The sequence below is a fragment of the Mesorhizobium loti R88b genome, from assembly GCF_013170845.1.
In the GTDB taxonomy this organism is placed as follows: Bacteria; Pseudomonadota; Alphaproteobacteria; order Rhizobiales; family Rhizobiaceae; genus Mesorhizobium; species Mesorhizobium loti_B.
On the sequence record NZ_CP033367.1, the window covers coordinates 5018069 to 5075249 of the forward strand.

General features: G+C 61.1%; 53 protein-coding genes and 1 tRNA gene (2 of these 54 cut by a window edge). 33 read left to right on the plus strand and 21 right to left on the minus strand.

What is annotated here, in order from left to right; translation table 11 throughout:
• The 3 genes in view from EB235_RS24660 to EB235_RS24670 are tightly spaced (at most 14 nt apart) and all read left to right on the plus strand, a layout consistent with a single transcriptional unit that may run on beyond the window.
• Positions 1-1097, plus strand: the 3' portion of a protein-coding gene (locus EB235_RS24660) for a substrate-binding domain-containing protein (RefSeq protein WP_080680686.1). It extends 475 nt beyond the left edge of the window; 1097 of the gene's 1572 nt are visible here — the last part of the coding sequence; its start codon lies beyond the left edge, outside the window; it ends in the stop codon at positions 1095-1097.
• A 14-nt stretch (positions 1098-1111) separates the two neighbouring features.
• Positions 1112-1729 carry a 5-bromo-4-chloroindolyl phosphate hydrolysis family protein gene (locus EB235_RS24665; RefSeq protein WP_027028485.1) on the plus strand — a complete coding sequence of 206 codons (618 nt, stop codon included), beginning with the start codon at positions 1112-1114 and terminating at the stop codon, positions 1727-1729.
• The gene (locus EB235_RS24670; RefSeq protein WP_027028484.1) at positions 1729-2835 is read left to right on the plus strand and encodes a substrate-binding domain-containing protein; all 1107 of its coding nucleotides are present in this window, start codon (positions 1729-1731) and stop codon (positions 2833-2835) included. Before EB235_RS24665 ends, EB235_RS24670 begins: the two co-directional genes overlap by 1 nt.
• Positions 2836-2874: 39 nt before the next feature.
• On the opposite strand, the gene EB235_RS24675 is transcribed toward EB235_RS24670, so the two are convergent.
• Complete coding sequence (locus EB235_RS24675) at positions 2875-3912, minus strand: AraC family transcriptional regulator (RefSeq protein ID WP_051429546.1); 1038 nt, start codon at positions 3910-3912, stop codon at positions 2875-2877.
• 105 nt (positions 3913-4017) lie between these two features.
• On the opposite strand from EB235_RS24675, the gene EB235_RS24680 reads away from it, so the two are divergent.
• Entirely contained in the window at positions 4018-4290 is a 273-nt protein-coding gene (locus EB235_RS24680; RefSeq protein WP_027028483.1) for a DUF4242 domain-containing protein, read from the plus strand.
• Between the two features lie 13 nt (positions 4291-4303).
• Here EB235_RS24680 and sthA read toward each other — a convergent pair whose 3' ends face one another.
• Entirely contained in the window at positions 4304-5692 is a 1389-nt protein-coding gene (gene sthA / locus EB235_RS24685) for a Si-specific NAD(P)(+) transhydrogenase (RefSeq protein WP_027028482.1), read from the minus strand.
• Between the two features lie 213 nt (positions 5693-5905).
• Between sthA and EB235_RS24690 the strand changes: the two genes are divergently transcribed.
• From EB235_RS24690 to EB235_RS24700, 3 genes are all read left to right on the plus strand, one after another.
• Positions 5906-6376 carry an RDD family protein gene (locus EB235_RS24690; protein ID WP_027028481.1) on the plus strand — a complete coding sequence of 157 codons (471 nt, stop codon included), beginning with the start codon at positions 5906-5908 and terminating at the stop codon, positions 6374-6376.
• 138 nt (positions 6377-6514) lie between these two features.
• On the plus strand, positions 6515-7273 hold the full coding sequence (locus tag EB235_RS24695) for an arginyltransferase (RefSeq protein WP_027028480.1): 759 nt from the start codon (positions 6515-6517) through the stop codon (positions 7271-7273).
• Positions 7274-7407: 134 nt separating this feature from the next.
• On the plus strand, positions 7408-8304 hold the full coding sequence (locus EB235_RS24700; protein WP_027028479.1) for a DMT family transporter: 897 nt from the start codon (positions 7408-7410) through the stop codon (positions 8302-8304).
• Positions 8305-8325: 21 nt separating this feature from the next.
• On the opposite strand, the gene EB235_RS24705 is transcribed toward EB235_RS24700, so the two are convergent.
• Both EB235_RS24705 and parC read right to left on the minus strand, forming a co-directional pair.
• Positions 8326-9540 carry an AI-2E family transporter gene (locus EB235_RS24705; protein WP_027028478.1) on the minus strand — a complete coding sequence of 405 codons (1215 nt, stop codon included), beginning with the start codon at positions 9538-9540 and terminating at the stop codon, positions 8326-8328.
• Positions 9541-9815: 275 nt separating this feature from the next.
• A complete protein-coding gene (gene parC, locus EB235_RS24710; protein WP_027028477.1) occupies positions 9816-12068 on the minus strand; it encodes a DNA topoisomerase IV subunit A in 2253 nt (750 codons plus the stop codon).
• Positions 12069-12404: 336 nt separating this feature from the next.
• On the opposite strand from parC, the gene EB235_RS24715 reads away from it, so the two are divergent.
• Positions 12405-13595 carry a hypothetical protein gene (locus tag EB235_RS24715; protein WP_027028476.1) on the plus strand — a complete coding sequence of 397 codons (1191 nt, stop codon included), beginning with the start codon at positions 12405-12407 and terminating at the stop codon, positions 13593-13595.
• Between the two features lie 117 nt (positions 13596-13712).
• Here EB235_RS24715 and aspS read toward each other — a convergent pair whose 3' ends face one another.
• Together aspS and EB235_RS24725 are read right to left on the minus strand one after the other, a co-directional pair.
• Entirely contained in the window at positions 13713-15503 is a 1791-nt protein-coding gene (aspS, locus tag EB235_RS24720; protein ID WP_027028475.1) for an aspartate--tRNA ligase, read from the minus strand.
• A gap of 132 nt (positions 15504-15635) precedes the next feature.
• Positions 15636-16394 (minus strand): DeoR/GlpR family DNA-binding transcription regulator, encoded by a 759-nt coding sequence (locus EB235_RS24725; RefSeq protein WP_027028474.1) that lies wholly within the window; start codon positions 16392-16394, stop codon positions 15636-15638.
• A 110-nt stretch (positions 16395-16504) separates the two neighbouring features.
• Between EB235_RS24725 and EB235_RS24730 the strand changes: the two genes are divergently transcribed.
• Positions 16505-17743: an MFS transporter gene (locus EB235_RS24730; RefSeq protein WP_027028473.1), complete on the plus strand. Its 1239-nt coding sequence runs from the start codon at positions 16505-16507 to the stop codon at positions 17741-17743.
• A 31-nt stretch (positions 17744-17774) separates the two neighbouring features.
• Here the strand turns inward: EB235_RS24730 and EB235_RS24735 are convergent, their stop codons facing one another.
• Both EB235_RS24735 and EB235_RS24740 read right to left on the minus strand, forming a co-directional pair.
• Complete coding sequence (locus EB235_RS24735) at positions 17775-19055, minus strand: D-tagatose-bisphosphate aldolase, class II, non-catalytic subunit (protein ID WP_027028472.1); 1281 nt, start codon at positions 19053-19055, stop codon at positions 17775-17777.
• The gene (locus tag EB235_RS24740) at positions 19055-20035 is read right to left on the minus strand and encodes a tagatose kinase (RefSeq protein WP_027028471.1); all 981 of its coding nucleotides are present in this window, start codon (positions 20033-20035) and stop codon (positions 19055-19057) included. Before EB235_RS24740 ends, EB235_RS24735 begins: the two co-directional genes overlap by 1 nt.
• A gap of 301 nt (positions 20036-20336) precedes the next feature.
• Here EB235_RS24740 and EB235_RS24745 point away from each other — a divergent pair, with 301 nt between their 5' ends.
• From EB235_RS24745 to EB235_RS24780, 8 genes are all read left to right on the plus strand, one after another.
• Positions 20337-21656, plus strand: a complete 1320-nt coding sequence (locus EB235_RS24745; RefSeq protein ID WP_051429545.1) for an ABC transporter substrate-binding protein — start codon at positions 20337-20339, stop codon at positions 21654-21656.
• A 215-nt stretch (positions 21657-21871) separates the two neighbouring features.
• Positions 21872-22642 (plus strand): L-iditol 2-dehydrogenase, encoded by a 771-nt coding sequence (locus tag EB235_RS24750; protein ID WP_027028469.1) that lies wholly within the window; start codon positions 21872-21874, stop codon positions 22640-22642.
• 31 nt (positions 22643-22673) lie between these two features.
• Positions 22674-23687 carry an alcohol dehydrogenase catalytic domain-containing protein gene (locus EB235_RS24755; RefSeq protein WP_027028468.1) on the plus strand — a complete coding sequence of 338 codons (1014 nt, stop codon included), beginning with the start codon at positions 22674-22676 and terminating at the stop codon, positions 23685-23687.
• A 152-nt stretch (positions 23688-23839) separates the two neighbouring features.
• A complete protein-coding gene (locus EB235_RS24760) occupies positions 23840-24847 on the plus strand; it encodes a LacI family DNA-binding transcriptional regulator (RefSeq protein ID WP_032926154.1) in 1008 nt (335 codons plus the stop codon).
• A 103-nt stretch (positions 24848-24950) separates the two neighbouring features.
• Complete coding sequence (locus tag EB235_RS24765; protein WP_027028466.1) at positions 24951-25361, plus strand: hemin receptor; 411 nt, start codon at positions 24951-24953, stop codon at positions 25359-25361.
• A 220-nt stretch (positions 25362-25581) separates the two neighbouring features.
• Positions 25582-26823 (plus strand): MFS transporter, encoded by a 1242-nt coding sequence (locus EB235_RS24770; RefSeq protein ID WP_027028465.1) that lies wholly within the window; start codon positions 25582-25584, stop codon positions 26821-26823.
• A gap of 77 nt (positions 26824-26900) precedes the next feature.
• On the plus strand, positions 26901-28052 hold the full coding sequence (gene rnd / locus EB235_RS24775; RefSeq protein ID WP_027028464.1) for a ribonuclease D: 1152 nt from the start codon (positions 26901-26903) through the stop codon (positions 28050-28052).
• A 13-nt stretch (positions 28053-28065) separates the two neighbouring features.
• A complete protein-coding gene (locus EB235_RS24780; protein ID WP_027028463.1) occupies positions 28066-29100 on the plus strand; it encodes an acyltransferase family protein in 1035 nt (344 codons plus the stop codon).
• 7 nt (positions 29101-29107) lie between these two features.
• On the opposite strand, the gene EB235_RS24785 is transcribed toward EB235_RS24780, so the two are convergent.
• From EB235_RS24785 to guaB, 3 genes are read right to left on the minus strand one after another with little or no spacing between them, the layout of a single operon-like run.
• Positions 29108-29527 carry an MAPEG family protein gene (locus tag EB235_RS24785; protein ID WP_027028462.1) on the minus strand — a complete coding sequence of 140 codons (420 nt, stop codon included), beginning with the start codon at positions 29525-29527 and terminating at the stop codon, positions 29108-29110.
• A 25-nt stretch (positions 29528-29552) separates the two neighbouring features.
• Positions 29553-30176 carry a hypothetical protein gene (locus tag EB235_RS24790; RefSeq protein ID WP_080680684.1) on the minus strand — a complete coding sequence of 208 codons (624 nt, stop codon included), beginning with the start codon at positions 30174-30176 and terminating at the stop codon, positions 29553-29555.
• Entirely contained in the window at positions 30127-31629 is a 1503-nt protein-coding gene (gene guaB, locus EB235_RS24795; RefSeq protein WP_027028460.1) for an IMP dehydrogenase, read from the minus strand. The genes EB235_RS24790 and guaB overlap by 50 nt, the downstream gene beginning before the upstream one ends.
• A gap of 299 nt (positions 31630-31928) precedes the next feature.
• Between guaB and EB235_RS24800 the strand changes: the two genes are divergently transcribed.
• Complete coding sequence (locus EB235_RS24800) at positions 31929-33350, plus strand: MFS transporter (RefSeq protein ID WP_027028459.1); 1422 nt, start codon at positions 31929-31931, stop codon at positions 33348-33350.
• Positions 33351-33365: 15 nt separating this feature from the next.
• Here EB235_RS24800 and EB235_RS24805 read toward each other — a convergent pair whose 3' ends face one another.
• Positions 33366-34151: an RlmE family RNA methyltransferase gene (locus EB235_RS24805; protein WP_027028458.1), complete on the minus strand. Its 786-nt coding sequence runs from the start codon at positions 34149-34151 to the stop codon at positions 33366-33368.
• Complete coding sequence (locus EB235_RS24810; RefSeq protein ID WP_027028457.1) at positions 34152-35522, minus strand: Ppx/GppA phosphatase family protein; 1371 nt, start codon at positions 35520-35522, stop codon at positions 34152-34154.
• Between the two features lie 414 nt (positions 35523-35936).
• Between EB235_RS24810 and EB235_RS24815 the strand changes: the two genes are divergently transcribed.
• Both EB235_RS24815 and EB235_RS24820 read left to right on the plus strand, forming a co-directional pair.
• Positions 35937-36869, plus strand: a complete 933-nt coding sequence (locus tag EB235_RS24815; protein WP_027028456.1) for a lysylphosphatidylglycerol synthase domain-containing protein — start codon at positions 35937-35939, stop codon at positions 36867-36869.
• Between the two features lie 180 nt (positions 36870-37049).
• Positions 37050-37123, plus strand: a tRNA-Gln gene (locus EB235_RS24820).
• Positions 37124-37354: 231 nt separating this feature from the next.
• On the opposite strand, the gene EB235_RS24825 is transcribed toward EB235_RS24820, so the two are convergent.
• Both EB235_RS24825 and EB235_RS24830 read right to left on the minus strand, forming a co-directional pair.
• Positions 37355-38386, minus strand: coding sequence for a phosphatase PAP2 family protein (locus EB235_RS24825; RefSeq protein ID WP_051429544.1), 1032 nt, complete (start codon positions 38384-38386; stop codon positions 37355-37357).
• A gap of 58 nt (positions 38387-38444) precedes the next feature.
• Positions 38445-39101 carry a methyltransferase family protein gene (locus EB235_RS24830; protein ID WP_027028455.1) on the minus strand — a complete coding sequence of 219 codons (657 nt, stop codon included), beginning with the start codon at positions 39099-39101 and terminating at the stop codon, positions 38445-38447.
• 159 nt (positions 39102-39260) lie between these two features.
• Here EB235_RS24830 and EB235_RS24835 point away from each other — a divergent pair, with 159 nt between their 5' ends.
• Entirely contained in the window at positions 39261-40076 is an 816-nt protein-coding gene (locus tag EB235_RS24835) for a sterol desaturase family protein (RefSeq protein ID WP_027028454.1), read from the plus strand.
• Between the two features lie 66 nt (positions 40077-40142).
• On the opposite strand, the gene EB235_RS24840 is transcribed toward EB235_RS24835, so the two are convergent.
• The 5 genes from EB235_RS24840 to EB235_RS24860 all read right to left on the minus strand — a co-directional run bounded on the left by EB235_RS24840 (position 40143) and on the right by EB235_RS24860 (position 44608).
• Positions 40143-40667, minus strand: coding sequence for an A24 family peptidase (locus tag EB235_RS24840; protein ID WP_027028453.1), 525 nt, complete (start codon positions 40665-40667; stop codon positions 40143-40145).
• A 1-nt stretch (position 40668) separates the two neighbouring features.
• The gene (locus EB235_RS24845) at positions 40669-41217 is read right to left on the minus strand and encodes a tetratricopeptide repeat protein (protein WP_080680682.1); all 549 of its coding nucleotides are present in this window, start codon (positions 41215-41217) and stop codon (positions 40669-40671) included.
• A 65-nt stretch (positions 41218-41282) separates the two neighbouring features.
• On the minus strand, positions 41283-42233 hold the full coding sequence (locus EB235_RS24850; protein WP_027028451.1) for a type II secretion system F family protein: 951 nt from the start codon (positions 42231-42233) through the stop codon (positions 41283-41285).
• A gap of 18 nt (positions 42234-42251) precedes the next feature.
• The gene (locus tag EB235_RS24855; protein WP_245268724.1) at positions 42252-43226 is read right to left on the minus strand and encodes a type II secretion system F family protein; all 975 of its coding nucleotides are present in this window, start codon (positions 43224-43226) and stop codon (positions 42252-42254) included.
• Entirely contained in the window at positions 43223-44608 is a 1386-nt protein-coding gene (locus EB235_RS24860; protein WP_027028449.1) for a CpaF family protein, read from the minus strand. Before EB235_RS24860 ends, EB235_RS24855 begins: the two co-directional genes overlap by 4 nt.
• A 540-nt stretch (positions 44609-45148) precedes the next feature.
• On the opposite strand from EB235_RS24860, the gene EB235_RS24865 reads away from it, so the two are divergent.
• From EB235_RS24865 to EB235_RS24910, 10 genes are all read left to right on the plus strand, one after another.
• Complete coding sequence (locus EB235_RS24865; protein WP_027028448.1) at positions 45149-45331, plus strand: Flp family type IVb pilin; 183 nt, start codon at positions 45149-45151, stop codon at positions 45329-45331.
• Positions 45332-45456: 125 nt separating this feature from the next.
• Positions 45457-46560, plus strand: a complete 1104-nt coding sequence (gene cpaB / locus EB235_RS24870; RefSeq protein WP_027028447.1) for a Flp pilus assembly protein CpaB — start codon at positions 45457-45459, stop codon at positions 46558-46560.
• Between the two features lie 36 nt (positions 46561-46596).
• Positions 46597-48042 (plus strand): type II and III secretion system protein family protein, encoded by a 1446-nt coding sequence (locus EB235_RS24875; protein ID WP_027028446.1) that lies wholly within the window; start codon positions 46597-46599, stop codon positions 48040-48042.
• Positions 48043-48046: 4 nt separating this feature from the next.
• Positions 48047-48319, plus strand: coding sequence for a hypothetical protein (locus tag EB235_RS24880; RefSeq protein WP_245268721.1), 273 nt, complete (start codon positions 48047-48049; stop codon positions 48317-48319).
• A 72-nt stretch (positions 48320-48391) separates the two neighbouring features.
• Positions 48392-49894 (plus strand): TadE/TadG family type IV pilus assembly protein, encoded by a 1503-nt coding sequence (locus EB235_RS24885; RefSeq protein ID WP_027028444.1) that lies wholly within the window; start codon positions 48392-48394, stop codon positions 49892-49894.
• Between the two features lie 5 nt (positions 49895-49899).
• Positions 49900-50421, plus strand: coding sequence for a TadE/TadG family type IV pilus assembly protein (locus EB235_RS24890; protein WP_245268719.1), 522 nt, complete (start codon positions 49900-49902; stop codon positions 50419-50421).
• A gap of 2 nt (positions 50422-50423) precedes the next feature.
• Positions 50424-51059 carry a TadE/TadG family type IV pilus assembly protein gene (locus EB235_RS24895; RefSeq protein WP_027028442.1) on the plus strand — a complete coding sequence of 212 codons (636 nt, stop codon included), beginning with the start codon at positions 50424-50426 and terminating at the stop codon, positions 51057-51059.
• Positions 51056-52219 (plus strand): AAA family ATPase, encoded by a 1164-nt coding sequence (locus EB235_RS24900; protein ID WP_027028441.1) that lies wholly within the window; start codon positions 51056-51058, stop codon positions 52217-52219. The genes EB235_RS24895 and EB235_RS24900 overlap by 4 nt, the downstream gene beginning before the upstream one ends.
• Positions 52203-52790 (plus strand): L,D-transpeptidase, encoded by a 588-nt coding sequence (locus EB235_RS24905; RefSeq protein ID WP_027028440.1) that lies wholly within the window; start codon positions 52203-52205, stop codon positions 52788-52790. Before EB235_RS24900 ends, EB235_RS24905 begins: the two co-directional genes overlap by 17 nt.
• The gene (locus EB235_RS24910; protein WP_027028439.1) at positions 52787-53359 is read left to right on the plus strand and encodes a hypothetical protein; all 573 of its coding nucleotides are present in this window, start codon (positions 52787-52789) and stop codon (positions 53357-53359) included. Before EB235_RS24905 ends, EB235_RS24910 begins: the two co-directional genes overlap by 4 nt.
• 21 nt (positions 53360-53380) lie before the next feature.
• Here EB235_RS24910 and EB235_RS24915 read toward each other — a convergent pair whose 3' ends face one another.
• On the minus strand, positions 53381-53917 hold the full coding sequence (locus tag EB235_RS24915; protein WP_027028438.1) for a hypothetical protein: 537 nt from the start codon (positions 53915-53917) through the stop codon (positions 53381-53383).
• Between the two features lie 428 nt (positions 53918-54345).
• Between EB235_RS24915 and EB235_RS24920 the strand changes: the two genes are divergently transcribed.
• Complete coding sequence (locus EB235_RS24920) at positions 54346-55794, plus strand: TolC family protein (protein WP_027028437.1); 1449 nt, start codon at positions 54346-54348, stop codon at positions 55792-55794.
• Positions 55795-55834: 40 nt separating this feature from the next.
• Positions 55835-57181: the 5' portion of a type I secretion system permease/ATPase gene (locus tag EB235_RS24925; RefSeq protein ID WP_027028436.1), read on the plus strand. It continues 786 nt past the right edge of the window; the window shows 1347 of its 2133 coding nt (coding positions 1-1347); the start codon lies at positions 55835-55837; its stop codon lies beyond the right edge, outside the window.

Below are 57181 nucleotides of genomic sequence, written 5' to 3' on the forward strand. Positions count from 1 at the left end.
TGCTCTCCAGCGCGCTTGGCGGCAAGGAAGTGATCGAGCCCGGCGATCTCGACAATCCGAATGTGCGTGAAACGGTCAGCGCCCTGCTGCAGGGTGTCGAGCGTTCGTCCGGCTCTTCGGGCTGGCTCGCCGATCTCTATGTCGACAGCGCCGGCAAGGGCACCGTCTACGACGCGATGTGGAACTATGAGGCGACGCTGAAGGAGACCAACGACAAGCTGAAGCAGATGGGCAAGGAACCGCTCTATGCCGTCTATCCGGCCGATGGCGTTGCGGTCGGCGATTCGCCGCTCGGCTTCATCGACCATGGGCGCGGTCCGGACGTCGAGAAATTCTTCACCGATTTGCTCGCCTATCTGCAGTCGGACGCGGTGCGCAAACGGATCGCCGACAGCGGCAGGCGCCTGCCGCTTGGCGGTTCGGCGATCCAGGCCGCGCCGGAACCGGACTGGAATTTCGATCCGGGCAAACTGGTGACGTCGATCCGCATGCCGGAACCGGCAGTGATCCGCAAGGCGCTCGATCTCTACCAGGAGACCTTGCGTAAGCCTTCGCTGACGGCGCTGTGTTTCGACTTCTCCGGCTCGATGGAAGACAAGGGCGAGAAACAGCTGCAGGCCGCCGCGCAGTTGCTGTTTACACCGGAAAAGGCCAGCGAGGTGCTGGTGCAATGGACGCCGTCCGACCATATCTTCGTGCTGCCGTTCGACAGTGTCGTGCGGGCCAACTTCGAAGCAACCGGCGATGCCGCGGGGCAGGCACAGTTGCTGGCTGATGTCGCAGATCAGCACGCTGGAGGTGGCACCGACATGTATGCCTGCGCCCAGCAGGCGCTGCAGAAGATCACCGCGACCGCGAACCTGTCGAAATATCTGCCGGCCATCATCATCATGACCGACGGTCGGACAGACGGCAGCGCCGACGCTTTCCTCGACCAATGGCGAAATGCGCCGGTGCGCGTACCGGTGTTCGGCATCACCTTTGGCGACGCCGACAAGAGTCAGCTTGCCAACCTCGCCCAGGCAACCTCCGCGCGCGTGTTCGATGGCGGCGGCGATCTCGCAGGCGCCTTCCGCGCTGCCCGCGGCTACAACTGAGATGCGCGGCTAGGATGCGTGGCTTGTTCGGCAACGACTGGAACTGGATCGCAGCGGGCCTCGTCTCGGCGGCGCTGCTGGTCGGGCTAAGCCTGCTTACCCATTTTCCGTTCCTGGTGTCGGCAGTCATCGCCGCGTTGGTCTTTGCCGGACTGGTGTTCGTGCTGGCGCCGCGCCAGCTGTTCGAAGGCCTTGATCTGAACTCGATTGGCGGCAGCCGGGTTGCGTTTGCGCGCGAACTGCTGGCGCAAGCCCAGCCGGCGGCGGATCGCCTTGCCGCCACCGCCCGGACCATTACCGACAAGGACATGGCGGCCAAGGTGAAGAACCTGTCCGATATCGCCGCCGATGTGATCACCAGGGTCGAGGCCAAGCCCGAGAGCGCACCCGCCGTGCGGCGGTTCCTCACCTATTATGTGCCGCAGGCGGCCGAGGTGTCGGAAGGCTACGCGGCGCTGGCCAACCGTCGCGCGCCAAGCCAGGCACGGCTGGCCAATATCGGTGCGGTGATTACCAAGCTTCAGGATGCTTTCATGCATTATGCCGACAGCCTGGCCGATTCCGAACTCGGCACGCTCGACGTTGACCTGCGACTCATTCAGGAGTCGCTGAAAGAGGATATTGGTCGCTGATGGCCATTTCGCGCCGCGCTCTCGGACTGGGCCTGCTGGGTGTCGCTGCCGCCGGCACTGGCGGCTATCTGACATTGAAAGACCGCCCCGAGTTCCGCGGCTACCTGGGCAACAAGGCGCATCTGTTCGGCTTTATCGGCGGCGAGAAGCAAGCGTTCCTGGCCGACCCAGATGTTGTCCATGCGCTGGGCGGCTATGGGCTAGAGCTTGATGCACGCGTCGCCGGCTCGGTCGAGATGGTCCGCGAAGCAGCATTGTTGTCGCAGAAACCGCAATTCCTGTGGCCATCCTCCTCGATCATGGTCGATCTCGCCCGCAAGAGCGGCGTGGCGATCCGCAACGACCAGGTGGTGCTGAATTCGCCTGTTGTCGTCTACACTTGGGGGCCGGTGGTCGAAGGGTTGAAGAAGAGCGGTCTGGTCACGGTCGCTGGCAAGGGCGGCTACAACCAGCTTGACCTCAAGGCTTTGCTCGATGCCATACTCGCCGGCAAGAACTGGTCGGACCTTGGCATCGACGAACTCTACGGCCGGGCGCGCATCGTTTCGACCGATCCCAACCGCTCCAATTCCGGCTTCATGTTCGCCGGCCTGGTGCTGAGCCTGATGAGCGGCGATGTGGCGACGCAGGAGCTGCTTGCCCAACACGGCGACCAGGCCAAGGCGATCTTTCGCAGCATGGGCCTGAAATCGTCATCATCAGGAAAACTGTTCGACCAGTACATCGCCGGCGGCCTTGGCGCCGAACCGATGGTGGTCGGCTACGAAAACCAGCTGGTCGAATGGGCGCTCGCCGATCCTGCACGCTGGCAGCGGGTGCAGGCCGGCGCCGGCGCCAAGCCGGAAATCCTCTATCCCAGACCGACCGTCTACTCCGCGCATCCGCTGATCGTCATCGATCCAGCGGTTGACCGGCTGCTGGAGGCGCTGACCAGCCCGACGCTGCAGCAACTCGCCTGGTCCAAGCATGGTTTTCGCGGGCCGCTCGGCACCGTTGCGGGTGACGCCGATGCCATAGCCGGCGTAAGGCCGGCGGAAATCGAGGCGGTGCTGCCGATGCCTTCGGCCGACGTGATGCTGGCGCTGCTCGCCCAGATGGAGGGCTGACGGCGAGCCGATAGCCGCCGTCGCTCCGATAGACTGGACTCAATGCGATGCAGGTAGACCGTTGGCCGACAATGCCGACTCGCGCCAGCGCGCCGGAGAAACGCCGAGGCAGCGGTGAAAAGCCCGGCTGAAGGCTTCTTCCGACCCGTAGCCGCAACGCTCGGCGACGGCGAGAAGCTTCATGTTCCGGTCACGCAGCAGATCGGTGGCCAATTGCATGCGCCATTCCGTCAGGTACCGCATCGGCGATTGGCCGAGCAGTTTCCTGAAACGCTCGTCGAGAACCGAGCGGGATGTGGCGGCGCACCGCGCCAGCTCCTCGTTGCTCCATTTCTTCGTCGGCTCGGCGTGGATAAGGCTCAATGCACGGCCGAGCACCGGATCGCTTACCGCCGCCAGCCATCCCATATCCGCCGATTTCTGTTCGGAGTAGAGGCGCAACGCCTCGACGAACAGAAGTTCCGGCAGGCGCGCCATGAGCAGCCTTTTGCCCTGCACCGCATGCGCGCTTTCATTCAGGGCATAGGTGAAGCAGGCCTGCATCCATTCGGTCGGCGCGCCCGGACGCGGCCGTACGCTGAAGACAGGCGGCAATCGCTTCAGGAAGACGTTGAAGAGAAGCTGTTCGCACGTCAGGTAACCACAGACGATGCGCGTGGTCTCGCCGCCTCCGTCTATGCGAACCACCGGCAGGCTTTGCCATGGCGGTGGCGGGACGAGCTCGGCCATGGGTATCGCTCCGCTGAAGGCGGGATTGCCCATCAGATGCTGGTCGCCGTGCGGGAGCACGATCAGGTCGCCGGCTTTGCCTTCGACCTTCATGCCTCGTGCGCTGACCTGGAAGCTTCCCTCCTGGACGATGTGGAACAGGATCAGCCGCCGAGAGCCGCCAGCCAGCAGCCTCGCCATGTCGGCGGCCTCCGGGGGATCCAGTGCCCAGGGCGCGCGATACTCTCCCAACAGGAAAATGGAACCGGACAGCCGGACCTGCGACAGCACGTCCAGCAACAGGTCCTGCCTGTCTTCGGATTGGCTTTCTGCCGGTTGTTCGATCAGTCTGTCAGGTGTTTCGATCATGGCATGACAGGACGTTACAGCGGAAACTTCCCCTCACATAAGCGACACCTAAAGCATCGCGCCAACGGATGATCAGGTCAATGGTGACCTGAGAAGGAGGATTCCATGCCCAAATTCGTGATCGAACGTGACATGCCCGCTGTCGGCAAACTTTCGGCCTCGGACTTGCGAAGCGCGTCACAGAAGTCGTGCGGCGTGCTCGGCACGCTCGGCTCAAAGATCCAGTGGATCCAGAGCTACGTGACTGATGACCGGATCTACTGCGTCTATCTGGCGGCGGATGAGGGCCTGGTCCGCCGGCATGCTGAAATGTCGGGGTTTCCAGCCGACCGGATTTCGCAGGTGCGGAGCATCATCGAGCCGGCAACCGCTGAATAAACCCCGGCTTGCCCTAACCCCGCCCCATCCGATTCCAGGCATCGAGCCCGGCGATCTTGTAGGCCTCGGCGAGCGTCGGGTAGTTGAAGGTGTTGTTGACGAAGAAGTCGACCGTGCCGCCTAGATTGATTACCGCCTGGCCGATGTGAATGAGTTCCGTGGCGCCTTCGCCGACGATATGCGCGCCGAGCAGGCGCCGCGTCTCTATCGAGAACAACAGCTTCAGGAAGCCGGTGTCGACGCCCATGATGTGGCCGCGCGAGGTCTCGCGGAAGCGCGCGACGCCAACCTCGTAGGCGCCGCCGCTCTGGCGCACCTGTTCCTCGGACTGGCCGACGGTCGAAATCTCCGGCACCGCATAGATGCCGTAGGGAAATGTTTCCGGCGGCGGCGGCAGCGCCACGCCGAAAGCATGGCAAGCGGCTACCCTGCCCTGCTCCATCGAGGTCGAGGCGAGGCTCGGAAAACCGATCACGTCACCGGCGGCATAGATGTTGGGTACGCTGGTCTGGAAGGTCTGCGGATCGACCTTGATGCGGCCTCGGGAGTCGGCCTCGATGCCGACCACGTCGAGGCCCAAGGTTCCGACATTGCCGGTGCGGCCGGCGGCGTAGAGCACAACATCCGAACGGATGGTGCGGCCGTCGGCCAGTTCGACTTCGGCGGTTTCAGGCTTGGAGCGGATTTCCTTCACCGCGCTGCCCAGCCTGATCGTCATGCCGCGGTCGCGCATCTGGTGGATGAAATCGTCGACGATCTCGCGGTCGACGAAATCGAGGATGGTGTTGCGCGGCTCGACCAGCGTCACCGGCACGTCGAGCGCGGAAAAGATCGTCGCATATTCGACACCGATAACGCCGCCGCCGATCACTGTCAGCGTGCGTGGCAACTGGCCGAGTTCCAGCATCTCGTCGCTGTCGAAAACGCGGGTCTTGTCGAAAGGCACATCGCGCGGCCGGTGCGGCCTTGTGCCGACCGCGATCAACGCGTGGGCGAACCCGACTTCGCTGTAGTCGCCGTTGTCGGCCGTTAGGCTAACCTTGTTCGGGCCGATGAATTTTACGGAGGCGCGTGCGCTCTTGACCGTGTTGCGCATGAACTGGTGCTGCAGCACCTCGACCTCATGATCAAGCGTCTTGTGCAGGCGCTCGATCAGGTCGCCGACGGAAATATCCTGCTTGACCCTGTAGCCGCGTCCATAAAAACCGCGCTCGCGCCAGCCCGAGAGATTGAGCACCGTTTCGCGCAGCGTCTTCGACGGAATGGTGCCGGTATGCACCGAGACGCCGCCGAGACGCCGGCCGCGATCGACCACCAGCACCGACTTGCCGAGCTTGGCCGACTGCACCGCGGCGCGGCGGCCCGAGGGGCCGCTGCCGATGACCAGCATGTCATAGTCCATAGTGCCCCGTCCCTCTGCCCCTGAGCGCTTTTGTTGCGCCGCAGCAAGCTAATGCTATCCGCACGGTAAATTCAACCGATTCGGATTGTGTCCCGCGTCGCTCGGGCCTTGCGCCCCGGTGGAGAACCCCGACCTTGATTCCGACACAGGCCTTCACCATTTCAATGTCGAGCGGCCCGCACCCTATGTCGGGCCATGTTACGAGGAAATGACATGAACGCGCGCGTTCTCGACGGCGAAATCATCAACACCGGGCTTTACGATGTCAGGGCCTATGAAGGCGTGCGCACGCGGCGCATCCTGGCCTTCGTGCTCGATTACGTCATCGTCGGGCTGCTCAGCGTCGTGTTCGCCATACTGGTGTTCTTCCTCGGGTTTTTGACGCTTGGCCTAGGCTGGATGCTGTACGGCATTCTCGTGCCGGCCGTCGCCATCCTCTACATCTGGAACACGCTGGGCGGCGCCGACCAGGCCACTACGGGCATGAAGATGATGGGCATCCGGTTGGACCGGCTCGACGGCAGGCCGATCGACGGACTGACGGCGGTCGTCCATTCCGTGCTGTTCTGGGCCGGCAACGTCCTCCTGTCGCCGCTGGTCCTGCTGGTCACCTTGTTCTCCGACCGCAAGCGCACACTGCACGACCTTTTGCTCGGCACGGTGGTCAGCCGCACGGGCCGTTAAGGGCATTTCTGGGAAGCGTTACCGGCGCATCGGCGCAAATGTGAAGGCGTTCTCCGGATGACGCCTTCACAATCCTGTTGAATTTTTCGCTTTCCGCGCCAAAGGTAGAGCGACTCGAAGGAGTGTTTCCAAGGCTCGATGACGCAGCATCCGACCCAGTCGCCACAGTTCTTCCTGACCGCGCCGTCGCCGTGTCCCTATCTCGACGGCCAGTTCGAGCGCAAGGTGTTCACGCATCTGGTCGGGGACAAGGCGGCGGAGATGAACGATCTCCTCACGCAAGGCGGCTTCAGGCGTTCGCAGAACATTGCCTACAGGCCGGCCTGCGAGACCTGCCGAGCCTGCGTTTCGGTGCGCATCCTCGCCCAGGAATTCACCGCCAGCCGCAACATGAAACGCGTGCTGCAGCATAATTCCGACCTCGTCGGCCATATGCACAACGCCGAGCCCTCGACCGAACAATATTCTCTTTTCCGCAGCTATCTCGATGCCCGCCACCGTCGCGGCGGCATGTCCGACATGACGGTGCTCGACTACGCCATGATGGTTGAGGATACGCATGTCGACACCAAGGTGATCGAATACCGGCGGCGCGGGCCTGACACCTTCATCACCGGCAAGGGTCAGGGCGAACTGATCGCGGTGGCGCTCACCGACAAGATGGCCGATGGCCTGTCGATGGTCTATTCCTACTTCAATCCCGATTTCGAGGAGCGTTCGCTCGGCACGTTCATGATCCTCGACCACATCGCCCGCGCCAGGGCGATGGGGCTGCCCCATGTCTACCTCGGCTACTGGGTCAACGGCTCGCGCAAGATGAATTATAAGATGCGCTTCATGCCGCAGGAGCATCTCGGCCCCAAGGGCTGGGAGCGCTACACCAACGAAGCGGTTTGACGCTGAGTTTTTCCACGATCCGCGCTTAAACTGTTTCAAGGCAGGCGATGCTGGTCTTCCAGCCGGTTGGCTGGAGAGTGTGTGCTGTCGCACCGGCCAGCCGCCAGCCTGCATTCCATTGCGAAAGTTCCTGCATGTCCTCGCATCACGACCACCAGAAAGGCCTTCTGCTGACCGCTCTCGGCGGGCTGACGCTGACTGTCGACATCCCGTTGATCCGCCTCGCCGACGGTGGCGCATGGACGATCATGCTGCTGCGCACCGGCACCACATTCCTCGCCGCCATGGTCATCTGGTCGGTCTGGCGGGCGTTGAGCCGGAACGCCCCACAGCTCATTCCCGGCTGGTCCGGTTTGATCGTGGCGATCTGCTATGGATTGACCGGGATCACCTTCGTCACCGCCGTCTATCACACCTCGACCGCCGATCTGGTGTTCATCCTCGCCTTCAACACCGTGTTCGCGGGGTTGCTGTCCTGGATTTTCCTGAAGGAGAAGCCGCAGTTGGTGACCATCATCGCCATGGCGATCATGATCCTCGGCGTGCTGGTGATCGTCGGCGGGTCGGTCGGCACCGGCAAGCTGTTCGGTGATTTCATGGCGCTTTGCTCGGCCTTCTTCGTTGCCGTGGCCATCACCATCTCGCGCGCCAGCGGCAAGGACATGGGCTTCACCTCGCTCGTCGGCGTCCTTCTGCCGATGGCCCTGGCAGCCTTCATGGTGTCAGGTGAAGGCTTTCACGTGAACGCGCCTTGGTGGATCATCTTCAACGGCGCCGTCATCATGCCGATCTCGTTCTTCTGCCTTGCCGCTGGGCCTAAATACATTTCGGGGCCGGAAGTGGCGATGTTCTACCTGCTCGAAACCGTGCTGGCGCCAGTCTGGGTGTGGATGATCTTTGCCGAGGCACCGACCCGCAACAGCCTGATCGGCGGCGCGATCCTGATCGTCACGCTGGTCGCCCATTCGCTCTGGCAGCTGCATGATGGCCGCAAGCGGCGGAGCGACTTCGCGGTGCATCATCCGGTCTGAGGCGTAGCGCAGGCTCCGAGATCAGGCGCTGGCCTTCTTCGCCGCGCCAGGTTCCGGCAGGATCTCGATCTGTGGGCCGGCCTCTATCTCGGCCGCCGAGCCGGCGGCAATCTCGTCGCCCAGTTCCACCTCGCGCAGCCATTCGCGCCAGATGGCGACCAGCAGCGCCATCAGCACCGGGCCAATGAACAGGCCAAGGAAACCCATGGTCTTGACGCCGCCGATCAGGCCGAAAAAGGTCGGCAGGAAGGGTAGTTTTATCGGCCCTCCAACAAGCTTCGGGCGCAGTGTCTTGTCGACGATGAACAGTTCGACCGTACCCCATATGAACAGTGCCAGACCGGCCATGGGCGAGCCGCTGGCGGCGAGATAAATCGAGACCAGGGTGAAGGACAGCGGTGCGCCGCCGGGGATGAGCGCCATGACGCCAGTCAGGGCACCGAGCGTCACCGGCGACGGCACGCCGGCCAGCCAGTAGGCTATGCCCAGCACCAGCCCTTCGCCGATGGCGATGACGGTCATGCCGGTCACCGTCGAGGAGATCGTCGCCGGCACGACGCGCGAAATCCGCTCCCATCTCGTCGGCAGGATGCGCTCACCGAGTCGGTCGATCTGGCCGGCAAAATGCTCGCCATCGCGATAGGCGAAGAACAGGGCGATCATCATGAACAGCAAGGTGAGCAGCAGTCCGAACGCACTGCCGCCGGCGGCAAGGGCACCACGATAGATGCTGCCGATATTGGCGCCGCTGACCAGCTGGATCAGTTCACCGATGCCTCCGGGATGGCCGAGATTGGTCGTCCATTGCTCGTTGAGCCAGTCGCCCACGACAGGCAGTGTGGCGATCCAGTGCGGCGTCACGGCACCATGCCGGTTGGTCTCGATGGCCCAGCCGACCCACTCGCGCACCTCGTTGATGGCATAGGTGCCGGCGAGCGCGATCGGTATCACCAGGAAGGCGAGGATGAAGATAATGGCCAGGGTGGCGGCAATGGTACGGTTGCCGCCGACACCGGCAAGCAGCCGCCAATAGAGCGGCCAGCTGGCGAAAGCGATGACCAGTGCTGCCAGCACCGGGAACAGGAAGCCGTGGAAGAAATAGACGCCGGCGGCGACGATCAGCACCAGCAGCCAGCGCGCCGCCGAAATCGGCGGAATGACAGCCGACCCCAATGGCGTCGACAGGCCGAACAGGCGCTGCTGACGTTCCGGCTTCTGGATCTTGGTTTCCTTCAAACGCCGGCCTTTCCCAAACACCTTCCCGCTTATGCACTGATATAGTGCAGCAATCGTGACGATAGTCCAAATGGTGAAGATGAAGTTGCCAATCTCCCCCCTCGTGGGGGAGATGTCCGGCAGGACAGAGGGGGCGTGAAGGATCGCCGGCGTTGGTATTTTGCGACCAAGAACCGAGACAAGTGTAGCGAGCCATGACGATTTGATACGCAGGCGGGACAGCGCCCCCCTCTGGCCTGCCTGCCATCTCCCCCACGAGGGGGGAGATCGCAACATCACCCAAACTTGCCCGTCCTCGGGAACCCCTTCGGCACCATGCGCCCTGCCGATGCCCTGGCGCCGATCCATTCGGCCAGTTCCTCGCGCGACCTTGTGAAGGTGCGGTCGGCCGAATCCTGCCAAGACAGGCCCGTCTCCAGCGTAAACGGCTTGATGTCGAGCAGACCGCCATCCTTGTATTTCTGCAGCCGCACACCCTTGCCTCGTCCCATCTCGGGGATTTCGGAGAGCGCGAACACCAGCATCTTGCGGTTCTCGCCGACGATTGCGAGATGATCGCCGGTAACCGGGATGCAGCGCTTGGCCTCGTCGGGCGCCTTGACGTTCATCACCTGCTTGCCCTTGCGGGTGTTGGCGACCACTTCCTCTTCGGGCACGATAAAGCCGTTGGCTTCATGCGAGGCAAGCAACAGCTTGCGCTTCGGGTCGTGAATAAAAGCGGTGACGATGTCCTGGTCATTATCCATGTCGACGATGATGCGGATCGGCTCGCCGTGGCCGCGCCCGCCCGGCAGCCGATCAGCACCGATGGTGTAGAACTTGCCGCCGGTGGTGAAGACCAGCACCTTGTCGGTGGTCTGGGCGTGGAAGGCGAGCTTGAGGCTATCGCCCTCCTTGAAGGTCAAGGTCGAATAATCGGTAAGGTGGCCTTTCATCGCCCGCAGCCAGCCCTTTTCCGAGACGACCACGGTGACCGGCTCACGCTCGATCATGGCGTGGGCGATGTCGGTCAGATCGTGCTCGGGCGCGTCGGCAAACAGCGTGCGGCGCTTGCCGATTTCGGTTTCCGGTCCGTATTTCTCGCGAACATTGGCGACCTCCCACTTGATGGTCGCCCATTGCTTGTCGTTCGAGGCAAGCAACGCCTCGATCTGCTTCTTCTCGGCACTCAAGCCGTCGAACTCGGTGCGGATCTCGAATTCCTCAAGCTTGCGCAGAGCGCGCAGGCGCATGTTGAGGATGGCTTCGGCCTGAGTATCGGTCAGCGACCAACGCGCCATCATCACTTGCTTGGGCTCATCCTCCTCGCGGATAATGCGGATAACCTCATCAATGTTCAGGTACGCGATCAAATAGCCGGCGAGTATCTCCAGGCGCCGTTCGATTTCACCGAGCCGATGTTTCGAGCGGCGGACGAGCACCTCACGGCGGTGCTCCAGCCATTCCTTCAGCACGCCTTTCAGCGACAGGACGTTGGGCACCTTGCCCCGCGACAGCACATTCATGTTCAGCGGGAAGCGGCTTTCGAGCTCGGTCAGCTTGAACAGCGATTCCATCAGGATGCCCGGATCGACCGAGCGGCTCTTCGGCACCAGCACGACGCGAATGTCCTCGGCGCTCTCGTCGCGGATATCCTCCAGCAACGGCAGTTTTCGGGCGATTAGCAGCTCGGCGATCTTTTCGATCAGCCGGGCCTTCTGCACGCCGTAAGGAATTTCGGTGACGACGATGTTCCAGGTGCCCCTGCCCTGGTCTTCCTGACCCCATTTCGCCCGCACGCGAAAACCGCCACGGCCGGTCTCATAAGCTTCGAGGATCGAGGCGCGGCTGTCGATGATGATGCCGCCGGTCGGGAAATCAGGCCCTTGGACAAAGTCCATCAGTTTCGTCACCGGCGCGTCCGGATGCTCGATCAGATGAAGCGCGGCGTCGCAAAGCTCCGCTGCATTGTGCGGCGGGATCGAGGTCGCCATGCCGACAGCGATTCCCGATGATCCATTGGCAAGCAGGTTCGGGAAAGCGCCGGGCAGCACGACCGGCTCTTCGTCTTCCTCATTGTAGGTTGCGCGAAAATCGACCGCATCCTCGGTGATGCCTTCGAGAAGCAGCGTCGACACCTCGGTCATGCGCGCTTCGGTGTAACGCATGGCGGCCGCGTTATCGCCGTCGATGTTGCCGAAATTGCCTTGCCCGTCGACCAGGGGGTAACGCATCGAAAAACTCTGCGCCAACCGCACCAGCGCATCATAGATCGACTGGTCGCCATGCGGGTGGAACTTGCCCATCACCTCGCCGACGATACGGGCACATTTGGCGAAGCCCTGGTCGGGGTTGAGGCGCAGCAGGCGCATGGCATGCATGATACGGCGATGGACCGGCTTCAGCCCGTCGCGAACATCCGGCAGCGCCCTGTGCATGATGGTCGACAGCGCATAGGCAAGATAGCGCTCTTCCAGCGCCTTCTTCAGATCGATCGGTTCGATGTGATCACCGCCGCCATCTTGAGGCGGCAAAACCCTTTTTGCCATGGGCTGGGACTAGCCGAGCGGGTGATTCGCGGCAAGAGGCGCGCACCGGACCAGTCGACTTGCGCGCGTTTGTGCAACATGAAACCGCAAGTCGAGCTTGCCGGCCAACATCAATCTGTTACACGCCGCATCTATTGCGAAGCGCGACAACGCTTGACGGCCCGATCTTCATGCCAGATTCACTGCATTCTCCGATGGCGTTCGGATCAGGTTTGCCTTTCGCCGTGATTTTTGACCATTGTGCGGGAAATGCCTTTTTCCCGTCCAGTTCGTCACGGAATGGTGAAAGCGCGAAGAATTGAAAAACAATTTCAGGACTCTCTCAGGGAACTCGCGATGACAATCAAACGCTCAACTCTCCGGAAATTCGCTCTTTCGACCTTCTTGTTTACATTGCCGCTGAATGCGGCCCTTGCCCAGGACGCGGCGGTTGCCGACCGTCTCAAGGCGGCGCTGGCTGCCCAGGGCGTCGACATTTCCTGGACCGGCGTAACCGGCGATAACACCAGCATGGTGCTGCAGGGCGTTGCCATCAAGCCGGCGGCGGAAAAGGAATCCCTCACCATCGGCGACGTCAAGCTCGAGAACGTCACCGCGGCCAATGGCGGTTTTGAGATCGGCACCGTCTCGACCTCGGCCTTCGAACACAGCAAGGACGGCGTCACCCTCGATCTCAGCCCCTTCGTCATCCACGACATGACGGTTCCGGCCGATGGCGCCACCGGCCCACTCGGTGCGCTGATGATCTACAAGTCGGCCGAACTCTCGAACATGACGGTCAAGGTCGCCGACAAGACCGCCTTCTCGATGGACGGGCTTGCCATCAAGATCACACCGCCCGCGGACGGCAAGGCGATGGAGTTCACCGGCACCACGGAAAAGTTCAATGCCGACCTGACGCTGGTCGACGATCCCAAGTCGAAGGAAGTCATCGACGCGCTCGGCTACCAGAACATCGCGGGCAATTTCGAGATAGCCGGCACCTGGCAGCCGACGGATGGCAAGATGGAGCTGTCGAAGTACGACATCTCGGTCGAGAATGCCGGCACGCTCGGCATGACCTTCGACCTCGGCGGCTACACGATGGACTTCGTCAAGTCGCTGCAGGACATGCAGAAGAAGATGGCCGCTCAGCCGGAAGGCGCCGACAATTCGGCACAAGGCATGGCCATGCTCGGCCTGCTGCAGCAGCTGTCGTTCAACAGCGCCTCGATCCGCTTCGACGACGATTCGCTGACCGGCAAGGTGCTGGAATATGTCGGCAAGCAGCAAGGCATGTCGGCCAAGGACATCGCCAACCAGGCCAAGGCGATCGTGCCCTTCGGCATGGCGCAGCTCAACAATCCGGAGCTGACGGCGCAGGTGACCGCGGCGGTCAGCAAGTATCTCGACGATCCGAAGAGCCTCGAAATCTCGGCCGAACCGCCGGCAGCGGTGCCGTTCGCGCTGATCATGGCGGGAGCCATGTCCAACCCGCTCGACCTGCCCAAGACGCTCGGCGTCAGCGTCAAGGCTAACGAGGACTGATCGAAGCGGCCTCAGTTCAAGCAAAAGCCTGGCAGCGATGCCGGGCTTTTTTGTTGGATTATCGAATCGAAAGAATCGGTTCGGACGGTTGCTAGAAGTGCCGTCCGAAGCTCGCGATCAGGCGTCCTTCTTGGTCGGCGCGACACGCAGCGCCAGTTCGCGAAGCTGCTGCGGCGAAGCTTCCGAAGGTGCGTTCATCAGCAAATCATAGGCCTGCTGGTTCATCGGGAACATGGTGATCTCGCGCAGGTTCTTGGCGCCAACCAGCAACATGACAACGCGGTCGACACCGGCGGCCATGCCACCATGCGGCGGCGCGCCGTACTGGAAGGCGCGGTAGAGGCCGCCAAAGCGCTCCTCGACCGTGGCGCGATCCAGCCCGACCGTCTCGAACGCCTTGACCATGGTTTCAGGCAGATGGTTGCGGATGCCGCCCGAGGCGATCTCGAAGCCGTTGCAGACCATGTCGTACTGGAACGCCTTAATGCCCAGCAGATCCTCGCCATTCAGCGCATCGATGCCGCCTTGCGGCATCGAGAACGGGTTGTGGGCGAAGTCGATCTTCTTCTCCTCCTCGTTCCACTCGAAGAACGGGAAGTCGACGATCCAGCACAGTTCGAAACGTTCGCGGTCGACGAGATTCAGCTCCTCGCCGGCGCGGGTGCGTGCGGAACCGGCAAAGGAAACGAATTTCTTCGGATCACCAGCAACGAAGAAAGCAGCGTCGCCATCGGCGAGGCCGAGCTGCAGGCGGATCGCCTCGGTGCGCTCCTCGCCGATGTTCTTGGCGAGCGGGCCGGCGCCTTCGAGCTTGTCGCCCTCCTTGCGCCAGAAGATGTAGCCCAGCCCTGGCTGGCCCTCGCCTTGCGCCCAGGAATTCATGCGGTCGCAGAAGGCGCGGCTGCCGCCGGTCTTGGCCGGAATGCCCCACACTTCGGCCTTCAGGTCGTTGGCCAGGATGTTGGCGAACACCTTGAAGCCGGAATCGCGGAAATGGTCGGAGACGGCCTGCATCTCGATCGGGTTGCGCAGGTCGGGCTTATCGGAGCCGTATTTGCGCATGGCGACATCATAGGGGATGCGCTGGAACTTCTGCGTCACCGGCTTGCCGTTGGCGAAGGTCTCGAAGACGCCCCGCATCACCGGCTCCATGGTCGACAGCACGTCGTCCTGCTCGACAAAGCTCATTTCGAGGTCGAGCTGGTAGAATTCGCCGGGCAGACGGTCGGCGCGCGGGTCCTCGTCGCGGAAACAGGGCGCGATCTGGAAATAGCGGTCGAAGCCCGAAACCATGATCAGCTGCTTGTACTGCTGCGGCGCCTGCGGCAGCGCGTAGAAGGTGCCGGGATGGATGCGCGACGGCACCAGGAAGTCGCGCGCGCCTTCGGGCGACGACGCGGTCAGGATCGGCGTCGAGAATTCGGTGAAGCCGACCTCACCCATGCGCCTGCGCATTTCGGCAATGATTTTTGTCCGCGCAATGATGTTCTTGTGCAGCGTCTCGCGGCGCAGGTCGAGGAAACGGTATTTCAGCCGGATGTCTTCGGGATAGTCCGGCTCGCCGAACACCGGCAACGGCAACTCCTTGGCCGCCGACAGCACTTCGATCTCGCGAGCGAATATCTCGATCTCACCGGTCGGCAGGTTGGCGTTCGTGGTCTCGGGCAAGCGCGCCTTGACCTCGCCGTCGACACGGATGACCCACTCGCCACGCACGGTCTCGGCAACCTTGAAGGCCGGCGAATCCGGATCGGCTACGATCTGGGTCAGGCCATAATTGTCACGCAGGTCGATGAACAGCAGGCCGCCATGATCGCGCACGCGATGCACCCAGCCCGACAGGCGAACGGAATTGCCGACATCGCTCTTTCTCAACTGGGCACAGGTATGGCTGCGGTAACGGTGCATGGTCATTGCTAAAGTCCGGGGTGCTGGGTTGCGGGCCAAAGCATCAAAGCCCGGCCCAAAATTTGCGCGAAAAGCGCATGGGAGGCCGGATTTGTCAAGGCAAGCGGGCACGCACGGCATGCCGCCGAGCGTTCAGGCGAAATGGATTTCGGCGCCCTGGCGTTCGAAATCGGCAACGATTGCGGCCGGTGCGGTCTTTTCGACCACCAGGTGGCGGATCGCCTCCGCTCCGGCGACGCGATAAGGCGCTGCGGTGGCCAGCTTGTCGTTGGTGACCGCGATGACGATGCCGGCGCTGTTCTTGGCCATCGCCCGTTTCACCTCGGCCTCCGCCGAATCGAACGCCGTTACGCCCCGAGATGCATCGAGACCGCACGAGCCCAAAATAAACAGATCCGCGCCAAGCTGCGCCACGGCGGCAAGCGTGTCGGCGCCGACGCAAGCGCCGAGGTGGCGGTCGAACCTGCCGCCCAGCACAATCAGCTCGATCAGGGCGTGGTCCGACAACACCGAGGCAATTTCGAGCGAATTGGTGGCGACGGTCAGATCGAGGTCGCGCGGGATGGCCCTGGCGATCGCGGCATTGGTCGTGCCGCTGTCGATGAACAAAGTCTGTCCGCGCGCGAGCAATGCCACGGTCGCGCCGGCCAGCCGCGTCTTTTCTTCGACCGCATGGCTGGCGCGCAGGCTGACCGGCATGGTCGCGAAAGGTGCTGATGCAACCGCGCCGCCATAGACGCGGCGGCATTGTCCGGCCTTTGCCAGTTCCCTGAGGTCGCGGCGCACCGTGTCTTCCGAAACGCCGAAATGGCTCGCCAGTTCGCCGGCCACCACGCTTCCCTCCGCCGCAAGACGGTCGCGGATAAGCTGGTGGCGTTGATCGGTGAGCATTGCCTGATCCTATTTCTATGTGCACGTTCTTGCATGTTTTGCACGTTTGTGCAAGAAGTGGCTGATCGGGCTGCCTTAAAGCCCCGCCTCTCTCCCTTGAAAGCACCGCGATGAGCTTTGGCCTCAACCTTGCCCCTCAACACCGCGTCTATGCCGGATTCGCGATCTACTCCTTCGCCATGGGCAACATCTTTCCGCGGCTGCCCGATATCAAGCACGCCATGGGTATCGGGGACGGCACGCTCGGCCTCAGCCTGATCGGAACACCGATCGGCACCTTGACGGCACTGACGCTGGCAGCGCCGCTGCTCGAGCGCGTCGGCTTCCGCCGCGCGCTGCTTGCCCTGGTCCCGCTGCTGGCGCTTGCCTACGCCATCGCCGTGCATGCGCCGGGTCCGCTGGCGCTGTTCCTGATGCTGTTTCCAGTCGGCCTGATGATCGGCAGCGTCGAGATCATGCTCAATGTCGAGGCCGACCGGACCGAATTCCTGGTCAAGCGCCGTATCATGAACCGTGCGCATTCGTTCTGGAGCATGGGCTTTTTCGGTGCCGGCCTGTTTGGCGCCGCACTCGGGCATCTCGGCGTATCGCCGCAACTGCATCTGGCGCTGATCGTGCCGATCGTCGCGATCTCGATGGCACTGTTCCTCGGGGGCTACCAACCAGCACCAAGTCGCTTCGCGGGCGCCAGCGCCGGCGAGAAGGCACCCATGCTGGCAAGACCGACGCTGCCCATCCTTGTCCTCGTCGCAGTAACGCTCGCCGCCATGCTGATGGAAGGCGCCAGCATCGACTGGTCGGCGATCTATATGCGCACGGTCTTCGACTCCGGCCCCTTCGTCGCCGGCTTCACGGTGGCGCTGTTCGCCTTTTCTCAAGCAACCACGCGTTTCTTCGCCGATAGTTTCGTCGACCGCCATTCGCCGAGCGGCGTGGCGCGGGTGCTGCTGGTGTTGATGGCGGCCGGCGTGCTGCTTGTCTTCTTCTCGCCCATGCCGTTTGTCTCCATGCTGGGCTTTGCCCTTCTGGGGATCGGCACCAGCGCCCTCTTCCCGCTGGCGATCTCGGCCGCCGCTCAACGGACGGATCGGCCTGCGTCGATCAATGTCGCGGCGCTGTCGCAGATCTCCTTCGTTGCCTTCCTGCTTGGGCCGCCGCTGCTCGGCTTCGTCTCCGACCATTGGGGCATCCGCTCGGCCTTTGGCATCGGCATCCCGTTCATTATCCTCAGCCTGCTGACCGCAGGATCGCTTGGCCGGCGGCCGGCCGCTGGCAAACCAGCGGCGCCGACCGACGAGCCGCTCGAACCGACGCCGGACAAGCTACTGGCGCGCGCCGCAGAGGGATAAATAGCCCCATCAAGGTGACGGGCAAAAGGGCTCAGGCGGTGTTCCCACGGCAAGCCGCGTCGTAGTCGGCCAGCACCTGGCCGATCGCGTCGTGAAGAATGGCGTTTGGATCTCCCGCCGGCCCGAGCATGGCCGGCACCATCGGCAGGAACTGCCGCATCAGCGTTTCAGGGATGCTGACGCCGGTGAGAACCTCGCGCAGATGGCCGACGGCAACGGCTGCGGTGGGGTTGCTCCAGTAGTAGCGAATGCGGTCGCTGTAACTGTAGTGCCGCTGCAGATAGCGGCCCGTTTCACTGCCATGATAGTGGCTGTGCCAATGGCCGGGTGCTGCCAGCATGATGCGTTCCATCGCGCGGGCAAGCGACCTGTCGCCATAGTCGGCAACCATTTCGGACGCGATCAGGTCGAGCCCGTAAAGCGCCTCGCGCAAGGCGAATGTCAGGCCTGGGCCTACTTTAAGGATCGGAAAGCCATTGCCGACAAGTGCGGTCAGCGCCGCGCGGCTCTGGTAGTCGGTGGAATGTGCCTCATAGACGAGCGACGGCTCTTCATCGAGCAGCGCGGTCAGCGCTTTCGATGCCTCCGGTCTGTAGGCGACGACGTTCTGGCTGCCGAATTCGACGCCGGGCTGCACGACCACGGCAATGACGCGGCCAAACGCGTCCGCCAGGCCTTCGCGGGCAAAGATCTCGCGATGCACCTCGATGGTGCGACGGGCCGCCGCCGCTTGCGTGGGCTTGAGTTCGCTGATCGCGTGATCGACGCCGCCAGGCGCTGGAACCTCGGTGCCGATGATGTAGACCGGCAATGCGCCACCGCGCGCGCGCGCCGCCTTTTCAGCCGCCTTGGCCAGTCGCGCCGCCCGGGTCGCGATGGTCTCGTCATCCAGCGCCGCCGGCTCGCCGGCGCAGCCCATCGACGCATCGAGATGGATCTTGCTGAAGCCGGCCCAGACATAGGCCGTGACCATGGCTTCGGCCTTGCTCATCGCTTGCGCGGCCGGCTCGGCACGCCACGGGTTGGGCCCGAGATGGTCGCCACCAAAGATAATGCGCTGGGGGTCGAGACCTTCCTTGCTGGCGATCTCCAGCACGAAGGCGACGAACAGGTCCGGGGTCATCCCGGTGTAGCCGCCGAACTGGTTAACCTGATTGCAGGTCGCCTCGATCAGCAAGACGGCTTCCTTGTCGGCGACCGCACGCCTGATCGCAGTCTGGATCACCGTTGGATGGGCCGAGCAGATCGAGGTGATGCCGTAGGGCGATCCGTTCCTGCGCGCGGAGGCGAGCGTTGCAAGCGGATTGGCCATCATGTCGCTCTCTGTGTTCCGGCAATGAAATCATCAAGCACATCGAAGCCGGCAAGGCCCTCCATGGGCCCACGCCGCGTGACGTTGCGGGCGCCGGCGGCATTGGCATAGAACAGCGCCTTGGCAGGCTCCATCCCCTTGCGCCGGCAAGTCAGGTAGGTCGCGCCGAAACAGTCGCCAGCCCCGGTGGGGTCGACTTCCTCGACCAGGAAGCCGGCACAGTCGATCCTGCTGCCGTCGGCGCCGAAACGGGTAGAACCGGCAGCGCCGCGCTTCAGCACAATCTCGCCGACGCCTCTGGCGATCAGCGCCGTCACCGCCTGGCGTTCGTCGTCGACGCCTGCCGCGGCAAGCAGCTCGTCGCCGGAAGGCAGCAGCAGATCCGCATCGTCGACCAGCGCGGAAAATAGCGCTCCGTCGGCGCCGTCGATCAGCTCCTTGCGCACATTCGGATCGAAGGAGGTCGAGCCGCCCCGGGCACGCACGGCCTTCACGGCATAGGCGACGATCTCCTTCAGCCCCGATACTGACAGGGTCGACCCCATGACATGGAGATGGCCTGCCTTGTCCGCCAGCTGGCGCGCCTCAGCAGTAAGGTGGATCTGCCCTGCGGCGGATTCGGCGATGTTGTAGACAAAGTCCCTGCCGCCGTCCGGCCTGTAGCGCACGAACGCGCTTCCCGTGGGGTAGCGGTCGTTGACATCAACGGCCGAGACGTCGACGCCGTCGCGCCTCAGCCTTTCCAGGTTGAGGGTTCCAAAATCGTCGCGGCCAACGCAGCCGATGAGGCCGGCGCCGCCGCCGAGCCTCGCGACCTGGTCGATGAAGATGGCCGGCGCCCCGCTCGGATAAGGACCCATCAGCGTCAGCGGCTCCAGGAAGCCGAGACCCCGCTCCGTTGCCATGATCTCGACCAGGATTTCGCCGGCGACTATCGTCGGCCCCGTAAATTGGGAGGCGATCTCCCTTCGGCGGTTCATTCCTGCAATTCCTTCTCCCCCAGCCACACGCCGGTTACGGCGCGCCGACTGCACGATAGCGCCTGTCCGCAGCCGAGGTAAATCGCGGCAAGGCCGAAGTCAACAAAAACTACACGCATGTTCACTTAGTTTCCGCGCACGCGGCTTTCCTGATTGCCTCAAATGACGGACGCCCCCGTGCCGCATGGGAGCATGGTGCCAAAAATCAGGCCATCATGCGCTTGACTTGGCTTTCCTGTAGCGCAATAAAATATACACGCATGTTCACTTACACATGCGCATTCGTAAAGGAGGAGACGAAATGCTGAGAGGTAAGTTTATTGGAATTGCCGCCGTGTCGGTCGCTGCTTCAGCGCTGATGGCAGGTGCCGCCATGTCCGAGGAGATCACGGTTGCGACGGTCAACAATGGCGACATGATCATCATGCAGAAGCTGTCGCCGGAATGGGAGAAGGCGACCGGCAACAAGGTCAACTGGGTGGTGCTCGAGGAAAACGTCCTGCGCGAGCGGGTCACCACCGACATCGCCACCAAGGGCGGCCAGTTCGACGTGCTGACGATCGGCGGCTATGAAACACCGATCTGGGGCAAGGCCGGGTGGCTGACCTCGCTCAACGATCTCGGCGACGATTACGACTATGACGACCTGATCGCGCCGGTACGCAGTGGCCTGACGGTCGACGGCAAGCTCTACGCCGTGCCCTTCTACGCCGAAAGCTCTTTCACGCTCTACCGCAAGGATCTGTTCGACGCCGCCGGCCTGAAGATGCCGGAACAGCCGACCTATGACCAGATCACGGAATTCGCCGACAAGCTCACTGACAAGTCGAAGGAGCAATATGGCCTGTGCCTGCGCGGCAAGCCGGGCTGGGGCGAGAACATGGCCTTTGTCGGCACGCTCGTGAACACGTTCGGCGGCCGCTGGTTCGACATGGACTGGAAACCGCAGATCAACTCCGACGCGTGGAAGAAGGCGATCGGCTGGTACGTCGACACGATGAAGAAGGATGGACCTCCGGGAATAAGCTCCAACGGCTTCAACGAAAACCAGACTTTGTTCGCTTCCGGCCATTGCGCCATGTGGATCGATGCCACGTCAGCGGCGGGTCGCGTCTATGATCCAAAGCAAAGCAAGGTCGCCGACAAGGTCGGCTTCGCCAAGGCGCCGGTGGCGGTCACGCCAAATGGCTCTGCCTGGGGCTGGGCGTGGAGCCTTGCCATTCCGACCTCGACCAAGAAGGCCGATGTGGCAAAGTCCTTCGTCAAGTGGGCGACTTCGAAAGCGTATGTCCAGCGCGTCGGCGAGACCGAAGGCTGGGTCGCGGCACCTCCGGGGACGCGCAAATCCACCTATGCCAGCCCGGACTACCAGAAGGCAGCGCCCTTCGCCGCGACGGTTCTTTCGGCGATCGAATCCGCCGATCCGACCAAGCAGACCAAGGATCCGGTTCCCTACACCGGCATCCAGTTCGTCGCCATCCCCGAATTCCAGGGCATCGGAACCGAGGTCGGCCAGGCGATCGCTGCCGCGGTGACCGGCCAGCAGTCGGTGGATGATGCGCTCAATGGCGCCCAGTCCTCGGTGGAGAAGACGATGACGGAGGCGGGCTACATCAAATAGCCGGGCTCAAGCCAAAAAATGCCAAGCCGCGGAGCGTGTGCCGCCCTTGGCGATCCTGGCCTGGAAAAACCTCCCGTTGTAACAGGCCTGGAGGATGCACGGATCCGCCAAAACGGATCCGTGCTTTCCTCAACGGCGCGTGCAACGAGCCATGCTAGTTAGGCCGCGCCCTCGTCATGTGGCGGTCCATCTTCGAGAAACTCGGGAAACCCAAAATGAGACTGAAAGACAAGATTGCCCTCATTACCGGCGGCGCGCGCGGCATTGGCCTCGGCTTCGCGCAAGCCTTTGTGCGCGAAGGTGCCAAGGTGGTGATTGCCGACATCGACATCGAGCGCGCCACGCGGGCCGCCGCCGAGATCGGTGCGGCTGCCAGCGCCGTCAAGCTCGACGTCACCGACCTCGATGCGATCGACAGGGTTGTTGCCGATGTCGACCGCACGCTTGGCGGCATCGACATCCTTGTCAACAACGCGGCCATCTTCGACATGGCGCCGATCACAGACATCACTGAAGCCAGCTATGACAGGGTGTTTGCCATCAACCTCAAGGCGCCGCTGTTCATGATGAAGGCGGTCGCCAATGTGATGATCGCGCGCGGTCGTGGCGGCAAGATCATCAACATGGCAAGCCAGGCTGGCCGCCGCGGCGAGGCGCTGGTGACGCTGTACTGCGCCTCCAAGGCGGCGATCATCTCGGCAACGCAGTCGGCGGCGCTGGCGCTCGTCAAGCACGGCATCAACGTCAATGCCATTGCGCCCGGCGTCGTCGATGGCGAGCACTGGGACGTCGTCGATGCCCATTTTGCCCGCTGGGAGGGCCTGAAGCCGGGAGAGAAGAAGGCCGCGGTGGCGAAGTCCGTCCCGATCGGCCGTTTCGCCCAGCCCGAAGACATTGCCGGGCTCGCCGTATTCCTGGCCTCCTCCGACAGCGACTATATCCTGGCTCAGACCTACAATGTCGATGGCGGCAACTGGATGAGCTGAAGCTCGTTGCGCATTATCAAGGGAGACTGACATGAAGGCCATACGATTTGCCGCGGCCGGTGTCGCCGGCATGGCGGACCTCGAAATGCCCGGCATCAAGGCCGGACACGCCCTGGTACGCGTACGCGCGGCCGGGCTTTGCCACACCGACATCGAGGTGCTGCATGGCCGCTACGGCGTGGGCGCGTTTCCGCTGGTTCCCGGCCATGAATATGCCGGCACCGTCGAGGCGGTCGCTGACGATGTCGTGGCGGTGAAGGCCGGCGACCGGGTCGCCATCGATCCCAACATCCCGTGCGGGCATTGTCCTGCCTGCCGGAAAGGCCTGACCAATCTGTGCGCCTCGCTGAAAGCCTATGGCGTGACCGAGAATGGCGGCTTCGCCGAGTTCAGCCTGGTTGCGGTCGATCATCTGCACGGCATCGGCGACCTCGGCTTCGCCACGGCGGCACTGGCCGAGCCGCTCGCCTGCGTGCTGAACGGTCTCAGTGCCGCCGGCGTCGAGGCCGGCAAGAGCGTACCCGGCACCGCGCTGGTCTTCGGCGCCGGGCCGATCGGCCTGCTTTTGGCGCTGTCGCTCAAGGCCAAGGGCGTGGGAGGCGTGGCCGTTGCCGACATCAGCGAGCAGCGGCTCGCATTCGCGCAGACGCTCGGGCTGGAACCGCTGGTGTCCGGATCGCAGGCACTGGCGGCGCGGGCGCGCGGCTTCGATTTCGTCGCCGATGCCACCGGTGTCGCCAAGGTGGTCGAAAGCATGATCGGCTTCACCGCCGATGGCGGCACAGCCCTGGTCTTCGGCGTCTGCGCGCCCGATGCCAGGATCTCGGTCGCCCCATTCGAGATTTTCCGCCGGCAGATCAGACTGGCGGGGTCGCATTCGCTGAACCGCAACATCCCGCAGGCGCTCGATATCCTCAAACGCGACGACGGCACGATGGCGCGGCTTGTCAGCCACCAGCTGCCGCTTTCCGAACTGCTGCCTTTCCTGGCCAAAGGCAGCGGCGACCCGGCGACAATGAAAGTGCAGTTTTCAGCGGAGCTATAATTTCAAGGGCACAGCCGCGCCGATGGGTCATAGGCAGGCTCCTGCACCTGGAAAGCCCATTCCTCCTCCTTTCCGCCAAAAGGTGACTCAAGTAGACAGTGGCGACGGCAGTTCGAACAAGGAGCTCACGGATGGCAAAGACGATAAGGACGATGGAGGACTTCTCAGCCTTTGTCGGCCTGTCTCGCACCACCGTTTCCAAATATTTCAACGACCCCGGCTCGGTGCGGAAAAACACCCGGAACGTGATCGAGGCCGCGCAAAAGAAGTCTGGCTTCCGGCCGAGCATGTTCGCCGTCAATCTCAACCGCCGCCGCAGCAACATTCTCGGCGTCATCATTCCGAATTCGACGGATCCGTTCTACATGGCGCTGACGCGCCGCATCGAAACGATCGCCAATGAAGCCGGGTTCCTGGCATTTGTGCTGTCTTCCGACGGACATGCCGAGATGGAAGACCAGGCGATCCAGACATTCAGGTCGATGAACATTGCCGGCGCCATCATCGCGCCGCTCGGCGTGCAGTCCCACCACCGGATTCTCGCGGAACTCGGATCAAGCATCCCGCTGATCTATGTCGACTCGCCGCTTGACGAGACCTCCTCATTCGTCGGCACCGACAACAGGCAGAGTTTCAGGCTGATCGTCGACTATCTCTGCCGGTCCGGCGAGCCGCCCTGCTACTTCGCCATGCCACTGGTCAACAACAACGCCTCGGCCAGACAGGACGCCTATGTCGAGGCCATGCACCAGTTCAAGATGACGCCTGAAATCGTGCCCGTCGCCGATGCACGATCATGGGATTTCGAGAAGTTCGGCTATGATGAAGCGCTTCGCATCCTGAAGGCGGAGGGCTTTGCCACCAAGACAGTGCTTTGCGCCAATGACCGTGTCGCCTTCGGCGTCATCGCGGCCGCCTATCAGCTGGGCCTGAAGGTGGGCCACGGCTCGGACTGCGACATGCGGGTCGCGGGACACGACGACCATCCGCTGTCGCGCTACGCCTGCCCGCCGATCACCACCGTTGCGCAGAACTACAACGAGATCGGCCGCCTGGCCATCGAACTCCTCCTGGAGAGGCTGGATGAGGAATCCTCGGCCAAGCCAGGCAGCGGGCGCATCCTGCTCAACGCCGAACTCATGCTGCGAAGCTCGGCCTGAGCGCTCTCGGCGATCTTGAAGGCGGGATCGGCAACACTTGGCGCATTGCCGCCAGAAGTGCTTGCCAAGGGAACGAAGTTATCAGGCGATCTGGAGACGTCCCGTGCCAAAACGCACTCTCCCACCGGGCATTGGGCCACATAACGGCCGCGAGTTGGAACTGATGCTTCAAGGCGACAAGCCGATGGCCTTGTTCGCCGCCGAACCAGGTATGGATATCGAGGATATCGGCGACGCGGCCTTTGAACCGTTTGTCGAAGAAGGCCTTATCCTGAAGTTCTCCAACATTGATCCTGGGACCTCGATTGAAGAGCGCCGCTACTGCCTGCCGACAGAGGAATGGCGCTGCAAGCTCAGCCTGCTGATTTCCCAGATGTGCCGCAGCGGAGAAGCCTTCGATGTCTTCACATCGAATGATTTGGCGAGACTGGAGGGCACTCTTCTCGGCTACTCAAAGGACGATATCGAAGCGTTCGTCGTCCATGCGACGTCGCTGAATTCCACCGCGGACTGACGACTTCCTCCCCCAGTTCGTCCCCTACGAACCCAAGGCTGACAGCCGCAGGCGATGCGCGAGGTGATCGACCACCAATGGACGCAAGCATGCTGCCTTTGCCGATCGCCACGTCCGGCCGCGCCGATCTCGTTCGTTGCCTGTTGGCGGGAGGAAATGCCGCTGGTATTGACCAAGGCGATGGTTCAAGAAGGTATCATCGATACGTGATTGCTTCTTCATGTCCTCCATCCGCCCGCTGATCCCGCTCCTTCTCGCCGCAGGCATCCTGCTCGGCGGTAACGGCCTGCAGGGCACGCTGATCGCGCTGCGTGGTGCACAGGAAGGGTTTTCCCCTTCCGACATCGGCCTGATGGGCACTTTCTATTTCGCCGGCTTCCTGTTCGGCTGCCTGGCCATCACCCGCATCATGAAGGCGGTCGGCCATATCAGGGCATTTTCGGCGTTGGCCGCGATCGCTTCGGTCGGCACGCTGCTCCTGGTGCTGGTTCTTGATCCCGTCATGTGGTGCGCGGTGCGCTTTGCCGGCGGCTTCTGCTTCGCCGGGCTGTTCACGATCGTGGAGAGCTGGCTGAATTCCGGTGTCAGCAATCACGATCGCGCCCGCGTGCTGGCGATCTACCGGATGGTCGACACCGGCTCGGTGACATCAGCCCAGTTCCTGATCCCGGTCTTCGGCGCCGGCGGCTTCACTATCTTCGCCATCATGTCGATCATGATCACGCTGTCGCTGGTGCCGGTCTCGCTCGGCGATCGCTCCAACCCGACGCCGCCCGAGGAGGTCAAGCTCGACCTGGCGCGCGTCTGGCGCATTTCGCCGCTCGGCTGTTTCGGTTGCATTGCCGTCGGCGTCACCAACAGCGCCTTCCGCACGCTATCGCCGGTCTATGCCGAGCAGATCGGCATGTCGGTTGCCGATGTCGTCACCTTCGTCAGCGTCGGCATCTTTGGCGGCGCCATCATCCAGTATCCGCTCGGCTATCTCTCCGATCGCTGGGACCGGCGTCGGGTGCTGTTGATCACAACCTGCTGCGCGATGCTTTCAGCCTTGGCGCTGGTGTTCATCGCCGGCAGCAATCCACTGCTCAACTTCATCATCATCTTCATCTTCGGCTGTTTCGCCATGCCGCTCTATTCCTTGTCGGCGGCGCATTCCAACGACCGCGCCGACACCGGCCAGTTCGTGCTGATCAACGCTGCGCTGATGCTGTTCTATTCCTTCGGCGCCATTGGCGGGCCGTTCGCTGCCTCCACCGCGATGCAGCATTTCGGGCCGAGCGCGCTGTTCGTGTTCAGCGCCATGGTCTATGCGGTCTTCATCGCCGTCATCCTCTACCGCATGCAAGCCCGGTCCGGTGTGCCGGCTGGCAAGCGAAGCCGATTCACCGCGCTGTTGCGCACCTCGACCGTTTTTGCGCGGCTGGCCAGGCGGAATGGTGATTCCGATGGCCCGGCAAGCTGATGATGGAGCCCCAAAGCTTGACGAAAGCGCCGCCGGCTGAAATCTAGGAAGACCTTACTCCTGCCAAAAGCGATTTGATGCACGTCATCACCACCCAGAAAGAACTCGAGACCGTTCTCGCCGCTTTCGAAAAGTCGGATTTCGTCACCGTCGACACTGAATTCATCCGCGAAACGACCTTCTGGCCGATCCTGTGCCTGATCCAGATGGCCGCACCTGGCGTGACGGCGCTGATCGATCCGCTGTCACCTGATATCAACCTGGCACCATTCTTCCGGCTGATGGCCAACGAGGCGGTGGTCAAAGTCTTTCATGCCGCACGGCAAGACATCGAAATCATCGTCCATCTCGGCGATCTCGTTCCGCATCCCGTTTTCGACACTCAGGTCGCAGCGATGGTCTGCGGTTTCGGCGACAGTGTTTCCTACGACCAGCTCGTGCAGCGCATCACCGGGGCGCGGCTCGACAAGTCGTCGCGCTTCACCGACTGGCGCCACCGGCCACTCTCCGACAAGCAGCTCGACTATGCGCTGGCCGACGTCACCCATCTGATCGAGGTTTATCAGCACCTCAGCGCCGAGCTGGAGCGGGAAAACCGCGCCCACTGGCTGAATGAGGAAATGGATGTCCTGACATCGCGCGAGACCTACGATCCACATCCCGAAGACGCCTGGAAGCGGCTGAAGATGCGGTTGCGCAAGCCGCAGGAACTGGCGATCGTGCAGACCGTGGCGGCATGGCGAGAGCGCGAGGCGCGCGAGCGCGACGTGCCGCGCGGCCGCGTGCTCAAGGACGACGCGATCTACGAAGTGGCGCAACAGGCGCCGCGCGATGCGGCAGCCCTTGGCAAGCTGCGCACCACGCCAAAAGGCTGGGAGCGTTCCTCGACTGCGACGGCCTTGCTTGGCGCGGTCAATACGGCGCTGGCCTTGCCCAAGGAGCAGATGCCGAAACTGCCGAAGAATTTCCAGCCGCCGGAAGGTTCAAGCGCGGCGGCGGAGCTATTGAAAGTGCTGCTGCGGATCGTCGCCGAAAAACAGGGCGTGGCCTCGAAGGTGCTGGCCTCCAGCGATGACATCGACCGCATCGCGGCCGAAGGCGAGGAGGCCGATGTGCCGGCGCTGCAGGGCTGGCGGCGCGCCGTGTTCGGCGAGGCGGCCCTTAAGCTGGTCCGCGGCGAGATCGGCATCAAGTTCGACAAACGCAAGATAGCGGTGTTCGATCTGTAGGGGCTTCTGGCCGATGGGTTCGGATCAGGACGAGAACCGGCGATACGAGGCGATTGACGCCTTGCGTGCAATCGCCGTCATGCTGGTTCTGATCTTCCACTATACGTCTCGCTTTCCTCCCGACTACATCCGGTTCGATCACCAGATGGAGCTGCCGTGGCCAGGGGTGGTTGGTGTCTTCCTCTTTTTCATTATCAGCGGCTACTGTATCGCGATGACAGCCGAGCGGGCTGGAACCGTGTGGATGTTCTGGCTGCGGAGATTTACGCGGCTAGAGCCGGCGCTTATCGCCTGTATCGCAATCACACTTGTCGTGGTTGCGGCCTTGGGTCTTCCAGGCAGAGAGGTTTCAGCGCTCGATGGCCTGAAAAACGCAAGCTGGGTAGCCCTTTTTGTTCCAACGCCGCTTGTCGACGGCGCCTACTGGTCGCTGCTCGAGGAAGCAAAATTCTACTTTGTGTTCGGCCTCATCTTCTATCTCTGGCCAAATCGCGTCCTCGCCCTTTTCACCGGCTTTACCGTTCTGGGCGCAATTGCGCAGTTTTCAGGATTGTGGAGAGACCATCAGGCCTTGATCTATCCCTTCAAGGGCATCGCCACGCCGTATTTTTTCTTCCCCTACAGCCTGTTCTTTTTGATGGGCATCGCGGCGAGGCGATCGACCCGGGCAGTACAGATGGTCGTGATGGCCGGGTGCCTCGTGGCCGTCATCAAGCTGTGGGGCGGCTCAGCATTCAGTGCCTGGGTCATGGCGCTTTCAATTCTTGGTGTCATCGGGGTCCAGTTGCGCGATATCAAGATCTGGCGAGGCGTGAGTTACATTGGCTTGATCAGCTATCCCCTGTACCTTCTGCACCAGAATGTCGGTGTCGCGGTGATACGATGGCTGGCTCCTTGGATCGGCTCCCCGTATCTCCGGATCGGCACAGCGTTCTGCATCGTGGTGGCCGTTGCTGCGTTCGTCGCATGGGCGGTCGAGCATAGATTTCGACGGAGGATCGAAATCTATGCGGCACGTTTGATGTCGAGGACCGCAACCCCCGCGTGACCCTATCTCAGACGGCGCCAAGCAGGTGCAGCGCGAACCAGATCCAGCCGAGCAGGATAACCACCGCGCCGACGACGAAAGAGCGGTTGCGCAGCAGCAGATTGTTGCTCGTCAGGTGAACCCAGGCATGGACATAGCGCGAGGCGACAAAAATCCACATCAGTGCCAGGGTTAGATAGTTGACGCCGTTGGTGACGTGGAGTGTCAGGCACAATACGTAGAAGAGCACCGGCAGTTCGAACTGGTTGACGAGATTGGCGGCAACCGTGGCGCTGGACGCGGGCTCAGTCGAGCGCACCTTGTACTGGCCGACCTTGGCCTCGCCTGACTTGACCGCACCGTATCGGCGACGGCCCAGAACGCAGTAGACGATGTAGATCAGCAGCACATGCGCCAACATCGGCCAGAAAATACTGGTCTGGTTCATAGGATTCCCTCGGCCCTGTTGGGCATCAAGCCTGGCGTTTCTGGCCCACCAAGGCGAAAATCGCGATGACGATGACCGGTATGGCGAACAACGCGAATTTGGTGACGATCAGCGCCGAGGCGAACGACAGCGAATCCGGGTTGGCGTACAGGAAATCCGACAGAAACCGCGCCACGGCGATGTTCTGGGCATAGTCGGCGATCGTATAGGGCAGCACCAGCACCAGCGCGAAGATCGACTGCACCTGCCCCGGCAGCACCCGAAAATTCCTCAGGCGCCGGCCGGTGGCCAGGATCAGGCTGACCAGCGTGAGCGACAACAACGCCGGGAACAAGAGGTCGAAGGTCAGGTAGTGCCAGACCAGGATGATCTCACTGCCGCGCCGGCCGAGCGCTGTCAGCCAGGCCATGCCTTCGTCGGGCGTGAAGCCGAAATAGCGCATGTCGAGCGACGGCAAGCCGCCGCTCAACTGGCGGAAATAGAAGAATTCCAGCAGCGTCATGGCGGCGAAAACCGCCGCCGACAGGAAACAAAGTGCCGCCGCGTGACGCGACAGCCGCAGGATCGTCGCGGTCAGGCTACGCCCGAGCCCGTATTGTTCAGGCTCCGCCGGGATAGTTCGGGCTTTCGCGGGTAATCGTGACGTCATGGGCGTGGCTTTCACGAAGTCCGGCGTTGGATATGCGCACAAAGGTGGCGCGTTCGCGGAAATCGGCAAGGTCGCGGCCACCGACATAACCCATAGCGGCTTTTAGCCCGCCTGCAAGCTGATGCAGCACTCCGGACACAGGTCCTTTGTAGGGAACCTGCCCTTCAATGCCTTCCGGCACCAGTTTCAGCGTGTCGCGCACCTCGGCCTGGAAGTAGCGGTCCGCCGAGCCGCGCGCCATGGCGCCGACCGAGCCCATGCCGCGATAGGCCTTGAAGGAGCGGCCCTGATGCAGATAGACCTCGCCCGGGCTTTCGTCGGTGCCAGCCAGCAGCGAACCGATCATGGCTGCACTTGCGCCCGCGGCGAGCGCCTTGGCGAGATCGCCGGAATATTTGATGCCGCCATCGGCAATCACCGAGACGCCTGATTTGTGCGCCGTCTCGACCGCCGACATGATGGCCGAAAGCTGCGGCACGCCAACGCCGGCAACGATGCGGGTGGTGCAGATCGAGCCCGGGCCGATGCCGACCTTGACGGCGTCGGCGCCTGCGTCGATCAGCGCCTGCGTGCCCTCGGCGGTGGCGACGTTGCCAGCCAGGATGCGGACCGAATTGGAAAGCTTCTTGGCACGCGTGACGGCATCGAGCACACGCTGCGAGTGGCCATGAGCGGTGTCGATCACCAGAAGGTCGACGCCTGCATCGATCAGGCGCTCGGCGCGTTCAAAACCGTCATCGCCGACGCTGGTGGCGGCCGCTGCGCGCAGGCGTCCCTGTGCATCCTTGGTGGCGTGTGGGTTGAGCTGCGACTTCTCGATGTCCTTGACGGTGATCAGCCCGACGCAATTGCCTTGCTTGTCGACGACGACGAGCTTTTCGATACGGTGCTGGTGCAGAAGCCGCTTGGCCTCGTCCTGGTCGACATTCTCCTTGACCGTGATCAGGTTCTCACGGGTCATCAACTCGTAGACCTTCTGCGCCGGGTCGGAGGCAAAGCGCACGTCGCGATTGGTCAGGATGCCGACCAGCCGACCGATCTTCTGGCCACCGGTGCCGCCATTCTCGACCACCGGAATGCCCGAGATCGAATAAGTGCGCATCAGTGACAGCGCGTCGGCAAGGGTGGCATCGGGGCCGATGGTAACCGGATTGATCACCATGCCGGATTCGAATTTCTTGACCTGCCGAACCTGCTCGGCCTGTTCGGCCGGCGAGAAATTGCGGTGGATGACGCCGATGCCGCCGGCCTGCGCCATGGCGATGGCAAGACGCGCCTCGGTGACGGTGTCCATGGCGGCTGAGAGGATCGGCACGTTGAGGTCGATGTCGCCGGCAATGCGGGTGCGCACATCGGTTTCGCCAGGCATGACCTCGGAATGACCCGGCTGCAGCAGCACGTCGTCAAAAGTCAGCGCCAGAGCGCCGGTGGACGTTTCAATGATTTTTGCCATGGCCAGTCCTTAGAATGCATGAAAGGCGCTGGACCGTGATGGACAGCGCCGACTCGTTATTCCCTTTCAGGATTGGCGCTGGCTGGTACCACGTCGCGACGCCGATGAAAAGCCGATCGTTGCGTTGCACAACGGCGTCTTCGAACAGTTGATTGTGCCACCCGTCGTTGCGGTCGCACAAAAGTGACAGCAAATTAACACGACACTGGTGGCCAGTCGTGATAACCGCCCCCATGTATCGGCTTGCCCCCGTTTTGAACGAGAATTGGGCCGAGAAAAATTTTGAAACGGGCACACTCGTGAATCGCACCATCCCGCTCATACTGGCGGTCGCACTTTTCATGGAAAACATGGATTCGACCGTCATTGCGACATCGCTGCCGGCGATTGCCGTCGACATCCACACCAGCCCGATCGCGCTCAAACTGGCGCTGACCGCCTATCTCGTCTCGCTGGCGATCTTCATTCCGATCAGTGGCTGGATGGCCGACCGCTTCGGCGCCAAGAACATTTTCCGCGCCGCGATCGCGGTCTTCATCGCCGGTTCGGTCGCCTGCGCCCTTTCCGGCTCGCTGCCTGCCTTCGTGGTTTCACGCTTCCTGCAAGGCATCGGCGGCGCCATGATGACGCCGGTCGGACGCCTGGTGCTGGTGCGCGCGACACCGAAAAGTGAACTTGTCGCCGCCATGTCCTGGCTGACCGTACCGGCGCTGGTCGGACCGCTGGTAGGCCCGCCGATCGGCGGCTTCATCACCACCTATTTCACCTGGCACTGGATCTTCCTGATCAATGTGCCGATCGGCCTGATCGGCATCTGGCTGGCGACGCGTTTCCTGCCGGAGACCGAATCGATGGAGACGCCGCCGCTCGATTTCATCGGCTTCGTCTTGAGCGGGCTGGCGGCATCCGGCGTGGTGTTCGGCCTGTCGGTGGTCAGCCTGCCCTATCTGCCGCCGGCGACCGGCCTTATCACCGTGGCCGTCGGCCTGGTGTCGGGCGTGCTCTACCTCATGCACGCGCGCCGCGCCAAAAACCCGCTGCTGGCGCTCGAACTGTTCCGCAACCAGGTGTTCCGTTCTTCCGTGCTTGGCGGCTCGCTGTTTCGCATCGGCATCGGCGCCGTGCCCTTCTTGCTGCCGCTGATGTTCCAGATCGGCTTCGGGATGACGCCGTTCCAGTCCGGCATGATCACCTTCGTCTCGGCGATCGGTGCCATCGGCATGAAATTCGTAACCGCGCTGATCTTCCGCGTCGCGGGTTTTCGCCGCGTGTTGATCGTGGGTTCCCTGGTCGCCGCGGCGTCGATCGCCATCAACGGCTTCTTCACGCCCGATACACCCTATCTGCTGATGCTGGCCGTGCTTCTGGTCGGCGGCTTCATCCGCTCGATGTTCTTCACCGGTGTCAATGCGCTCTCTTATGCCGAGGTTTCGGCCGAGGACACCAGCAAGGCGACGCCGATCACTGCTGTCTTCCAGCAACTGTCGATCGCGCTCGGCGTCGCGGTTGCCGGCGGCATACTGGAAGTGTCGACGAGCATTCACGGCGGATCGCTGATGCTGGCGGATTTCCATACCGCCTTCTTCATTGTCGCCGCCATTTCGGCGCTTGCGGCGCTGTCGTTCATGCGGATGGCGCCCGATGCCGGCAACGCCGTGTCCGGTCATGGCCGGCTGACCACACCCAAGACGCTGGAGCCGGTGAGTACGGCGGGGAAATAACCACCCCGCTCGATGCTAGTCCTCGTCGTCCTCCGGCCCTTGGCTATGGCTCCGGGCGCTCGAGTCCACTGGACGTTCCGATCCGCCTGACGGCGGACCGGGCTCTCGCCCCTTGAAATCCTTCGCCAGCAGATAAAGCTCGACCGATTCGTCGCGTGACGCCGGCGGCTTGACGTGGTGCACCGAGCGGAAATTCTTCTTGAGCATCGAGAGCAGTTCGTTTTCGGCGCCGCCCTGGAAGGTTTTGGCCAGGAAATGTCCGCCTGGCTTCAGCACGGACAGCGCGAAATCAGCCGCCACCTCGCACAGATGCATGGTGCGGATGTGGTCGGTTCGCTTGTGGCCGGTCGTCGGTGCCGCCATGTCGGACAGCACGACATCGGGATCGCCACCCAGCGCCTCGGCCAGCTTTTGCGGTGCCTCGGGATCGAGGAAATCCATCAACAACACCGGTGCGCCGGGCACGGCATCCATTTCGAGATAGTCGATGCCGATAACGTGGGGCTCGTCGGCCGTCGATTTCGTGCGCGCGGCCGCCACCTGGCACCAGCCTCCGGGGGCGGCGCCGAGATCGATGACCTTCATGCCGGGTTTCAGCAGATGATGCTTGTCGTCGATCTCGATCAGCTTGTAGGCCGCGCGCGAGCGGTAGCCATCGGCCTTGGAGCGCTGGACATAGGGATCGTTGATATGGCGCTGCAGCCAGCGACGCGACGATTCCTTCAGGCCGCTCTTCTTCTTGATCCGCGTCTTCAGCACGCGAATGCTGGCCGAGCCTGGTTTTTCCGGTTTCTTGGTCATTTAACGGCCACGCCCATCATTGCGCCAGACGCCGTCATCGGCCATCAGCTCGCTCAATATGCCTTCGCGCAGGCCACGGTCGGCAACACGCAGCCGTTCCGACGGCCACACCGCGCGGATCGCTTCCAATATAGCACAACCGGCCAGCACCAGATCGGCACGATCGGCGCCGATGCAAGGGTTGGCGCAGCGCTGCTGAAAGTCCCAACCAACCAGCCTCTCGACCATGCGGTCGACGCTGTCGCGGTCCATCCACAGCCCGTCGACCCGGCGGCGATCGTAGCGTTCGAGATCGAGGTGGACGCCAGCCAGCGTCGTCACCGTGCCAGAGGTGCCGAGCAGATGGAAATTGGGGCTGGCCTTGAGGTGGCTCAGCCGGTCGCGACCGTCGAAGCTGGCCAGCCGGCCGGCGACATCGTCGACCATGGCGTTGAAGATTTCGCGCGTCACCGTGCGGCCACCAAAGCGCTCGGCCAACGAGACGACGCCGACCGGCAACGACGTCCACGAGACGATGTGGTTGGCGAGCCGCGGCGACCGGCGCCCGGTGAGGTCAATCAGCGCGATTTCGGACGAACCGCCGCCGATGTCGAACAGCACGACGCCTTGCGTGTCGCGCTCGACCAGCGAGCCACAGCCGGAAACCGCCAGCCGCGCTTCGGTCTGGCGGTCGATGATCTCGAGCTTCAAGCCGGCGTCGCGCTCGACGCGATCGAGAAACTCGACGCCGTTTTCGGCTGTGCGGCAGGCTTCGGTGGCGATCAGCCTGGCCTTCCTGATCTTGCGGCCGCGCAATTTGTCGCCGCAGATCTTCAGCGCCTCGACCGCGCGGTCCATCGCCGGCTGGCCAAGCCGGCCACTGGCGGTGAGCCCCTCGCCCAGCCTGACGATGCGCGAAAAGGCATCGATGACACGGAACTGGCCATGTCGTGTCGGCACCGCGACCAGCAGCCGGCAATTGTTGGTGCCGAGATCGAGGGCCGCGAAAACAGGAAGCTCGTGCATCGGCGGCCGGCGGGTGCCCTGTTCAGGGCGTGGTGCGGGAGCGACGGGCGAGATCACTGGCGCCGTCGGCTGCTTCGACTCCAAAGCCGGAATAGCCGGTTTACCTGGCGATCGATTGTCACTTGGCGATCGATTGTCCTGGGGGGCTTCGTCGCGCGCAAAAACCTTGCGCCCACGCCTTCGCTTGCGCCGCTTCTTGGGCTTGCCCTTCTGGTGACGGGTTGCGTCGCCCGCCTGCCCGTCGGCGGAGCGAGGCTCCGTCGGGCGGCGTTGCTGCCAACCGGCTGTCCCCGAGCCTGACGGCCCTAGGGAAGCGCTGGACGCGCCCACCTCCGGCGCGCCTGCGCCGGTGTCGCGGTCTTCCACTGTCGTTCCTTCCGGCGCCGCGCGAACCGATGACGGACGCAGCAGGCGCTTTGGCATGTTTCAAGTTGCCGCCAGAGTAACAGCGCTGTGCCCGATCACCAAGAGCCGCGGCTGAATTTTGCCGACTGGGGCGCGAAACGCCTTTTCCGCCTCGTCGCGTAATGTACCCGCAAGGCTGGATTGCTAGCGCGGTGCTGGCGAAGACGATCTCCCGTCGAAACCGATGCCCGCTTGCCGGCGACTTTGCGCCGCTTTCGGTGCGGGCGGATCTTGCCGGTGGCGGCGCGACAAGTGTTCGCGGTTGAATAGCCGGCTTCAATGAGGCATTTCTGAAATGAGCGGAAGAATCCGGGCGGCCGGTCTCCCACCACCAGGAGAAAAGGAAGCGGACAGGCAACGCATGGCAGTCAGGCAATGAACTGGAAACGCTATTTCTGGCCGGGCATCGGCATCGCCGCGGTGATCTTCTCGCTGCTGTTGCTCTGGCACGAATTGCGCGGCATTTCGCTGGACGATGTCTGGGACGGGCTCGCCGCCATTCCAACCCGCGGCTGGGTGCTGGCGGCGCTGAGTTCCGTCATCGCCTATGCCGCGCTCGCCGGCTACGACCACATCGCGCTGCTGCATATCGGCAAGCGGGTGTCGTGGCTGTTCGTGACGCTGTGCTCCTTCACCACCTACGCGCTGTCACACAACATTGGCGGCTCGGTGTTTTCCGGCGCCGTCATCCGCTACCGTGCCTATGGCACGAGGGGGCTCACCGGCCAGGATGTCGGCGTGCTGGTGGCGATCTGCTGGATCACCTTCGTGCTGTCGACTATCCTCGCCTCCGGCCTCGTGCTGGTGTTCGAGCCTCAGATCATCGACCGGTTTTCCGGCATCGCCCATCACGGCCTGTCGGAGGCGGCGGGCATCGCGATGCTGATCCTCGTCGCCGCTTATATTTTCGGCAGCGCGTTGCATCTGCGCCCGCTGAAGATCGCCAGCTTTCAATTGCACTATCCGGCACTGCCGATCGTTGTCAGGCAATTGCTGATCGGCCCGATCGAGCTGCTGGCGGCGGCCGCGATCATCTTCTTCGCCCTGCCCGAGGCCAACAATCCCGGCTATTTCGTCGTGCTCGGCGTCTTCCTGGTCTCGTTCTCGATCGCGCAGATCTCGCACGCACCGGGCGGGCTTGGCGTGTTCGAAGTGGTGTTCCTGGCCGGACTTTCCGACATGGCTCCGGTCGGCGTGCTGGCGGCGCTGCTGGTGTTCCGGCTGTTTTATCTGATCATCCCGTTGTTTTTGGGCCTGGGCGTGGTGCTGTTTTTTGAGCGGTCGCAGTTCAGCCGGACAGAGAGCTGAGGCGCGAGATTGGATTTCATGTCCGCGCCTGGGAGCACTGCGAAGCGTCGCGTCTGAAACCGACCGACAAAACCTGGCGATTGAACCGCCAAGCAGGCTTGACTATTTTCCGCTGGCGGCTACAAGGCAGCGCTCAAGCGGCTCAGCCGCTCGGCCCGCGCGGTTCATGACCGCGCCTGCTGGGGAATAGGTTAACGGTAGACCCACGGACTCTGACTCCGTTAGTCCTGGTTCGAATCCAGGTTCCCCAGCCAGTTGATTTTAAAGCGCCACCACTTTGTATCTCGATAGACCCGAGCGCCGGCAAACCGGAGAGTCTGAATGCAAGTTTGCCGACGCTCGGTAATCGCGGCATCGAGGGGCATTGGGGTGTCTGGGGTGCCACGAACGGCATACATTAGCATTTGCGAATATAAAGAGATACGGCTATTTGAGAACAAATTACGGCAGGCGTTGTTCTCAAATTGCTGCCCGGTGCGACAGAATTAGCCTGCCCTATGTGCCGACATACGCCCGGCAACGACCCATATAATCGGGGTTGCCAGCATCGAAGCATATCCGTCGATCCCATAGTGCCAGGCAAGATCGACAGCCCCTAGCTGAATGACGACAAGGAAGGCAGCGCCAGCCCAGCGAAGCAGGCCGCCGAAGCGCCAGAGATAGATGGCATTCAGAGTTGCGATGGCGACGTGCAGCGAAGGAAAAGCTGAAATACCGCCGCCCAATCGGGGATCATCCAGGGCGGCAGTGGCGAGCAGCATACGTTGCGTATCGAGAGCCCAGACATGATAGGAGGCGTTGGTCGTTTGAAGATAACTCATCAACGGAGAAAACGTAGCATCGCCATAGAAGGGCAAGACGAATGCCGGTCCGACCGACGCGACCAGCGATGCCACAAGATTTCCTAGCAGTGCCCAGGTAAGTACAAATGCCACCAGATATTGCGATCGAAGACGCTCATTACCCGTCGAGAAGGTGACACAAAACAGGACAATGAACATTACGACGAACCAGAGATTATAGAAGAAGTTCAAAACGGCGGTTATCGGCCCGAACCCAAACGAGAAATGCAAAAACTGCCATGCATCGACACCACCATGGATTTTCCTATCGATCGCCATCAGAGTGGCATCGGCATAGAAAGGTATGATCTTGCTGATGCCGCATTTGACGCTGGTAAAAAGGGAAAACAGGATGGGGAAGACCAGTAAGACCGGCAGACCGACGATCAGCCGGTTGGACAGTTCATTGGTCAACAGGCGATCCCTAAGCGCAGGGAATAGTCGCAATTGTTGCTCAAACATAACGCGCATCGCGATGACGGCAAACAGAACGACGGTCACGCCGAAGCCGAATAGCAGAAGCGGTTGGCTGTACAGCTCGAAGTCAATTCGGATATGCCAGTATGCTGCCGCAGCCAGCACTAGCAGCATGTAGACGGCAATCGTGACAAAAAACGGCTGATTGGCACGCCAGGTCGTCGAACTGCTGCGAAGTGGAAGCGCGACCGTGGACATTATTCAAGCACCGACTTGGCTCGCAACAAGCAATCAACACAGATCGACATAGGCATATTCACCGTCGCCCGTATAGTGACGATAAAGACGGAATCAGCATTGGGGTGGTCCGCTCGTAGGCTTCGTACTCGGGGAAAGTTTGTCGCAGAATGGCTTCCTCGTTCCTGGCGCGCCGATACTGCAAGAGAAATTGGAGCACACCCAACGCGACCATCAGCGTCGAAAAATGTGAGAGGATCATCCCTAGAACGAATGCTGTCTCACAGACGTATAGCGGATGGCGGACAATTGAATATGGGCCCGAGGTGACAAGCTGTCGGGCGGTAGCCATAATGGAAAACGAACGGCCAAGCCAATAGAGGCAAAAAATCGAACTAACCGTGCCAACGAAGATCAGGCAAAGAGCGGCCACTTGCACCGCTTCGTTTTCCAGTGCCGGCGTCAAGAACATTGCCACCAACATCAGAAAGGATGCGGCTACTGAGGTCACCCTCGGTTGAATTCCTCGGGCGGTTCCCTTCGGCGGAAGGCGGCTTATCGTCATGAAAAGCTGCAACAGCAAAAACGCGGTCGCCGCCATCCGTGTGCCGAAAGCCAGTGAACTTGCCGAGGCATCGTGATAGAAATGGCCGAACAGAGAAATGGCGCCAAACGTCGCAAAGACCGTCATGACAAAAATTATTGCAATCCGGCCAACGAAATCCTCGGTTAACATTCCGCCCTCCGCCTTAAAAAGGCATTGAAGCATTGCTTTCGCGCTTCGACAAGAAAATGGTTTCTGAAGGGTTAACGCCTGCGCCGCGTGTCCGGGAACGATCACCTTGCGTGACGGATCATCAGGTGGTTCACTGCCCTCTTAAGTCGGGGTAAGCCGATGGACCTTTTTGGTCTAAAATCGCTGTTGATTTGTGTCCTGATCTTCGTACCGCTTGAGCGAATCTTTGCCTTGCGGCCACAGCAAAAAATTCTCCGCAAGGGGCTCGGCATCGACGTCATCTATGCGGTCTTCAATGGCGCGCTTACCAAGGTGTGCGTTTTATTGATGGCGACCATCATAATCAGCGCGGCCGCATTGCTGGTCCCCGAGGGCGTGCCGAATGCAGTCGGAGGTCAAGCGACATGGGTCCAGATTATCGAGATCATGGTTGTGGCAGATCTGGGCGTCTACGCCATACATCGTGCGTTTCATGCGATTCCGGTGCTATGGAAATTCCATTCCATCCATCACGGTATCGAGGAGCTCGACTGGATAGCTTCGTTCCGAGCGCACCCAGTCGATCAGATCATCACCAAAGTCGTGTCGCTCTTGCCCGTGTTCTTTCTTGGCTTCTCAACGGAGGCCATTGCCATCTATTTCTTGATTTACACCGGGCACGCGCTGCTACTGCACGCTAATGTCAGGATCAATTTTGGGCCGTTGAGATGGCTCATCGCAAGTCCGCAATTCCACCATTGGCACCACGCCGGTCATCGCGACGCCTATGACAAGAACTTCGCCAGTCAGCTATCGATCATTGACGTGCTGTTCGGTACTTTTCGCGTCCCAGGCTCGGCAATGCCCGAGAAATACGGCGTCGATGACCCCATTCCGCTAAGCTACCTCGGGCAATTCGGCTATCCGTTTTTGCAGAAACCTCAAGAACACGAGAATGCCGAGATCGGCGCGGTCAAGCCGGCGCCTGATGCTTAGGCTTGATCTCGGTCTGCGGGATTTTTCACGCGCCTTTATGCCCTGTATGATTTGCCTAGAAGTCTGTCAGACGGGTAAGCCGCCAAGACTCAATGAGTTGCTGTAGATCTGGAAGGTGATCGTGCAGATCGCCGCGAGCGAGATCGGGACGCCGAACGGCACGACACCCTTGCGATCCAGATGCTGAACGTAAAGGCGGAAGGCGCCCTCGGGCAGCATGAACGGATTTTTCACGATCAACGCCGTGGCGAGAGCAAAGACCAGCAACAGCAAGGAAAACACCGCCAGACCGCTTCCGCCGATTAGGAAAGGCATTACTGCCATCAGTTTGACATCACCGGCGCCGACCCTACGCAAGGCCCAGAACGGGAAGAGTGCAAGAAACAGCACGAGCCCGGCAAGTGCGCTTAGGCACATATCCCACCACGATCCAATCAGGATCGATATGGACAGCAGGGCGCCAGTTCCCAAGCACAAAAGCATTAGCACGTCACGGTTGGATATTTTCTGGGTGGTGAAATCGAACCAGGCGACCCTTGCAAGCAGAGGGATGGCGAGCGCCTTCAGTAGAAGCGATACGGCAAGCAGCACGTCAGCGCTCGATATTCTGCACGCTGGACGACAGGAGCTTCAGATTGTTGGCAACGGTCGGATCGTTGGGCGCCAGTTCGTAGGCCTTGAGAAAATTGCTGCGTGCGTCCTGCAGCTTGCCGCGCAGCAGATAGGAATAGCCGACATTATTGTAATATTCTGGCGACGCGCCAACCAGCTTGAAGGCCCTGCTATAGGCCCGGTCGGCAAGGTCGAAGCGGTGGATACGATCGCAGGAAGCAGCCAGCCCCATCCAGGCGCCGCCGTCATTGGGCGCCAGTTGCGTCGCCTTGAAGAACAGGGCGCCGGAATTGCCGTAGTTTTCTGCGCGAAACTGGTTCGTGGCTTCGGCCACGGCCTGGTCCGAGGCATAGTACTCGACGTCGCTGACCGTCTTCAACCCATCAAAGGCATCGCCAAACGACGTCACGTCGCCCTTCGACGGCTCGTTAGTGCGAACGACACCGCCCGTGGTGTCCGCACCATTTGTCTGACAGCCGGCAAGCGCCATCATCAGCAGACTGGCTGCGGCTACGGCTGCGAGGCGCATTGGCCCTGTCATTTCATCCCCCAAGAGTCCTGCGACTCTATTTTAGAACCACAGCATATAACCATTTAGAAGAAAATGCCCTTCATTCGAATGATAACCGGTAGCATCACCACCATCATCACGACCGGAAAGATACAGAGCCCCAACGGGATCATCATCTTGACTGGCAAGGCATTGGCCCGCTCCTCGGCGCTAAGAATTCTCTGGCTGCGCATCTCATCGCTATAGATACGCAACGCGTCCGTCAGGCTTGTTCCGAGTTCTTCCGACTGCCGGAAAAGCACGGCAAGAGCCCGTGCTTCCTCAAGTCCGATTCGATCCGCCAGCTCGCGCAACGCCTCGCGCAGTGGCTTCCCGGCGCGTAGCTGCAGATTCATGATCGAAAGTTGCACGCCAAGCCATTTATGTGTGCCCGCCAATTCCGCGCCAACGCGCTCCACAGCCGCCTCAAGGCTCATGCCGGCGTCGGCACAGGTAATCATCATATCCATGAAATCGGGGAAGCCACGGCGATAGATCTGCTTCTGCCCGTTTTCGAATCGGTCCAAGGCGATGCTTGGGATGACGATGCAGGCAAGGCCAAACAAGACTGAACCGGCGAGCGCAACAAAGCTGGGTAGCCCAGGCGGCAAAAATCGCGACAGGAACGTGTAGGTCAAAAAAAAGCCGACGCAGACCGTGCCGAGGCGGGACAGGGTGTAAACCAGCGGGGCGCTTGCCTGATGGAAACCTGCGCGAAAGAGCTTTGCCTCCAGCGCGCTTGGCTCGTTCCGCTCCCTTTCCATCGATCGGAAGTAGGCGTCGACCGGCCGCTGTGCCGAAATTCTTGCAGCCTGTTCCACCCCGAGCAGTGACCGACGTTCGCTAACCCCCTCCCCCATCAGACTTTGCGTGACCAATCTCCGCGTCTGCAGGGCCGGTAAAAAAACGAGCGCGCCGAACAGGAACATTGCCACCGCTGCCAGGAAAACGGCAATGGAAACCAGTAGGCTCAGGTCGAAGACGTTTGAAAACACGTTTATGGCTCGCTCCCCTCAGAAATCAAAAATGACCATCCGGTACATGATGAAATCGCCCAGCAGAGCCAAACCTCCAAAACTCAGAAACGCGGGCATGAGCATCGGGCTCTGCCACACATCTCCGTAATAAGAAGGGGCAATAACCTGAAGGACCAGGAATATCACGACGGGGAACAGTGAAATGATCCACGCCGATGCTCGTCCTTCGGCCGAAAGGGCCTTGATTTTCAATCGAAGTTTCTGTCGTTCGCGCAGCACCGACGACAGATTGGATAGAATTTCGGTAAGATTACCGCCGGTCTTGGACTGGATTGACAGAGATACCGAGAGCAGATGCAGGCCTTCGAACCCCACCCGCTGGGAGAGTTTTCGCACGGCCTGTTCAATGCTGAGGCCGAAGGTGATTTCGTCCGAGACGATACCGAATTCGGTGCCAAGCGGGTCAGGCATTTCGCGTGCGACGAGACCAACAGCCACCGATGCCGGATGTCCAGCGCGCAAGGAACGCACGATCATGTCGAGTGCATCTGGCAATTGCTTTGCGAATTTCTGGATTCGTTTGTTGCGTGCCCGTCGGAGAACCAGAAATGGCAGGACCAATCCGATCATTAAAAAGACAATGATCGAAAGCGTCAGCGAGAACTTCAGCAGTAGCGCCAGTATCAGCGCCAGCGTCAGTCCAGCAAAGAAAAATATCGCAGCGAATGCCACCGGATTTCCGGTAACTCCGGACTGCGTATAGAGCCGATTAAGCGAAGTCACTCCAAATATAAAGTCACCTGAACCGGTCAGTCCGCGCTCGCGGAGCAATCCTTGCAGGGTCTTTTCTGCCGGCACCTGATCATCCAACCACCTCAGCCGCCGATTGATTGCGCCGACCCGTGCCCGACGGTTTACAAAGGAAAGATATAGTGCCTCGCCAGCGAGGATAACCGATGCCGCCGCGAGAACATAAATCAGATACAGTGCGGTTTGGCCGGTCGGCATCATAGGGCGACCTGCGGATTGAAGGCATCTTTCGCGAAATGATGCCCCAGTGTCGCCGCCTCCTGAGCAAAACGCGGACGGACACCGGTTGCACGAAAGTCTCCGATGATCTTGCCTTCGGCGCTGATATCGCGACGCACGAAGTGGTAGATTTCCTGGAGCTGAACGACATTGCCCTCCATGCCGGTTATTTCCGATATGGATGTTACCCGCCTGCCTCCGTCCGAGAGGCGCTGGGTCTGCACGATGATGTCGATGGCTGAAGCAATCTGCGCGCGAATGGAATCGTTGCTCATCGGCATGCCGGCCATGCCGACCATCTGTTCCAGCCGCGATATCGCATCGCGCGGCGTGTTGGCGTGAATAGTGGTCATCGAGCCTTCATGGCCGGTGTTCATGGCCTGCAACATGTCGAAGGCTTCCTCGCCGCGAACCTCGCCGACAATAATGCGGTCCGGCCGCATGCGCAGTGCGTTCTTCAGCAATTCGCGCTGGCGCACCTCGCCCTTGCCCTCGACATTGGGCGGACGCGTCTCCAGGCGGCCGACATGCGGCTGCTGCAACTGCAGTTCCGCCGCATCCTCGATTGTGATCAGACGCTCTCTGGATGGGATGTAACTCGATAGTGCGTTGAGCAAGGTCGTCTTGCCGCTGCCGGTGCCGCCCGAAACCAGGATCGATTTACGCGCCTGTACGGCGATCCGTAGAAGATCGACCATTGGTGGTCGGATCGAATTGAACACCATCAAGCGTTCAAGCGAAAAGGGGTTCTTTGAGAACTTGCGGATCGACACCAGAGGGCCGTCAACCGAAATGGGACGCACAGCGATATTGACGCGTGAACCATCCTCCAGCCGCGCATCAACCATCGGCGCCGATTCGTCGACGCGCCTGCCGATTGCCGAAACGATCTTGTTGATGACGCGCAGCAGATGGGCCTCATCACGAAAGCGGATCTTAGTCTCCTCGATCATGCCATTTCGCTCGATGAAGACTCGCTTGTGGGTATTGATCAAAATGTCGGCGATGGAATCGTCCTTGAGCAGTGGCTCGATCGGCCCCAGGCCCAGCATTTCGTCGGCGGTGTCGCTGGTCAGCTGATCGAGTTCGCGAGCATTCAGCGGCACACTGCGACCGCGCACGAACTCGCGCACGATGGGACGGATTTCGTTCAGGATCTCATCCTTCGAGGCCGTTTCGAGCGACGCGAGGTTGAACCGATCAATCAGATGTCGATGCAGATCGACCTTCAGCGCCAGGAACTCGTCGCCATGCGGTTCGAGATCGGCGACGGGCGGGGCGCTGTTGGCAACGGGGAGGACCGCTATCGAATCCACCCTTGGCTCTATCCGCGCCTCGCCACCCTTGATGAATCGCCCCAACATAATCGCCTATGCTCCCCTTCGACGCATATTAGCTGAAACTAAACATTAACCACATGCGGCACAAGCGCCCGAACGTGGGCGCGCAGTCAATACTTTCAACATAGTTAAGGACCACCGTCGGAAAATATCGTTTTTATTTCCACCTCCGGGTCACTCAAATATCATGGTGATTTAAGCTGTGAGGCATTCCGCAACCCTTGCGTGCTTAGGACACCTAACCCACCGACAATCCTCCCCTAACCCCTTAGATATAAAGGAATATGCGCTACTGCTAAAGTAGGCAAGACTTTATTAGCCAGTGGACACAAATGTGAACGAATGGTTAAGGGCGCTTGAAAAATCAGACGAATCAATGTCTTGCTGAAATTTAAGGTCGCGCTGAACTCGAAAGTTCATGTATTGGAAAGTTAAGGAACCATTAATCCCGTTTGACACCGCAAATTCTCGAGACCTAGGATCGAGATGACGGGGGATGCTGGGTATGGGGTACATCCTTGGCTCTGTCTCGTCGGGTTCAAACCTCCAAAGGGAGAAATTGACATGAAGAAGCTCATGACGATGACCCGGCAGTTCCGCGACGACGAAAACGGCGCTGCTATGGTCGAATATTCTATCCTCATCGGTATCATCACCGTTGCGGCTATTGCAGCCATCGGCGTTGTCGGTGGATACGTTTCTGGCAAGTGGACGACGCTGTCCACAACGCTGGTCCCGGCGGCATAACAAGCGACAACCGTAAGGTTCTGAAGAACCGAACCGGCGCAATCCACAAAGCTCACCAGGCCCTGGTCGTATGACTTGGGCCTGGTGCCAACAGAGGCAAATTCCGCACTTCAAGGCTTGGGATTATGCGTGCAAACACTGTCATTATGATCGTCCTCGCCGGCGTGTTCGGCGTGCTGGCCGTGGTGCTCGCCAACATCTGGCTGGCCAACCAGCGCGGCGCGATTGCGCAGACCAATGATTCTCAGCGCGATACGGTCGTCGTGGCTGCGGTGGCGCTGAAGTTCGGCGACACGCTGTCGGCCGACAAGTTGCGCGAAGTCGCATGGCCGGCGGGCGCTGTTCCAGCTGGCGCTTTCAAGACAACAGAAGAACTCCTGACCAAAGACCTTCCGGCGGGCGGGGGTACCAAACAGGCGTTGCAGACGATTGGTATCAATGAACCTGTCCTCGCGAGCAAGATCACCGGGCCTGGCCAACGCGCTACGCTTTCGGCGGTTCTGGGCGAAGGCATGAAGGCAGTGTCCATCCGCGTCAACGACGTGCTTGGCGTCGCTGGATTCGTCTTCCCCGGCGACCGGGTCGATGTGTTGCTGACGCGCACCGTTCGCAATTCTGATGGCGTGGACCAGAGTTTTGTCGACGTCCTGCTTCAGAGCATGAAGGTGCTCGCTGTCGACCAGGTTGCCGATGAAAGCAAGGACAGCCCGACCGTGGTGAAGTCCGTGACGGTGGAGGCCAGCACCAGGGACGCCCAGAAACTGACCCTCGCCGCCGGCGCCGGACAGTTGTCGCTGGCGCTTCGCCAAGCCGCCGCCAGCAAGGGCGAAACGACCGAACGCGTCACGCTTTCCGATCTGACCGGCGAAATGCCGGCTGACGCGGCCAAGAAGCAAGCCGAACTGGCCAGGCAGGCCGCCGCCGATACGGCAGCGGCTGCGGAACGTCAGAGCGCGGAAGACGCACGCAAGCGCGCGGATGACAAGATCGCGGGCCTGGCCCAGGCCGTGGACCGCGTGGGAAGCAAGCTCGACCAGTTGAGCAAGGTCAAGCCGCCGGCTCCTATCGTCGTATCGGCCCCGGCGCCGGAGGTGCACGAGGTCCCGAAAGAGGTGGTCAAATATGTGCAGCCGGAGCCGCCAGCGCTGGCGACGATCGGAGTCTTTCGGGGCGTGAAATTCGAATCCTATGAAGTGCCGCGACAAAAACAACAAGCGACAGTGAATTGAGGGCTGCCCACCACGGCAGCATTTGGGGAGACGGGAATGCAGGGGTTTTGGGTGAGGATGGCAGCGCTCGCGCTGTCCTGCTCCGCGACGCTACTAACGTGGAGTTTTGCGGCCAAAGCTGCAGACCGCTTCATTGATGTATCGAATCCCAGTGTCCATCGAATCTTCCTGCCGATGTCGCAGTCGGTGACGATCGCAGTGAACGCCACTCTTGGCGATATCGTCGTCGGCGACGAGAAGATCGCCGATGCCCAGCCCATGACCGACAAGACGCTCTATGTCATCGGCAAGGGCGCCGGCACCACCACGGTCAATCTGTTTTCCGCGGACAAGCATTCGCTCGGCGTCATCCAGATCGAGGTCGGCGTCGATGTCAGCGACATGGCGCAGGCGATCCGGCAGGTGGCGCCAAGGTCGCGCATTGAAATCGGCTCGGTCAACGGCAAGGTCAGGCTTGGCGGTCACGTCAAAGACGCCGCGACGATGCAATCTATCCTGGAGGTCGCGCAGCAGTATGGTCCAGACGCCATCATCAACGCCGTCACCGTCGACGACAGCCAGCAGGTCAATCTCGAAGTCCGCATACTGGAAGCCAAGCGCAATGCCGGCCGTGATCTCGGCGTATCGATCCAAAGCACCAACGGCAGCGGTACAACGAAAGTTGGAACAGGCGTTGCTGCTTCAAACACAGACGGAACCGGGATTGGGGCGGGCGACATCGTCGGCGGCCTGCTGTCGAAAAGCAATCCTTTCGCATCGCTGATCACCCGCGTCATCGACAGCAACATCAAGGTCGACCTGGTCATCGAAGCCCTTGAGAACAAGGGCGTGGTTCGCACATTGGCTGAACCAAATCTCACCACACTGTCCGGCGAACCGGCCAGCTTCAACGCCGGCGGCGAAGTGCCGGTACGCAGCGTCGACGCCAACGGCCAAGTCCAGGTCTTGTTCAAGCAATTCGGCGTCAATCTGCTGTTCACGCCGGTCGTGCTCGACGATGGCAAGATCCATATGAAGCTTGCACCGGAAGTGAGTGACCTCAATGGCTTCACCACCGCCGGCGACCCGATTTTCACCAACCGCAAGCTGGAAACCGTTGTCGAATTGCGCGATGGCCAGAGCTTCGCGGTCGGTGGCCTTCTGTCGAGCAAAACCACCAAGCTGCAGAACCAGGTGCCGTGGCTTGGCCAGGTGCCAATCGTCGGCGCGCTGTTTCGCAATTCGAGCAACCAGAAGGAAGAGACCGAGCTTGTGGTGATCGTCACGCCGCACATTGTGCGGCCGGTGAAGCCCGGCGAACAACTGGCGACCCCGTTCGACAAGACGCGACCCGCCAACGATCCGGAATTCTTCGTGCTCGGTCAGCTCGAGGTGAACAAGGACATGATCCGCAAATATGAAACGGGCGACGGCGTCACCGGCCCCTACGGCCACATGCTGAACTTCAAATCGAAGGACAAGATGCTCTATGTCAAGAAATAGCGCCTTGATCCTCATTCTTTGCAACGGCCTGCTGGCGGGCTGCGCCGCAGACTATCTGAACCACTATGATTCGATAACTTTGGCCGCCGGTGACACGCAGAAATACAATTCGCTGCTGCAGACGGTCGACCCTTTCAATCCTGCCTCGAAGAACACAAGGATCGGAGACGACGGCGTCCGCGCCGCCAATGTCGTTCAAAAATACAGAAGTCCGCCGCCTCCGCCGCCAACAACGAACATGACGGTCAATGTAACGCCATCCAGTCCGGTGAATTGAACAGAAGGATGCGGTTTCAGTGCGCCAGGCCAAACGAGGGAACCTGGCGTCAGGGGAGCAAAGAGTAAGGCCATGCTGCGGACCATTCGCGCGTTCTGGCACGATCAGAGGGGAATAGCGCTGATCCTCGTCAGCGTCACGCTGCCGGCGATCATCGGCTTTTCTTTGCTCGCGATCGACATGAGCCGGGTCAACAATCTGCACAATGATTTGCAGAAGGCGGCGGATGCCTTTGCATTGGCTGGAGCCGCCGAGCTTGATGGCTTGCCTGGCTCGTGGGCCAGAGCCGAACGCGCCATGGCGACACTTGTTACCAACCAGGCCACATTCTCGACCGTTGGCTCTACTGGCCGGTTCACTTTGACGTCCGGGCAACCGGGCGGCACCGCACAATGCAACAGCGCCGGCAACATTTCGTGGTGCTTCCTGAAGACCTTACCCGCGTCGGACGGAGCTCCGGTCACCAGCGCAAATTATGCCAATGCAACGCAATCCATCGGCGAAGATGAAACTGCATTCATCGAAGTGAAGGTGGCGCCGACCGGATTCGCCGCCATCTTCCCGGCGTCGTTTCTGACGGGCAATTCGGCCAGTAACAGCTTCAACGTTGCAGCCCAGGCGACTGCCGGGTTCACGTCGGGCGTCTGCGACTACACGCCCGTTTTCATGTGCAACCCGTATGAGGATACATCCCTCACCGGAGGAGTCACGCTGGAACAGGCGGCGCAAACCAGGCAGTACCGGCGCCGCCAGATCCTGCTGCGCGGAGACGGATCTTACTTTCCCGGGAACTTCGCTTTCCTGGCTTCGCCGTTTGGCAACGGCGCCAATCAGCTCGAAAAAATGCTCGCCGATTCCAAGCCGCAAAATTGCTATTCGCGCGACGGCGTCGACACCGAGCCGGGACAGAACGCCGGACCTGTTGAGAACGGTATCAACTCGCGCTTCGGCATCGATTCGTCAAACTACTCGGACGGACCCGCAGTCAATGTGCGCAAGGGCGCCAAGAACGGCAGCCAGTTCGTCAAGAGTAACAAGGTCGACTATGAAACAGACCCGACGAAGGGTGTCGGGCTCGAGCGCGATGCGTGCCAGATCGCCGGCAACTGCACCATGATGAGCGGCCGCATGGGCGACGGCAACTGGAATTTCGCGCGTTACTGGGCCGCCAATCATCCCACACGTGCCGTGCCAGCGGCTCTATCAGGAACCGGCGCGAATCTCCCTACCCGTTATGAGGTCTATCGATACGAGATCGACAACAATATCTTTCAAGATGCTGCAGTCGGTGGCGAAACGGGTATCCCGCCTGCGGGGGCAGGCACCCCGATCTCGATCCCAGACCGTCGGTTGCTTTACGGCGCAATCCTCGACTGCAATGCGCTCACGGCTGCGGGCACGAATTTCAGCGGCCGCCAGACGGGCATTCCGGTGAGGAGGTTCGGCAGCTTCTTCATCACCGAGCCGATCAAAGACGGTAAGAATATCTACGTCGAGTTGGTCGACATCACCGGCAAGGGCGGCAACGGTACGCTCGACAACTACCTGCGCGACGAAGCGCAGCTATACCGGTGACCGCGATGTTCAAGATACTGTCCCGATATTTCGATCGATTTCGACGCGACCAACGCGGCGCGGTGATTGTCGAGATGACACTGATCACGCCGCTGATGCTTGTCCTGTCTGCCGGTGTGTTCGAATTCGGCAATCTGATCCATGACAAGCTGCTGATGGAGGCCGGACTTACAGACGCCGCTCGCTATGCCGCGCGCTGCAACAGTCAGTTGTATACCGACTCCGGGCTGGCGGCGATCAACTGTACCGCCATTGCCGCGAACATTGCTGTGTTTGGCAACGCGGCCGGCACCGGTAGCGCACGCGTCAGCGGCTGGCAGACATCGAATGTCACCGTGACCACCAACAACTCCTGCCAGGACACCGTGGTGGGCGGCGTGACCCAATATCGCTCCACCACGGCACAAGTCTGCACCGTCCGCGCGTCGGGCACCTACCCATACGCCGGTGTTGGGATGCTGTCGTTCATCGGCATCAGTCCGATTACGCTGCAGGGCTCCCACGACGAGCGGTTGATCCGGTTCTGACCATGATCCAGCGTTTTGCAAAATCGGAAGACGGGGCGGCGATGGTGGAAATGACCATCGTGTCGACGCTGCTGTTCTCGCTTGTCCTGGGCTTCGTCGATTTCGGCTACGCCTTCTACCAATGGAACGCAGCCACCAAGGCGGTGCAGATCGGCGCCCGGCTGGCGTCGATATCGGATGCGGTGGCAACCAACCTCGCCACAGCGGGCCCGGTCTCGTCTCCCGGCGCTCCGATTGCTGCCGGCGCCTACGGTCCCTTCGTGTGCACCTACACCGCCGGCACGGGGGGCTGCAGCAACGGCGGCGGCTTCAGCGCCGCCAATTTCAGCCGCATCTTTCGTGGTGACACCGCAAACACCAATGACGATGTCTGCCCGGCGCTGGCGGCAAACCAGCGGCCGGGCATGTGTCACTTCTTCCCGGGCTTGCTGCGCAGCAACGTAGTCGTCACTTATTCAGCCACCGGCCTCGGCTATCAGACCCGGCTAAGCGGACCCGTACCGACAATCACCGTCAACCTGCAAAACGTGACCTTCCAGTTCTTCTTCCTCAAGGGACTGATGGGTTTTGCTGACATCAACATGCCCTCCATGCTGAGCACGGTCACGGGCGAAGACATCAAGAGCACCTGGCCATGAATGCCATCAACACCAAGGTTACGCCGACCAAGCGAAAGCAGGTGGCGCTGTTCTCGTCGGATCCGAATTTCAAGCGCGAGGTGGCGACGCGGCTCGATGCGCTGGCGATCTATGACGTCAGGGTTGCCGAGACGGGCGACTTTCTCAAAGGTCCGCCGGCGGACACGCGGCCGGGCATCGTCATCCTCGATCTCGGCAATGGCGAATTGCTCGGCCGGCCCGGCATCGTCGAGGCACGCGCTTTGTGGGCGACCGTGCCGCTGATCGCGGTTTCCGACGAGCTGACCTCCGAACAGACGCGCGTGCTGGTGCGCATGAACGCCTCGGACTGGCTGCACAAGCCGCTCGACGGCAAGGAGCTGCTCAACGCGGTGACCTTCCACGACACCGGCAACCAGGGAACGAAAAGTCGGATCATCACCTTCATCGGCGCCAGCGGCGGTGCGGGCGCCACGACGCTGGCGCTGTCGGCGGCCGAGCACCTGGCCTCGAAATCGACTGAACGCGCGGCTTCGACCTGTCTGGTCGATCTCGATTTCCAGAGTGCCAATTGCGGCGCCTACCTCAATCTGTTCAACCAGTTCGATCTGGCCGGAATTATCGGCCAACCCGAAAGGCTCGATGTCGAACTGATGGATGTCATCAAGCTTTCGCGCCCGTCCGGCCTCACCCTCTACGCATTCGAGCGGCCGCAGCTGCCCTTCGAGCCGCAAGGCAGCGATTTCGTCTACCGGCTTCTGGACCTTGTCGCCTACCGCTTCGACGACATCGTCATCGACCTGCCCAATATCGAAACGCCCTGGCACAATTCCGTGCTTTCGACGAGCGACGAGATCTTCATCGTGTTCGAGCTCAACGTCGCGTCGCTGCGGCAAGGCAAGCGGCTTTACACCAAGATCCGCGAACTGCGCGGCAATGCGATCAGCATCACGCTCGTCGCCAACAAGCACAAGCGCAAGTGGTTCGGGAACCATTTTTCGCGCAGCGAGCTCGAGAAGATCTTCAAGGCACCGCACATCAAGTCGGTCGCGCTGGACAATGCGCTCCTCTCCGATTCCCTGAACCGTGCGATCCTGCCTTCGGAAGTGGATGGGCGGGCACGCTTCAACAAGGATCTGAAGAAGATGTTCAAAGAGCGGCTCGATGACGCTGCCCGATAGACATCGGATCGTCCTGAGCCTGGCCGGCTGTATCGCCGGCCTGGTGCTTTCGATATCGGCTCAGGATTTCGCCCGGGCCGGATCCGGAATCGCTGGACGCCCGCCGCTGCCAGCCATGGGTCCAAGCCTGCGCAAGACGGTCTCCTTTGAAACCAGTGAGCAGCCGGGAACCATCATTATCCGCAAGAGCGAAAAGGCGCTTTACCTGGTGACCCGCCAGGGCCAGGCGCTTCGCTACCAGATCAGCGTCGGGCGTGACGGATTTGGCTGGACCGGGGTCGTCAAGGTCGGGGCGAAGACGGAATGGCCGCAGTGGCGCCCGCCCAAGGAAATGCGCGTTCGCCAGCCGGAACTGCCGGAGTTGGTGCCCTCAGGGCCCTACAATCCGCTGGGCGCTAGGGCACTCTATCTATCCCGGGACGGACGCGACACGCTCTATCGCATCCACGGCACCAATGATCCTTCAGGCGTCGGGTTCGACGGCACATCCGGTTGCTTTCGTCTTACCAACACGGATGTGATCGATCTTTTCAAGCGCGTGCCGATAGGCACCAAGGTGGTGGTCCAATGACGACGATCAGCGACCCGCACATGCCGACGATAGCCGGGCAGCTTGAACCGCAACTGCTCGATGGCGGCAGAAGCAGAACCCGACTGGCTATCGCGGTCTCTATCGGACTGACCTTGTTTGCGGTGCTCAACGCCACGGCCGCCATATATCTCTACCGGGGCATCAACGACCTGCGCGTCGTGGAGGGACGTCTTGAGGAGCTCGGCACGTTCGAGCAGCGGATCGGGGCCCGGCTCGACACGGTCAACAACGGCTTCCAGAGCCGCTTCGAAAAGCTGGACAGCCAGTTGCAGGGCAGTTTCACAGAAATCAATGGCAATATAGCCCGGCTTGAACAGGGCCTTCCATCCACCGATGGTGCCGGCACGTCGAGTGTGTCGGAACCTCTCGTTGCAACAAATAACGTCGCGGAAGCGTCTTCCAGTAGCGAAGTCGCGGCGGAACCCATGATTGCCGATACGCCGCGGCTGCCCAAGAGGAGGGTCGCCACCGCGCCCCCTGCCCCGAATCCGGGCTATCAGCGAACGGAAACGCCGGACGGCAAAGTCTATTATCGCAAGATCAATTAGAAACGGCCTGCCGCGCCGGGACTAAAGATCCCGCTGCAAGGCGATAAGGCGCACGGCCAGTGCTTCTCCGCGCTGTCGGGTTTCGCGAAGGAACGCGACATGACAGTAGGCGCAGGCTGCAAAGCCCAGCACCAGCACCAGGCTGTTCTGCCAGGTGAAATCGGCCATCAGCGAGAACGGGAAACCGCTGGGTGCCGCGAAGCTGGCAATCGTGCTCGCCGTTTCCGAATGGCTGCTGGCGACTATCATCAGTCCAGCGAAAAGCAGCGCCAGATGATTGGCCAGGAAGTAGGTGGCTGACCTTCTGACTCGGCAAGCACTCCAGCAGGCGGTCGCAGCGACAATCAGGATGACGGCATCCAGAACCATCGAACCGCCCAGATAGAGGTCGACCTGCTGCCAAAACATCGTCGACAAGGGGCGCAGTTCAAGCCAGATCCACCACATGGCAGGGCTGGCGGGATAGGTACCGAGCAGGAACGTCGCTGTTCGCTCGCCTGCCAGAATCATCAGGATGAATGCGGGAAAAGCGAAGAGTAATATCGACTTGCGCTTCATGTTGCCCTCGACAATCTGGCATCAGGATAGATTGCAGAGGTTGCGCGAGGCTTAACGGAAGGGCGTTGCTGCCGCTCTCGCGCCAGGTTCAACTTCAACAAATAGCCAAATTCCCGCGACGGCCCTTTCAGGGCTACCAGTTTGACAGGCAGATCGTCCGCTCTTCATACGGTTGTGCTTGCGGTGAGCGATTGCGCTTTTTGCCTTCTGCACCCTGGTGGCGTCTGGATACAACCGCAGCGGGCCGCTGTGCTGTGCCATTTTTGCTACATTTCACAACCTTATGGCCGGGATTCCTCATTTAGGTATGTCTAATTTAATAATCGCTCACATATTTCGTGAATTTGTTGGATACTGCCTGACGGCAAGCTCAGGCTTGGTTGTAGCGCTGTGGGAAAAGGCGCAGGGGAAACGTTGGGGCGGGTTAGATGAATACAACGAGAAAGTCGGCCCTTGGCAAGCGCCTTGGCCTTTTGATGGCGGCCACGATGCTGAGCTGTGCGAGCGCTCATTCGCTCACGCTCCAGGAGGCCGTGGCGGTAGCCGTCGAGTCCAATCCCGAGATCGGCCAAGCCATCGAGAATCGCGAAGCGATCGAGTTCGAATTGCGCCAGGCGAAAGGGCTTTATCTCCCCAGTGTCGACGTGGAAGCGTCCGCGGGGGCTCGCCGCCTCGATAATTCGACCCGCCGCGCGCTTTCCCTCGACGATGACAACCTTTATCCGGCCGAGGCCGATCTCACGGTTTCACAGACAGTCTATGACAGCGGCGCAAGGCGGGCTGAGCTCGATCGTCAAGCCTCGCGAGTCGATGGCGCTTCGTTCCGAGTGCTGGAGCGTTCGGAGTTTATCGGGCTCTCGGTTGTCCAGGACTACCTCGAATACATGCTGCAGGCTTCGATTGTTGCGGAGGCGAAGAAAAACCTGGGCTTCCATCAAGCCATTCTTCACGACATCCAGGAAGGCATTGCGGGCGGCGGGTTGAATGAAGCCGACCGGCAGCAAGCCGAGGAAAGGCTGTTTGCAGCCAAGGCCCGCATGCAGGAAGCTTCGGAGGAACTGGAAGCGTCGAGGATACGGTTTTTCAAGACCGTGGGGAAGCCGCTGACAAACGCGTCAAGGCCGGGCGATGTTGCAGCCGCACTGCCAAGGTCGCTGGATGACGCGCTGGGGCTGGCGCGCGTGAACAACCCCCGCGTCCATATGGCCAACAGCGATATTGACGCCGCAGCCTCGCTGGTGGACGCAGCTCGGGCAAAATACGGCCCCTCGATCGTCGCTGAAGGCACCGCCAGAGCCGGGTACGACATTGATGGAGACAATGGAGATACATCCGACCTGCAGGCGCGCCTTGTTTTGCGCTGGAATCTCTACCGGGGTGGCATAGACAAGGCCAACGAGCAGGAGCAGATCCGTCGTACCAGTGAACAGCGGCTTGCCCTGCACCAGGTCGAGCGCGAGATCGAAGAAGCCGTTCGCACCTCCTGGGATCGCCGCTTCCGGCAAGCCGATCTGGCAAAGACGTTGAAGCTGCAAGCCGCCGCCAATGAGAAGCTGGTCGCGTCGTATCGCGAGCAGTTCAAGGTCGGACAGCGCTCGCTGCTCGACGTTCTTGATGCGCAAAATACGCGGTTCAACACCGCAACGCTGGCGGACACTGCATCCTATGCCTCTCTCTTTGCCGAGTATCGGCTCCTGGCCGCAACCGGACAGTTGCTGAAGACGATGGACATCCATCCGCCAAAGCAGGCCACGGCCTATGCACGGACAGAGTTCGCGGCACCGGAAACGGCTGACACGGAAACCTACGCGCGGACGCCGTCGGAACAGAAGAACGACCTGCCGTTCGATATCCTGGCACCGGTCAGGAAAAAGTAGGCGGAGGCAAGGATCGATCGAAAGTCCGTATGGGCGGATCGTGAACCAGCAACCCAACATCCTCTCCCCGAAGGAGGCGTTCAAGGCCTGCTTCTCTGCCGTTGCCGGCTATCTCGGCAGGCCGAGCGCGCAAACGGTGCTGTTCGCAGGCGTGCCGCTGTCGGACACGCGTATCGACATCGATGCCATCCGGCATATCGCCGAGCGCATCGGCCTTGAAATCACCGAGTTCAACCATCGCGATTTTCTTCGGGGACGCATCGACCTCCCCGCTATCGTGTTTCGCGCCAGCCAATTGCCGGTTGCCCTGCTGGCCGAAACCGAGGACGGCGCATTCACCACTGCTCCCCAGGAAGACGGCCGTGTAACCATCACGCGATCCGAGCTAGCCACCAGCTACATCAGCGGCGGCGTTTCCTTCTCGATAACCTATGCCAACGCTGCCGAAGGGATGAACGTGGGTTCGGCGCCGAAGATCGAGCGGCGACATTGGCTGACGGGAACGATGGCCCCGTTCTGGCGTACCTATTCGAAGGTTATCCTGTCGGCAATCTTCATCAACATTCTGGCCATCGCCTCGCCGATCTTCACCATGAACGTCTACGACAGGATCTTGCCGAACAAGGCAATATCGACGCTGTGGGTGCTGTCGATCGGCATCGGCGCGGTCATCCTGTTCGACCTGCTTTTGAAGACCGCCAGGGCGTCCCTCATCGACTATGCCGGGCGCAAGGCCGATCTGCGCATTTCCTATTTGCTGTTCGAGAAAGTGCTGAACTCGTCCCTGTCGGCACGGCCCGGCTCAACTGGAGAATACGCTAATCGGGTGACGCAATACGAATTCGTACGCGAGTTCTTCACGTCGAATACGATCAGCGTGTTCATCGACACCGCGTTCATCTTCATCTTCCTTCTCGTCATCTACGCCATAGGCGGCTGGCTGGTCATCATACCGGCCATTGCCTTTGTGGCGTCCGTGATCGTCGGCCTGGTCACGCAACAGCGCATCGGCAAACGTGTCGCTGCCTCCATGAACGAGGCTTCGCAGCGCCAGGCTCTGCTGGTCGAATCCATTTCCACCCTGGAGACCATCAAGTCGCTGCGTGCGGAGGCGTATCTTCTCAGAAAATGGGGAGAGCATTCCAAGAATGCAGCCAACACGTCCGAGAAGATCAAGCAGCTTTCCGCTGCCGCCGGCAACATAACGCAGGCCATCCAGCAGATGGTCACCGTCGCCCTGATCGTGGCCGGCGCTTATGCCTTTTCGGAAGGGCATGTTTCGACAGGAGCAATCATAGGAACGGTCATGCTGGCGAGCAGGGCTGTGGCTCCGCTTGGCCAGATCGCCATCACGCTGTCCAGACTTCGCCAGGCCTTGCTTTCGTTG

Excerpts from the sequence above, each read along its gene's own strand:
- EB235_RS24690 (WP_027028481.1), top strand. The coding sequence starts at position 5,906 with ATGAACGCGCGCGTTCTCGACGGCGAAATCATCAACACCGGGCTTTAC.
- EB235_RS24860 (WP_027028449.1), bottom strand. The coding sequence starts at position 44,608 with ATGTTGGGGCGATTCATCAAGGGTGGCGAGGCGCGGATAGAGCCAAGG.
- cpaB (WP_027028447.1), top strand. The coding sequence starts at position 45,457 with ATGCGTGCAAACACTGTCATTATGATCGTCCTCGCCGGCGTGTTCGGC.
- EB235_RS24755 (WP_027028468.1), top strand. The coding sequence starts at position 22,674 with ATGAAGGCCATACGATTTGCCGCGGCCGGTGTCGCCGGCATGGCGGAC.
- EB235_RS24865 (WP_027028448.1), top strand. The coding sequence starts at position 45,149 with ATGAAGAAGCTCATGACGATGACCCGGCAGTTCCGCGACGACGAAAAC.
- EB235_RS24700 (WP_027028479.1), top strand. The coding sequence starts at position 7,408 with ATGTCCTCGCATCACGACCACCAGAAAGGCCTTCTGCTGACCGCTCTC.
- EB235_RS24885 (WP_027028444.1), top strand. The coding sequence starts at position 48,392 with ATGCTGCGGACCATTCGCGCGTTCTGGCACGATCAGAGGGGAATAGCG.
- EB235_RS24845 (WP_080680682.1), bottom strand. The coding sequence starts at position 41,217 with ATGCGCCTCGCAGCCGTAGCCGCAGCCAGTCTGCTGATGATGGCGCTT.
- parC (WP_027028477.1), bottom strand. The coding sequence starts at position 12,068 with ATGGCAAAAAGGGTTTTGCCGCCTCAAGATGGCGGCGGTGATCACATC.
- EB235_RS24900 (WP_027028441.1), top strand. The coding sequence starts at position 51,056 with ATGAATGCCATCAACACCAAGGTTACGCCGACCAAGCGAAAGCAGGTG.
- EB235_RS24890 (WP_245268719.1), top strand. The coding sequence starts at position 49,900 with ATGTTCAAGATACTGTCCCGATATTTCGATCGATTTCGACGCGACCAA.
- EB235_RS24855 (WP_245268724.1), bottom strand. The coding sequence starts at position 43,226 with ATGATGCCGACCGGCCAAACCGCACTGTATCTGATTTATGTTCTCGCG.
- EB235_RS24780 (WP_027028463.1), top strand. The coding sequence starts at position 28,066 with ATGGGTTCGGATCAGGACGAGAACCGGCGATACGAGGCGATTGACGCC.
- EB235_RS24740 (WP_027028471.1), bottom strand. The coding sequence starts at position 20,035 with ATGAACCGCCGAAGGGAGATCGCCTCCCAATTTACGGGGCCGACGATA.
- sthA (WP_027028482.1), bottom strand. The coding sequence starts at position 5,692 with ATGGACTATGACATGCTGGTCATCGGCAGCGGCCCCTCGGGCCGCCGC.
- EB235_RS24695 (WP_027028480.1), top strand. The coding sequence starts at position 6,515 with ATGACGCAGCATCCGACCCAGTCGCCACAGTTCTTCCTGACCGCGCCG.
- EB235_RS24665 (WP_027028485.1), top strand. The coding sequence starts at position 1,112 with ATGCGTGGCTTGTTCGGCAACGACTGGAACTGGATCGCAGCGGGCCTC.
- EB235_RS24895 (WP_027028442.1), top strand. The coding sequence starts at position 50,424 with ATGATCCAGCGTTTTGCAAAATCGGAAGACGGGGCGGCGATGGTGGAA.
- EB235_RS24830 (WP_027028455.1), bottom strand. The coding sequence starts at position 39,101 with ATGTTAACCGAGGATTTCGTTGGCCGGATTGCAATAATTTTTGTCATG.
- EB235_RS24680 (WP_027028483.1), top strand. The coding sequence starts at position 4,018 with ATGCCCAAATTCGTGATCGAACGTGACATGCCCGCTGTCGGCAAACTT.
- EB235_RS24770 (WP_027028465.1), top strand. The coding sequence starts at position 25,582 with ATGTCCTCCATCCGCCCGCTGATCCCGCTCCTTCTCGCCGCAGGCATC.
- rnd (WP_027028464.1), top strand. The coding sequence starts at position 26,901 with ATGCACGTCATCACCACCCAGAAAGAACTCGAGACCGTTCTCGCCGCT.
- EB235_RS24725 (WP_027028474.1), bottom strand. The coding sequence starts at position 16,394 with ATGCTCACCGATCAACGCCACCAGCTTATCCGCGACCGTCTTGCGGCG.
- EB235_RS24670 (WP_027028484.1), top strand. The coding sequence starts at position 1,729 with ATGGCCATTTCGCGCCGCGCTCTCGGACTGGGCCTGCTGGGTGTCGCT.
- EB235_RS24875 (WP_027028446.1), top strand. The coding sequence starts at position 46,597 with ATGCAGGGGTTTTGGGTGAGGATGGCAGCGCTCGCGCTGTCCTGCTCC.
- EB235_RS24910 (WP_027028439.1), top strand. The coding sequence starts at position 52,787 with ATGACGACGATCAGCGACCCGCACATGCCGACGATAGCCGGGCAGCTT.
- EB235_RS24760 (WP_032926154.1), top strand. The coding sequence starts at position 23,840 with ATGGAGGACTTCTCAGCCTTTGTCGGCCTGTCTCGCACCACCGTTTCC.
- EB235_RS24715 (WP_027028476.1), top strand. The coding sequence starts at position 12,405 with ATGACAATCAAACGCTCAACTCTCCGGAAATTCGCTCTTTCGACCTTC.
- EB235_RS24815 (WP_027028456.1), top strand. The coding sequence starts at position 35,937 with ATGAACTGGAAACGCTATTTCTGGCCGGGCATCGGCATCGCCGCGGTG.
- EB235_RS24750 (WP_027028469.1), top strand. The coding sequence starts at position 21,872 with ATGAGACTGAAAGACAAGATTGCCCTCATTACCGGCGGCGCGCGCGGC.
- EB235_RS24920 (WP_027028437.1), top strand. The coding sequence starts at position 54,346 with ATGAATACAACGAGAAAGTCGGCCCTTGGCAAGCGCCTTGGCCTTTTG.
- aspS (WP_027028475.1), bottom strand. The coding sequence starts at position 15,503 with ATGCACCGTTACCGCAGCCATACCTGTGCCCAGTTGAGAAAGAGCGAT.
- EB235_RS24785 (WP_027028462.1), bottom strand. The coding sequence starts at position 29,527 with ATGAACCAGACCAGTATTTTCTGGCCGATGTTGGCGCATGTGCTGCTG.
- EB235_RS24790 (WP_080680684.1), bottom strand. The coding sequence starts at position 30,176 with ATGACGTCACGATTACCCGCGAAAGCCCGAACTATCCCGGCGGAGCCT.
- EB235_RS24675 (WP_051429546.1), bottom strand. The coding sequence starts at position 3,912 with ATGATCGAAACACCTGACAGACTGATCGAACAACCGGCAGAAAGCCAA.
- EB235_RS24730 (WP_027028473.1), top strand. The coding sequence starts at position 16,505 with ATGAGCTTTGGCCTCAACCTTGCCCCTCAACACCGCGTCTATGCCGGA.
- EB235_RS24905 (WP_027028440.1), top strand. The coding sequence starts at position 52,203 with ATGACGCTGCCCGATAGACATCGGATCGTCCTGAGCCTGGCCGGCTGT.
- EB235_RS24825 (WP_051429544.1), bottom strand. The coding sequence starts at position 38,386 with ATGTCCACGGTCGCGCTTCCACTTCGCAGCAGTTCGACGACCTGGCGT.
- EB235_RS24745 (WP_051429545.1), top strand. The coding sequence starts at position 20,337 with ATGCTGAGAGGTAAGTTTATTGGAATTGCCGCCGTGTCGGTCGCTGCT.
- guaB (WP_027028460.1), bottom strand. The coding sequence starts at position 31,629 with ATGGCAAAAATCATTGAAACGTCCACCGGCGCTCTGGCGCTGACTTTT.
- EB235_RS24915 (WP_027028438.1), bottom strand. The coding sequence starts at position 53,917 with ATGAAGCGCAAGTCGATATTACTCTTCGCTTTTCCCGCATTCATCCTG.
- EB235_RS24835 (WP_027028454.1), top strand. The coding sequence starts at position 39,261 with ATGGACCTTTTTGGTCTAAAATCGCTGTTGATTTGTGTCCTGATCTTC.
- EB235_RS24805 (WP_027028458.1), bottom strand. The coding sequence starts at position 34,151 with ATGACCAAGAAACCGGAAAAACCAGGCTCGGCCAGCATTCGCGTGCTG.
- EB235_RS24735 (WP_027028472.1), bottom strand. The coding sequence starts at position 19,055 with ATGGCCAATCCGCTTGCAACGCTCGCCTCCGCGCGCAGGAACGGATCG.